Origin of the sequence: Sphingobium rhizovicinum, from assembly GCF_042647625.1 — a bacterium.
GTDB classification, from domain to species: domain Bacteria; phylum Pseudomonadota; class Alphaproteobacteria; order Sphingomonadales; family Sphingomonadaceae; genus Sphingobium; species Sphingobium rhizovicinum.
This window is the reverse complement of record NZ_JBHRVU010000002.1, coordinates 1-55,481: the sequence shown is the minus strand read 5'-3', so window position 1 is coordinate 55,481 and position 55,481 is coordinate 1. Positions and strand designations below refer to the sequence as shown.

The 55,481-nt window shown below is 65.1% G+C and carries 56 protein-coding genes and 5 pseudogenes (1 of these 61 running past the window's edge); 27 read left to right on the top strand and 34 right to left on the bottom strand.

The features are described from left to right. The 4 genes and pseudogenes from ACFOKF_RS00455 to ACFOKF_RS00440 form a co-directional block, all read right to left on the bottom strand. Positions 1-271, bottom strand: a pseudogene (locus tag ACFOKF_RS00455) (integrase) (its annotated part extends 368 nt beyond the left edge of the window); the annotation flags it as partial. Positions 272-951: 680 nt separating this feature from the next. Further along, positions 952-1,227 carry a hypothetical protein gene (locus ACFOKF_RS00450; protein ID WP_030541607.1) on the bottom strand — a complete coding sequence of 92 codons (276 nt, stop codon included), beginning with the start codon at positions 1,225-1,227 and terminating at the stop codon, positions 952-954. Positions 1,228-1,282: 55 nt separating this feature from the next. Further along, on the bottom strand, positions 1,283-2,032 hold the full coding sequence (locus ACFOKF_RS00445) for a methyltransferase family protein (RefSeq protein WP_021245240.1): 750 nt from the start codon (positions 2,030-2,032) through the stop codon (positions 1,283-1,285). Continuing rightward, positions 2,029-2,292 carry a DUF2933 domain-containing protein gene (locus ACFOKF_RS00440; RefSeq protein ID WP_013039078.1) on the bottom strand — a complete coding sequence of 88 codons (264 nt, stop codon included), beginning with the start codon at positions 2,290-2,292 and terminating at the stop codon, positions 2,029-2,031. The genes ACFOKF_RS00445 and ACFOKF_RS00440 overlap by 4 nt, the downstream gene beginning before the upstream one ends. Before the next feature lie 251 nt (positions 2,293-2,543). On the opposite strand from ACFOKF_RS00440, the gene ACFOKF_RS00435 reads away from it, so the two are divergent. The 4 genes from ACFOKF_RS00435 to ACFOKF_RS00420 all read left to right on the top strand — a co-directional run bounded on the left by ACFOKF_RS00435 (position 2,544) and on the right by ACFOKF_RS00420 (position 7,642). Continuing rightward, entirely contained in the window at positions 2,544-4,004 is a 1,461-nt protein-coding gene (locus ACFOKF_RS00435) for an MBL fold metallo-hydrolase RNA specificity domain-containing protein (protein WP_021245239.1), read from the top strand. Beyond that, entirely contained in the window at positions 4,001-5,539 is a 1,539-nt protein-coding gene (locus ACFOKF_RS00430) for a thymidine phosphorylase family protein (RefSeq protein ID WP_021245238.1), read from the top strand. The genes ACFOKF_RS00435 and ACFOKF_RS00430 overlap by 4 nt, the downstream gene beginning before the upstream one ends. Beyond that, positions 5,536-6,444 (top strand): ribose-phosphate pyrophosphokinase, encoded by a 909-nt coding sequence (locus ACFOKF_RS00425; RefSeq protein WP_004212748.1) that lies wholly within the window; start codon positions 5,536-5,538, stop codon positions 6,442-6,444. The genes ACFOKF_RS00430 and ACFOKF_RS00425 overlap by 4 nt, the downstream gene beginning before the upstream one ends. A 562-nt stretch (positions 6,445-7,006) precedes the next feature. After that, positions 7,007-7,642: a response regulator transcription factor gene (locus tag ACFOKF_RS00420; protein WP_007683376.1), complete on the top strand. Its 636-nt coding sequence runs from the start codon at positions 7,007-7,009 to the stop codon at positions 7,640-7,642. A 26-nt stretch (positions 7,643-7,668) separates the two neighbouring features. On the opposite strand, the gene cueR is transcribed toward ACFOKF_RS00420, so the two are convergent. From cueR to copC, 4 genes are all read right to left on the bottom strand, one after another. After that, on the bottom strand, positions 7,669-8,067 hold the full coding sequence (gene cueR / locus ACFOKF_RS00415; protein WP_004212744.1) for a Cu(I)-responsive transcriptional regulator: 399 nt from the start codon (positions 8,065-8,067) through the stop codon (positions 7,669-7,671). After that, complete coding sequence (locus ACFOKF_RS00410; RefSeq protein WP_007683374.1) at positions 8,064-10,421, bottom strand: heavy metal translocating P-type ATPase; 2,358 nt, start codon at positions 10,419-10,421, stop codon at positions 8,064-8,066. The genes cueR and ACFOKF_RS00410 overlap by 4 nt, the downstream gene beginning before the upstream one ends. A 394-nt stretch (positions 10,422-10,815) precedes the next feature. Beyond that, the gene (gene copD, locus ACFOKF_RS00405) at positions 10,816-11,760 is read right to left on the bottom strand and encodes a copper homeostasis membrane protein CopD (RefSeq protein WP_007683373.1); all 945 of its coding nucleotides are present in this window, start codon (positions 11,758-11,760) and stop codon (positions 10,816-10,818) included. A gap of 4 nt (positions 11,761-11,764) precedes the next feature. Continuing rightward, the gene (gene copC, locus ACFOKF_RS00400; RefSeq protein WP_007683372.1) at positions 11,765-12,142 is read right to left on the bottom strand and encodes a copper homeostasis periplasmic binding protein CopC; all 378 of its coding nucleotides are present in this window, start codon (positions 12,140-12,142) and stop codon (positions 11,765-11,767) included. 133 nt (positions 12,143-12,275) lie between these two features. Here copC and ACFOKF_RS00395 point away from each other — a divergent pair, with 133 nt between their 5' ends. The 9 genes from ACFOKF_RS00395 (at position 12,276) to ACFOKF_RS00355 (ending at position 19,951) form a co-directional block, all read left to right on the top strand. Further along, entirely contained in the window at positions 12,276-12,548 is a 273-nt protein-coding gene (locus ACFOKF_RS00395) for a hypothetical protein (RefSeq protein WP_007683370.1), read from the top strand. Next, on the top strand, positions 12,548-12,988 hold the full coding sequence (locus ACFOKF_RS00390; RefSeq protein WP_007683368.1) for a periplasmic heavy metal sensor: 441 nt from the start codon (positions 12,548-12,550) through the stop codon (positions 12,986-12,988). Before ACFOKF_RS00395 ends, ACFOKF_RS00390 begins: the two co-directional genes overlap by 1 nt. Next, positions 12,985-13,551 carry an RNA polymerase sigma factor gene (locus ACFOKF_RS00385; protein WP_007683367.1) on the top strand — a complete coding sequence of 189 codons (567 nt, stop codon included), beginning with the start codon at positions 12,985-12,987 and terminating at the stop codon, positions 13,549-13,551. Before ACFOKF_RS00390 ends, ACFOKF_RS00385 begins: the two co-directional genes overlap by 4 nt. 66 nt (positions 13,552-13,617) lie before the next feature. After that, on the top strand, positions 13,618-15,543 hold the full coding sequence (locus ACFOKF_RS00380; RefSeq protein ID WP_007683365.1) for a copper resistance system multicopper oxidase: 1,926 nt from the start codon (positions 13,618-13,620) through the stop codon (positions 15,541-15,543). Continuing rightward, complete coding sequence (locus tag ACFOKF_RS00375; protein WP_007683363.1) at positions 15,543-16,691, top strand: copper resistance protein B; 1,149 nt, start codon at positions 15,543-15,545, stop codon at positions 16,689-16,691. Before ACFOKF_RS00380 ends, ACFOKF_RS00375 begins: the two co-directional genes overlap by 1 nt. 90 nt (positions 16,692-16,781) lie before the next feature. After that, positions 16,782-17,255, top strand: a complete 474-nt coding sequence (locus tag ACFOKF_RS00370) for a DUF305 domain-containing protein (RefSeq protein WP_007683361.1) — start codon at positions 16,782-16,784, stop codon at positions 17,253-17,255. 58 nt (positions 17,256-17,313) lie between these two features. After that, a complete protein-coding gene (locus ACFOKF_RS00365; protein ID WP_007683359.1) occupies positions 17,314-18,849 on the top strand; it encodes a two-component system sensor histidine kinase NtrB in 1,536 nt (511 codons plus the stop codon). Beyond that, complete coding sequence (locus ACFOKF_RS00360) at positions 18,839-19,462, top strand: response regulator transcription factor (protein ID WP_380792243.1); 624 nt, start codon at positions 18,839-18,841, stop codon at positions 19,460-19,462. Before ACFOKF_RS00365 ends, ACFOKF_RS00360 begins: the two co-directional genes overlap by 11 nt. An 81-nt stretch (positions 19,463-19,543) precedes the next feature. Beyond that, complete coding sequence (locus ACFOKF_RS00355; protein WP_007683354.1) at positions 19,544-19,951, top strand: response regulator; 408 nt, start codon at positions 19,544-19,546, stop codon at positions 19,949-19,951. A 62-nt stretch (positions 19,952-20,013) separates the two neighbouring features. On the opposite strand, the pseudogene ACFOKF_RS00350 reads toward ACFOKF_RS00355, so the two are convergent. The 20 genes and pseudogenes from ACFOKF_RS00350 to ACFOKF_RS00255 form a co-directional block, all read right to left on the bottom strand. Next, positions 20,014-20,328: pseudogene (locus tag ACFOKF_RS00350) on the bottom strand (CorA family divalent cation transporter); the annotation flags it as partial. Positions 20,329-20,729: 401 nt separating this feature from the next. Further along, positions 20,730-21,011, bottom strand: a complete 282-nt coding sequence (locus ACFOKF_RS00345) for a type II toxin-antitoxin system YafQ family toxin (RefSeq protein WP_004212690.1) — start codon at positions 21,009-21,011, stop codon at positions 20,730-20,732. Continuing rightward, on the bottom strand, positions 20,998-21,261 hold the full coding sequence (locus tag ACFOKF_RS00340) for a type II toxin-antitoxin system RelB/DinJ family antitoxin (protein WP_004212689.1): 264 nt from the start codon (positions 21,259-21,261) through the stop codon (positions 20,998-21,000). The genes ACFOKF_RS00345 and ACFOKF_RS00340 overlap by 14 nt, the downstream gene beginning before the upstream one ends. Before the next feature lie 384 nt (positions 21,262-21,645). Beyond that, a complete protein-coding gene (locus ACFOKF_RS00335; protein ID WP_007683347.1) occupies positions 21,646-22,083 on the bottom strand; it encodes a DUF411 domain-containing protein in 438 nt (145 codons plus the stop codon). A gap of 79 nt (positions 22,084-22,162) precedes the next feature. After that, entirely contained in the window at positions 22,163-23,404 is a 1,242-nt protein-coding gene (locus tag ACFOKF_RS00330) for an MFS transporter (RefSeq protein ID WP_007683345.1), read from the bottom strand. Further along, positions 23,398-24,384 (bottom strand): copper resistance protein B, encoded by a 987-nt coding sequence (locus ACFOKF_RS00325; RefSeq protein WP_009823975.1) that lies wholly within the window; start codon positions 24,382-24,384, stop codon positions 23,398-23,400. The genes ACFOKF_RS00330 and ACFOKF_RS00325 overlap by 7 nt, the downstream gene beginning before the upstream one ends. After that, positions 24,381-26,086 (bottom strand): annotated as a pseudogene (locus ACFOKF_RS00320) (copper resistance system multicopper oxidase). The gene ACFOKF_RS00325 and the pseudogene ACFOKF_RS00320 overlap by 4 nt, the downstream one beginning before the upstream one ends. 25 nt (positions 26,087-26,111) lie before the next feature. Further along, positions 26,112-27,137 carry an alcohol dehydrogenase AdhP gene (gene adhP / locus ACFOKF_RS00315; RefSeq protein ID WP_007683342.1) on the bottom strand — a complete coding sequence of 342 codons (1,026 nt, stop codon included), beginning with the start codon at positions 27,135-27,137 and terminating at the stop codon, positions 26,112-26,114. Between the two features lie 26 nt (positions 27,138-27,163). After that, entirely contained in the window at positions 27,164-28,684 is a 1,521-nt protein-coding gene (locus tag ACFOKF_RS00310; RefSeq protein ID WP_007683341.1) for an aldehyde dehydrogenase family protein, read from the bottom strand. A gap of 442 nt (positions 28,685-29,126) precedes the next feature. Next, complete coding sequence (locus tag ACFOKF_RS00305) at positions 29,127-29,528, bottom strand: hypothetical protein (protein WP_013849877.1); 402 nt, start codon at positions 29,526-29,528, stop codon at positions 29,127-29,129. A 333-nt stretch (positions 29,529-29,861) separates the two neighbouring features. After that, complete coding sequence (locus ACFOKF_RS00300) at positions 29,862-30,152, bottom strand: hypothetical protein (RefSeq protein ID WP_013039105.1); 291 nt, start codon at positions 30,150-30,152, stop codon at positions 29,862-29,864. 131 nt (positions 30,153-30,283) lie between these two features. Continuing rightward, positions 30,284-30,724, bottom strand: coding sequence for a four-helix bundle copper-binding protein (locus tag ACFOKF_RS00295; RefSeq protein WP_007683338.1), 441 nt, complete (start codon positions 30,722-30,724; stop codon positions 30,284-30,286). Positions 30,725-30,738: 14 nt separating this feature from the next. Beyond that, positions 30,739-31,182: a DUF1622 domain-containing protein gene (locus ACFOKF_RS00290; protein WP_007683337.1), complete on the bottom strand. Its 444-nt coding sequence runs from the start codon at positions 31,180-31,182 to the stop codon at positions 30,739-30,741. Beyond that, the gene (locus ACFOKF_RS00285) at positions 31,169-31,891 is read right to left on the bottom strand and encodes a cytochrome C (RefSeq protein ID WP_380792240.1); all 723 of its coding nucleotides are present in this window, start codon (positions 31,889-31,891) and stop codon (positions 31,169-31,171) included. The genes ACFOKF_RS00290 and ACFOKF_RS00285 overlap by 14 nt, the downstream gene beginning before the upstream one ends. Continuing rightward, positions 31,888-32,616, bottom strand: coding sequence for a hypothetical protein (locus ACFOKF_RS00280; RefSeq protein WP_007406424.1), 729 nt, complete (start codon positions 32,614-32,616; stop codon positions 31,888-31,890). Before ACFOKF_RS00280 ends, ACFOKF_RS00285 begins: the two co-directional genes overlap by 4 nt. Beyond that, a complete protein-coding gene (locus tag ACFOKF_RS00275) occupies positions 32,616-34,526 on the bottom strand; it encodes a 2Fe-2S iron-sulfur cluster-binding protein (protein WP_013039106.1) in 1,911 nt (636 codons plus the stop codon). The genes ACFOKF_RS00280 and ACFOKF_RS00275 overlap by 1 nt, the downstream gene beginning before the upstream one ends. A gap of 23 nt (positions 34,527-34,549) precedes the next feature. After that, entirely contained in the window at positions 34,550-34,870 is a 321-nt protein-coding gene (locus ACFOKF_RS00270; RefSeq protein WP_007406382.1) for a hypothetical protein, read from the bottom strand. Positions 34,871-34,929: 59 nt separating this feature from the next. After that, the gene (locus ACFOKF_RS00265; RefSeq protein WP_007406426.1) at positions 34,930-35,151 is read right to left on the bottom strand and encodes a hypothetical protein; all 222 of its coding nucleotides are present in this window, start codon (positions 35,149-35,151) and stop codon (positions 34,930-34,932) included. Next, positions 35,148-35,627 (bottom strand): heavy metal-responsive transcriptional regulator, encoded by a 480-nt coding sequence (locus tag ACFOKF_RS00260; RefSeq protein ID WP_007406417.1) that lies wholly within the window; start codon positions 35,625-35,627, stop codon positions 35,148-35,150. Before ACFOKF_RS00260 ends, ACFOKF_RS00265 begins: the two co-directional genes overlap by 4 nt. Positions 35,628-35,767: 140 nt before the next feature. Beyond that, positions 35,768-36,106: a hypothetical protein gene (locus tag ACFOKF_RS00255; RefSeq protein ID WP_007406371.1), complete on the bottom strand. Its 339-nt coding sequence runs from the start codon at positions 36,104-36,106 to the stop codon at positions 35,768-35,770. Between the two features lie 261 nt (positions 36,107-36,367). Here ACFOKF_RS00255 and ACFOKF_RS00250 point away from each other — a divergent pair, with 261 nt between their 5' ends. The 7 genes and pseudogenes from ACFOKF_RS00250 to ACFOKF_RS00220 all read left to right on the top strand — a co-directional run bounded on the left by ACFOKF_RS00250 (position 36,368) and on the right by ACFOKF_RS00220 (position 44,962). Then, the gene (locus tag ACFOKF_RS00250; RefSeq protein ID WP_007406428.1) at positions 36,368-36,730 is read left to right on the top strand and encodes a hypothetical protein; all 363 of its coding nucleotides are present in this window, start codon (positions 36,368-36,370) and stop codon (positions 36,728-36,730) included. Positions 36,731-36,807: 77 nt separating this feature from the next. Beyond that, positions 36,808-37,065: a hypothetical protein gene (locus ACFOKF_RS00245; RefSeq protein WP_007683334.1), complete on the top strand. Its 258-nt coding sequence runs from the start codon at positions 36,808-36,810 to the stop codon at positions 37,063-37,065. 63 nt (positions 37,066-37,128) lie between these two features. Continuing rightward, positions 37,129-38,391 carry a TolC family protein gene (locus ACFOKF_RS00240; RefSeq protein ID WP_013039107.1) on the top strand — a complete coding sequence of 421 codons (1,263 nt, stop codon included), beginning with the start codon at positions 37,129-37,131 and terminating at the stop codon, positions 38,389-38,391. After that, entirely contained in the window at positions 38,388-39,878 is a 1,491-nt protein-coding gene (locus ACFOKF_RS00235; protein WP_007406384.1) for an efflux RND transporter periplasmic adaptor subunit, read from the top strand. Before ACFOKF_RS00240 ends, ACFOKF_RS00235 begins: the two co-directional genes overlap by 4 nt. Further along, positions 39,875-43,017, top strand: a pseudogene (locus ACFOKF_RS00230) (efflux RND transporter permease subunit). Before ACFOKF_RS00235 ends, ACFOKF_RS00230 begins: the two are co-directional and overlap by 4 nt. Beyond that, positions 43,014-43,418 carry a copper-binding protein gene (locus ACFOKF_RS00225; protein ID WP_007406376.1) on the top strand — a complete coding sequence of 135 codons (405 nt, stop codon included), beginning with the start codon at positions 43,014-43,016 and terminating at the stop codon, positions 43,416-43,418. Before ACFOKF_RS00230 ends, ACFOKF_RS00225 begins: the two are co-directional and overlap by 4 nt. Before the next feature lie 281 nt (positions 43,419-43,699). After that, positions 43,700-44,962 carry a hypothetical protein gene (locus ACFOKF_RS00220; protein ID WP_007683327.1) on the top strand — a complete coding sequence of 421 codons (1,263 nt, stop codon included), beginning with the start codon at positions 43,700-43,702 and terminating at the stop codon, positions 44,960-44,962. 129 nt (positions 44,963-45,091) lie between these two features. Here the strand turns inward: ACFOKF_RS00220 and ACFOKF_RS00215 are convergent. From ACFOKF_RS00215 to ACFOKF_RS00205, 3 genes are all read right to left on the bottom strand, one after another. Continuing rightward, a protein-coding gene (locus tag ACFOKF_RS00215; protein WP_380792237.1) for an IS630 family transposase occupies positions 45,092-46,155 on the bottom strand; the annotation gives its coding sequence in 2 pieces (ribosomal slippage) (positions 45,092-45,661 and positions 45,664-46,155; 1,062 coding nt in all). A gap of 38 nt (positions 46,156-46,193) precedes the next feature. Next, positions 46,194-46,730, bottom strand: a complete 537-nt coding sequence (locus ACFOKF_RS00210; RefSeq protein ID WP_380792234.1) for a GNAT family N-acetyltransferase — start codon at positions 46,728-46,730, stop codon at positions 46,194-46,196. Beyond that, positions 46,727-47,347, bottom strand: a complete 621-nt coding sequence (locus tag ACFOKF_RS00205) for a recombinase family protein (RefSeq protein WP_008832583.1) — start codon at positions 47,345-47,347, stop codon at positions 46,727-46,729. Before ACFOKF_RS00205 ends, ACFOKF_RS00210 begins: the two co-directional genes overlap by 4 nt. Positions 47,348-47,472: 125 nt before the next feature. Here ACFOKF_RS00205 and ACFOKF_RS00200 point away from each other — a divergent pair, with 125 nt between their 5' ends. The 5 genes from ACFOKF_RS00200 (at position 47,473) to ACFOKF_RS00180 (ending at position 53,261) form a co-directional block, all read left to right on the top strand. Continuing rightward, positions 47,473-50,364, top strand: coding sequence for a Tn3 family transposase (locus ACFOKF_RS00200; protein ID WP_016746447.1), 2,892 nt, complete (start codon positions 47,473-47,475; stop codon positions 50,362-50,364). 170 nt (positions 50,365-50,534) lie between these two features. Beyond that, positions 50,535-51,134 carry a thermonuclease family protein gene (locus ACFOKF_RS00195; RefSeq protein WP_379489111.1) on the top strand — a complete coding sequence of 200 codons (600 nt, stop codon included), beginning with the start codon at positions 50,535-50,537 and terminating at the stop codon, positions 51,132-51,134. Between the two features lie 156 nt (positions 51,135-51,290). Next, positions 51,291-51,455 carry a hypothetical protein gene (locus tag ACFOKF_RS00190; RefSeq protein ID WP_380792229.1) on the top strand — a complete coding sequence of 55 codons (165 nt, stop codon included), beginning with the start codon at positions 51,291-51,293 and terminating at the stop codon, positions 51,453-51,455. Positions 51,456-51,608: 153 nt separating this feature from the next. Beyond that, complete coding sequence (locus tag ACFOKF_RS00185) at positions 51,609-52,052, top strand: hypothetical protein (RefSeq protein ID WP_214202508.1); 444 nt, start codon at positions 51,609-51,611, stop codon at positions 52,050-52,052. A gap of 273 nt (positions 52,053-52,325) precedes the next feature. Beyond that, on the top strand, positions 52,326-53,261 hold the full coding sequence (locus tag ACFOKF_RS00180; protein ID WP_214202509.1) for an ArdC family protein: 936 nt from the start codon (positions 52,326-52,328) through the stop codon (positions 53,259-53,261). A 119-nt stretch (positions 53,262-53,380) separates the two neighbouring features. Here the strand turns inward: ACFOKF_RS00180 and ACFOKF_RS00175 are convergent, their stop codons facing one another. The 3 genes from ACFOKF_RS00175 to ACFOKF_RS00165 are packed head-to-tail and all read right to left on the bottom strand — an operon-like array spanning position 53,381 to position 54,560. Then, complete coding sequence (locus ACFOKF_RS00175) at positions 53,381-53,602, bottom strand: hypothetical protein (protein WP_380792225.1); 222 nt, start codon at positions 53,600-53,602, stop codon at positions 53,381-53,383. Beyond that, positions 53,599-54,027 carry a hypothetical protein gene (locus ACFOKF_RS00170; RefSeq protein ID WP_380792223.1) on the bottom strand — a complete coding sequence of 143 codons (429 nt, stop codon included), beginning with the start codon at positions 54,025-54,027 and terminating at the stop codon, positions 53,599-53,601. Before ACFOKF_RS00170 ends, ACFOKF_RS00175 begins: the two co-directional genes overlap by 4 nt. 14 nt (positions 54,028-54,041) lie before the next feature. Then, positions 54,042-54,560: a DUF3800 domain-containing protein gene (locus ACFOKF_RS00165; protein ID WP_380792220.1), complete on the bottom strand. Its 519-nt coding sequence runs from the start codon at positions 54,558-54,560 to the stop codon at positions 54,042-54,044. 525 nt (positions 54,561-55,085) lie between these two features. Between ACFOKF_RS00165 and ACFOKF_RS00160 the strand changes: the two genes are divergently transcribed. After that, positions 55,086-55,286 (top strand): ParB/Srx family N-terminal domain-containing protein, encoded by a 201-nt coding sequence (locus ACFOKF_RS00160; protein ID WP_380792217.1) that lies wholly within the window; start codon positions 55,086-55,088, stop codon positions 55,284-55,286. After that, positions 55,283-55,481 (top strand): annotated as a pseudogene (locus ACFOKF_RS00155) (chromosome partitioning protein ParB); the annotation flags it as partial. The gene ACFOKF_RS00160 and the pseudogene ACFOKF_RS00155, both read left to right, overlap by 4 nt.

The following is a 55,481-nucleotide window of genomic DNA, read 5'->3' as shown; positions in this document are numbered from 1 at the left end:
GACTCGAGATGCTATCGATGCGCCGCCCCGGGACCGCCTTGCGGGCCTTGTAGCGCCGTACCTGCACCCGGCGGAACAAGGGGCCGGCCTCAATGCCCGAGGCAGCACGCCAGGCCGCAATGGCGCGCACGGATCGCGGCGACAGATAAGCGGTCGCCCCCTCTCCTTCCGGATCTCCCTTGCTGCGCGCAATAGTCAGTAGCCGCGCCTCCGGGTCAAGCGCCTCCGTGATGTCCGTGACGTCGATCACCACCAGCTCGGAGGCGCGAACGCGCCGCTCGCGAACCACAAAAGAAGCTGCGCGCCGACAATGATCGCGAGCCACTTGTGAGTGCGGCTCGCGAGAAGGTGCAGCCGAAGTTTGGTGCTTCTCAGGGTCGAATCTCCATCCTTGCGTGTCTCATTTCGTGCCTGCCAGATTCTTCATCATCCCGCGTGGCCGACAGGTGCGCCCGCGACCAGCGCTTGTACGGCTCAGCCGTCATCCCCGAGAGTTAGCGCACGAACGCCACCGTGTCCCAGACAGGGGATCCGGTGCGTCTTGCCCCCCGCCGGCTCGGCCGTCAGCTTACACCATGCTTGATAATCCAGGGCTGCTGAGCGGGCGTGAGGCGTTGCGCCACCCCTCGCCAGTTCGGGGCTTGCCGTTAAGGGCCTTGGCTCACCTCCGATTCCTCCGCGCCGGGGCGATAGATGACAGCCGCTGCACATCTCTCCGTAGAGGCCGACACCGACTGACACCCGTTGCGCCGACGCAAAATCCGGCCGCGCCCTTGGCAATCAGCCCGCTGGCACGGCGGTCGAACAGGTCAGTTGCTTGTCCGGCTTACAGATAGCGCCCGATCGCACTGCCCGGGCTCGGTCACGTCCTGAACTTCGGTGACGTTCAGGACGTGGCTGCGATCTCGATCGGTGGGCGGCCCAGCTTTTCGAGGGCGATCGCGTGACGGGCTAACCAACGACGGGATCTTTGACCCACCCCAAGGCATCGTGCAGCTCTGATATGTCGGCGTCGATGATCGCGTACAGGTCTTTATCTTCCTCGCGAAAGAACATGCGCGCCTTCGCTTCGTCTTCGGCAGGGGGAAGCATCGCTCCCAGGCGCTCCGGCCATTTCGCGTCTATGAATCTCATGAGCCGCTTCCAGGCCGCGGATCGGGTCTGATGGAGGCTCAGGACGGGAACGCCGTTTACTACAATCGCAAGGATCGTCACCTGCATGGTCACATACGCCCCCTCGATTTCGTCATGTTCGTGATGATCTTGCGGAGGAGGACAACGTCTAACCTCCTGGCAGCATGTTGTCGTGTTCTCGAGAACCCTCGCTAACCGGCCCGTCCGTCTGATGGCCTGCCATTCGAGCATTTCCTGTGAAGGCCAGTCCTGCAATCTCCCGCTTCCAACGCAAGCTGGGGAAGAAGGCGGGAACATGGGCCATGTACTGGCGGTAGCTATCGCCGTAGGTCGCGAGCGCGTATCTCTCCTCATGCTTAGCCAAACGAATGTACATCACCACCAGCACTGGAAACATGGCAAGCGTCAGAAGCGTCGGCCATTGTAGCAAGAAACCGAGCATGACGAGGATGAACCCTACGTATTGAGGGTGCCGCACCCGGGCGTAGACCCCCGTCATTGCCAATTCGTGTTTGCGCTGACTCGTGTGAAGCGCCGTCCACGCGATCGAGATTAGCCAAAAGCCTACACCAATCAGCACAAAGCTGGCGATGTGGAACGGGCCGAAATGCGGATTGATGCGCCAGCCGAACATCATTTCCAGGATGTGGCCAGCATCGTGGCTCCACCAGTCGACGCCGGGGAAATGCGACTGGAGCCACCCCGACAGCAGGAAGATGGTGAGCGGGAAGCCATACATTTCGGCGAAGAGCGCGACGATGAACGCACTGAACGCGCCGAAGCTGCGCCAGTCGCGCCGCGTTGCCGGCTTGAAGAAGCTGAACGCAAAGAGGATGAAAACGGCGGCATTGACCAGCGCGAGCCCCCACAGACCATAGCCATAGTCGGCGTGCGTCATCGCGACTCTCCTTCGATGCGGCCGTTGGGATTGGCCGGCAAGCCGGCGGGTGCCTGGCCGGGCTCATGGCCATGCTGATGCCCACCTTGGCCGTGGTGCATGAACAGGTGCATGAGCGGGCAGGCGAGCAGGATGAGATAGGGCAGCACACCCAGGAAGTGCGCGGTATGCTCGGTAATGAGGAAGAAGCTGGCGACGAGCAGGAAGCCGATCAGAACGATCTTGCCGCGCTTGCGCATGCGATGGTCATGTTCGCCCATATGCCGTTCTCTTCTAGTCAACGTCCAGCCTGCATAGGCTCGAGTCCAAGGAGCAAGGTATAAGTAGAGACCGAAGTCCGAAGGGCATCGCGCAAGCATGGGTAAGGTGATCGATCGGATCGGCCACCGGTGTTCGCGCGACGCAACTGTCGGGAGCAGCAGTCGTGCTGCGGCTTTTGCGTATAGGCGTGCGGCGTCCGCGAATCAAAGCTGCGCTCACGAACATAATCGTGAGAGGCAGGCCCGCGTCCATGCACAAGAGAAAGAAACGGCACCATTCCCGCAACCAGTCCGGCGTGACCGTCCTCGAGCGCGAAGCAAGGATCGATCTGGCTAAGCGCCCGGCCGATGGTCTCGGCGTCGCCTTTCTCGGCGCATCGGGAACGGTCACAGGGTCGCGTTATCTGGTGGACGATGGTGAAACTCAGATCGTTGTCGATTCCGGCCTGTTTCAAGGACCCAGGGATCTGCGCCGCCTTAATTGGGCGCCAATTCCACCCGAAGTCGCCGATGTCGGCCAAGTCCTGCTGACCCACGCTCATCTCGATCACTCGGGCGCGCTACCGCGCATGGCGCGCCTGGGCTGGGACGGTACCGTCCTTGCCACCCGGGCGACCGCGGCCCTGTGCGAGCTCCTTCTTCCCGACAGCGGTCATCTGCAGGAAAAGGATGCGGAGTTCGCCAACCGGCACGGCTTCTCCAGGCACCAGCCGGCGCTGCCGCTCTACACCCAGGCTGACGCGCGTCTGGCATTGCAGCTCTTCCGGCCGATCGAGTTCGGAGCGTGGCATGCAGTCACGGACGGCATCAGGGTGCGCTATCATCGCGCCGGCCACATCCTCGGCGCGGCGTCGATCGAGATCGACTGGAAGGGGCGGACAATCCTCTTCTCAGGCGACATCGGCCGTTACGGCGATTCGGTGATGAAAGATCCCGAGCCGCCCGCGCGCGCCGACTATGTCCTGGTGGAATCGACCTATGGCGATCGGCGCCACGAGCAGGTCGATCCGACAAAGACGCTTGGAGATCATGTCGAACGATGCGTCGAGAGAGGAGGGACGGTGGTGATCCCGGCCTTCGCCGTGGGACGGGTCCAGTCGCTTCTCTATCATTTCTCGCGTCTGCGCGCGCAGGGACGCCTCCGCGACATCCCGATCTTCCTCGACAGCCCGATGGCGATCAACGCGAGCGGGCTGATGTGCGATTTCATGGACGAGCATCGCCTGGCCCGCGCCGAGTGCGAAGCGGCGTGCAGCGTCGCGCACTATGTGCGCGAAGTGGAGGAATCCAAGGAACTCACCGCCAACCCCGCCCCAAAGGTCATCATCTCGGCCAGCGGAATGGCAACGGGCGGCCGCGTGCTCCACCATCTCAAGCGCTTCGCGCCGGATGGGAAGAACCTCATCCTCTTCTCGGGCTTCCAGGCGGCGGGCACCCGCGGCGCCGCCATGATCGGCGGCGCCCGGACGATCAAGATCCACGGCGAGTATATCCCGGTCGAAGCCGAGGTCGCCAACCTGACGATGCTCTCGGCGCATGCCGACAGCGACGAGCTCATGCGCTGGCTCGGCTCGCTGCACGAGGCCCCGCGCCACGTCTATGTCACCCATGGCGAGCCGACCGGCGCCCACGTCCTGGCGAAGCGTGTCTCGGAGGAACTGGGCTGGGCATGCAGCGTACCGGCGCTGGGTAGCTGGGGCATGCTCGCGTGAAGCCCGGGATCATCGAGAACGCCGAAGCAGAGTCTGTCGCGACGACGCTGCGGGCACGCCGCATCGGCCTGTCGGGTGCCGGTAGCGATCTGATCGCGGTCATGCGCCACGACTGTCCCGTCTGCCGCTCGGAAGGTCTTGCGTCCCGCGCGCAGGTCGCGCTGCGCGCCGGCGGGCGGGAAATCGTCGTCTCGCTGCTGCACAGTTCCGCGGAGACTCCAGCGCCCGGCGAGATCGGCCTCTCGGAATCCGCATGGCAGCGGCTCGGCGTCAGCGAGGGCGATCCGGTCGAGATCGCGCACGCCCAGCCTCTCGCCTCGCTCGCCGAAGTGCGTCGGCGTATCTATGGCAATCGTCTCAGTGACGGGGCTTTTTCAGCGATCATCACCGACATCGCCGAGCGACGCTATAGCGATGTCCATCTCTCGGCATTCGTCACGGCCTGCTCAGCGGTCCCGCTCGATACGGACGAAACGATCAGCCTGACCAGGGCGATGGTCGATGTCGGCGAGCGATTGCAGTGGCCCGGAACGGTCATCGTCGACAAGCATAGCGTCGGTGGATTGCCGGGCAATCGCACCACGCCGATCATCGTCTCGATCATGGCCGCGGAGGGCCTGATCATGCCCAAGACATCGTCGCGGGCGATCACCTCGCCGGCCGGCACGGCGGACACGATGGAGGTGCTGGCACCTGTCGACCTCGACGTTTCCGCAATCCGCAAGGTGGTCGAGCGCGAAGGCGGCTGCATCGCCTGGGGCGGCGCCGTCAACCTCAGCCCTGCCGACGATGTGATCATCGGCGTGGAACGGGTGCTCGATATCGATGCCGTCGGGCAGATGGTCGCCTCGGTGCTGTCCAAGAAAATCGCGGCCGGTGCGACCCATCTGGTCATCGACATCCCGGTCGGGCCGACCGCCAAGGTACGCGGAGCCGATGCCGCCGACACGCTCGAGCGGGCGCTGAGCTCTGTCGCCCAAGCCTTCGGGCTTCGCACGCGCGTGATGCGCGGCCCCGGCGCCGAGCCGATCGGACGGGGCATCGGTCCGGCGCTCGAGGCGCAGGATATCCTTGCCGTGCTCCAGGGGCAGCCGGGCGCCGAGGATCTCGCCCACCGGGCCTGCGAGCTGGCGGGAGGACTGCTTGAGCTCGCGGACGCAGCCCCGGCCGGCGAAGGCTATGCGCGTGCGCGGGCGTGCCTCGAAAGCGGCCGGGCCTGGGCCAAGTTCCAACGTATCTGCGAAGCGCAGGGCGGCATGCGGGCTCCACCGGTCGCCCGGTTCCAACAGGATATGATCGCTCCCTATAGCGGCCGCCTGGTGAGTATCGACAATCGCAAGCTCGCGACGGTCGCGAAGCTTGCCGGCGCGCCGATGGCCAAGGCCGCCGGCGTCGCGCTGCAGTGTCGGCTGAACCAGATGGTGGATGCCGGGGCTCCCTTGTGCACCATTCATGCCGAGAGCCCGGGCGAGCTCGATTATGCGGCGGCCTATGCGGTGAGCGACGGGCCGATCTTCGGGATTGAAGCGCTATGAACCGTCCCGTGCTGTTCGCGCTGCCTGGCAGCGAGGCCCTGGCACAGCCGCTATCCGCCGCGCTCGATGCAGAGGTCGGCACGATCGAGCATCGTCAGTTTCCTGACGGGGAAACCTATCTCAGGGTCGGAAACGACGTCAGCGACCGCGAGGTCATCCTGCTGTCCAGTCTCGATCATCCGGACGCCAAGCTGTTGCCGCTGCTGTTCGCAGCCGACACCGCGCGCGATCTTGGCGCTCGCAGGATCGGGCTCGTCGCCCCTTACCTCGCTTACATGCGCCAGGACATACGCTTCCATGCCGGCGAGGCGGTGACGTCGCGAACCTTTGCTGCGATCCTGTCTCGCCATCTCGACTGGCTGGTGACGGTCGATCCGCATCTCCATCGCTACCATGAATTGTCGGAAATCTACCGCATCCCAACCCAGGTTGTTCATGCCGCGCCGTTTTTGGCCTCGTGGATCAAGCGCAATGTCGCTCGCCCGCTGATCATCGGTCCGGACCTGGAAAGCGAACAGTGGGTCTCGCAGGTGGCGGCCGATGCCGATGCTCCGTTTCTCGTGTGCGAGAAAATCCGATCCGGCGACCGTCACGTCACCATCTCGATTCCGAATGCCCCAGCGTTTCTCGATCGCCAGCCGGTGCTGGTCGACGATATCGCCTCATCCGGTCGGACCCTCACCGAGGCGGCGCGCCAACTGGTCGGCATGGGGTTCGCGCGACCGGATTGCGTGGTCGTGCATCCGCTTTTTGCCGGCGATGCAGCGCAGGTTCTGGGTGGGCTTGTCGAAAGGATCGTCAGCACGAACGCGGTTGCACATGCGTCGAATGATATAGACGTCATGCCAGCGATCGCGGAGGCCGTTCGCCACCGGATTGAATGGCGTGCTGCGCGTCAGTTCTAAGACGGAAATGAACGCCCGGCAAACGCTGTGCGCGTCCTCATCCATTGACCCTAAACGAGTCCGAACCAATCTCCTGAGATCTCCCTTTCGGAGAAAATCGCGGCAGGGAAGGAGGATATGTCGTGTCGCACACACGCTCGTTCATCGATCCCCTCGACGTTGCTGGGCACCTGAAGCTTGAGCCCGAAGTAAAGCGCGCCACCCTGCTATCCTGGGCGTCCGATCGCGCAGCCGTCAAGGGCCAACCCGCCCCCCTCGCCCGCCGGGCGCCAGTAACCCGCTGCCGGTCGACGATGTGATGGAAGCGTAGCGATGGCTCGATCGCGCCGAGGGCGGCGCGGGCAACTCGCATGCATCGTCCGGAGCAGAGACCCGGCAATGAGCCGCAGCGACCGCGGCATTGGTGTGAGCGGAGTAGCCGAACCCTCACAGTTTCGCTGTCCTTCGCCGTTTTGCCTCGCCAAATTTTTACTCTTGACCTGGGACCATAGTCCAACGTGCAGAGAAGTATCCCTTGAAGCGCTGCCCTCGCGGCACTGCGTATTGATCGATCTCGGGGGCTATGGGGAACAAGCGCGTCGTGCATATCGTCGATGACGAAGAGACAATACGAAAAGCACTAAGTTTCACGTTGCGGACCGCAGGGTTTGCCGTAGAAGCCTACGCTTCGGGGCCGGAGTTTCTGTTGAGCGCAGAGGACGCCGAGAAAGGCTGCGTGGTTCTCGACATGCACATGCCCGACATGGACGGCCTGCAGGTTCAGGCGGAGCTGACGCGACGCGGTATCGACATGCCCGTCGTGGTGCTGACGGGCAATGGCGATCCTACGCTCGCCGTACAGGCGATGAAGGCGGGCGCTGCCGACTTTCTCGCCAAACCGGTCGAGAAGGCCGCATTGCTCGGCGCGATCGACCGCGGCTTCAGCTGGCTTGAGAGTATAGCCCGTCGTGCCTCCGAACAGGCCGACGCTCTTTCGAAAGCCGCGAGACTGACGCAGCGCGAACGGGCCGTTCTGAGAGGAATTTCGCGAGGCTATCCAAATAGCCTTATCGCAGATGAACTCGGCGTCACGTCGCGCACGGTCGAGCTGCATCGGGCCAGTCTGATGATCAAACTCAACGCGCAAAGCCTGCCCGACCTGTTGCGGATCGCTTTCGCCGTCGACCTGCACGAATCGACCGAAAACGGGCACCCCTAAAATTCTCGGCCGTGCGATGCCGGATGCTATGCGGATCGGGCCGCGGCCAGTTCGGCGATGATCGGACAATCCGGCCGCTCGTCGCCTTGGCAGCGCTCAGCCAGGTCGATTAGCGTGTCGCGCAGCGCCGTCAACGCCTCGGCTTTGCGCTGAAACTCATCGGCGCGGGCAAGGGCAAGCCGCTTCACCTCCGCGCTGGCACGGCCGGTATTGGCCCAAAGGCTGAGCAACGTGCGGATCTCCTCGATCGGGAAGCCGAGATCGCGGGCATTGGCGATAAACCGGAGGCGATGGAGGTCGCGCTCGCCATAGTCACGATAGCCAGCACCCCGACGCGCCGGCGCCGGGATGAGGCCGATCTTTTCATAATGGCGGATCATCCGCTCAGAGACGCCGCTCTGCCGTGACGTCTCGCCGATGTTCACAGTGCTTTCCGGTTGAGGCGCAGCGCGTTGGTGACCACGCTCACCGAAGAGAGCGCCATCGCCGCCGCCGCGATAATGGGCGAGAGCAGAATACCGAACAGCGGATAGAGCGCACCCGCCGCTACGGGCACGCCCGCGACATTGTAGATGAAGGCGAAGACGAGATTCTGGCGGATGTTCGACATGGTCGCTTGGCTGAGCCGCCGCGCCCGGACGATGCCAGTCAGGTCGCCCTTGAGCAGCGTGACGCCAGCGCTCTCGATCGCGACGTCGGTGCCGGAACCCATGGCGATGCCGACGTCGGCGGCGGCCAACGCGGGGGCGTCGTTGACACCGTCGCCGGCCATGGCGACGACCCGCCCCTCGCGCTTGAACCTGGCGACCACGGCGCTCTTCTGATCGGGCAGCACCTCGGCTTCGACCTCGTCGATGCCCAGGCGTCGGGCGACCGCTTCCGCGGTCGTGCGGTTGTCGCCGGTCAGCATGACCACGCGAATGCCCTCCGCCTTGAGCGCGGCGAGCGCTTCTGGTGTCGTGGCCTTCACCGGATCGGCGATCGCGAAGGCGCCGCCGACTGTGCCGTCGACCCCGATGAAGATCGCGGTGGCGCCATCCCGGCGCAGCGCGTCGGCCTGGCTGGCGAGCGCATCGGTCGCAACCCCTTCGTCGGCAAGGAACTGCGCATTGCCGAGGACGATGCGCCGCCCTTCGACCGTGCCGAGCGCGCCGCGCCCGGTCGGCGAGTCGAAGTCGATGACGTCGCTCGTGACGATGCCGCGATCCTTCGCGGCCTCGACGATTGCCAACGCGAGCGGATGCTCGGACGCCCGCTCGACCGAGGCGGCAAGACGCAGCAGCTCGGCTTCGTCGAAGCCGGGCGCCGGCACGACCTGGGTGACGGCAGGCCGGCCTTCGGTCAGCGTGCCTGTCTTGTCGACGACGAGAGTGTCGACCTTCTCCATATGCTCGAGTGCTTCGGCATTTTTGATGAGGACACCGAGCCCGGCGCCGCGGCCGACCCCGACCATGATCGACATCGGCGTTGCCAGCCCCAGTGCGCAGGGACAGGCGATGATCAGCACGGCGACCGCCGCCACCAGCCCATAGGCGAAGCGCGGCTCGGGACCCCAGATGCCCCAGGCGATGAACGCGACGGCCGCGACCGCGATGACCACGGGCACAAACCAGCCCGACACCTGATCGGCCATGCGCTGGATCGGCGCGCGCGAGCGCTGCGCCTCAGCGACCATCTGGACGATGCGTGCGAGCATGGTATCGCGGCCGACCTTGTCGGCGACGATCACCAGCGCACCGGTCTGGTTGAGCGTGCCGCCGATCACTGTGTCGGCCTTTGCCTTGGTGACGGGCATGGATTCGCCGGTGACCATCGACTCGTCGAGCGAGGAGCGGCCGTCCTCGACTACGCCGTCGACCGGCACCTTCTCGCCCGGCCGCACCCGCAGGCGGTCGCCCACCGCAACCAGATCAAGGCTGATTTCCTCTTCGTTCCCATCAGAACCGATCCGGCGCGCGGTCTTTGGTGCAAGGTTGAGCAGCGCCTTGATCGCGCCCGAGGTGCGTTCCCGCGCGCGCAGTTCGAGCATCTGGCCGAGCAGCACGAGGACGGTGATCACCGCGGCCGCCTCGAAATAGACGGCAACCATGCCGTCCTCGCCGCGGAAGGCCGGCGGGAACAGCTGAGGCGCGAGCGTCGCGATGACGCTGTAGATCCAGGCGACCCCGGTCCCCATCGCGATCAGGGTGAACATGTTGAAGTTGCGGGTCTTGAGCGAGGCCCAGCCACGCTCGAAGAACGGCCAGCCCGCCCACAGCACGACGGGTGTCGCCAGCACGAACTGGATCCATACCGAGATAGACATCGGCACGAGGCGATGGATCGCGGGAAAGACATGCGCGCCCATCTCGAGGATCAGCACCGGGAGAGCCAGCACGAGGCCGACCCAGAAGCGCCGCGTGAAATCGACTAGCTCGTGGCTGGGGCCGCTGTCGGCGGTCACGGTCGCGGGTTCGAGCGCCATGCCGCAGATCGGACAGGACCCGGGATGGTCCTGGCGGATCTCGGGATGCATCGGGCAGGTCCAGATCGTGCCTTCGGGCGCCGCGACCGGCGGCGTCGGCGGGCCGAGATAGCGCTCGGGATCGGCGATGAATTTGGTCCGGCAGCCCGCGCTGCAGAAATGATAGCTTTCACCGCTATGCTCGGCGTGATGCGCCGTGGTCGCCGGGTCGACGGTCATGCCGCAGACCGGGTCCTTGACGCCGGTCGCCGCTTTAGCGGTGCCGTGGCCGCCGCAGCAACCGCCGCCATGCGCCGCTCCATGTGTCTCGTTCATCGCCTCGCTCCTTTCGACGCCTGACGATCTAGGGTCTGACACCGTGTCAGGGTCAATACGTAATCGCCTAAGTGGCCAAATCGGCGGGCCCGTTCGCTTGGCCGCCATCAGGCCGGGGAGCACGCCGTCGGCATTGGGCTGGGTATCGTCGATGCCATCGAGCCGCTGCACGGTCAGGCGGAAGGCGAGCCGCATGAGACCCGTGCTGGCGGCCATAATCGGCGATTACCAGGCGCCAATCCGGGCGCAGCATGGCAAGCATGGCGGCACGCCACCGCTTCTCCCGCGCCCACAGGCGGATCGCGCGATCATAGTCTTTCGTCGATCCAGTCCCGCGCGGCGGGGTGTACGATTGCATTGGCTTCTCCCAACGCGAGGCGTTCGAAACGATAAACTACATCGACATGGGTGGCGACAGTGTCCCCAGCCAGGCGACCAGCCCGAGAATGACGATCGCAAGACCGCCTTCGACGACGAGGCTCGCGCGCAGCAGCGCCTGCGCCCGTGGCGCGTCCTCTTCCTCGATCGCCTGCGCAAGTGCCGGGGTCAGGCGATAACGGTTGAGCGCGGCCAGGCCCAGCATGCCGGCGAAGAGCAGCAGCTTGGCGATGAGCAGCAGGCCGTAGGTCGACTGCCCGAGAGACGCGATGTTGCCCGGGCCGACCAGGAACCAGCCGTTCACCGTCCCGGTCAGGATCAGCAGGGCGACGATGATCGTGCCGACGAAGGAGAAGCCCCGCAGCGCTTCCTCGGCGAGCATGACCCGGTCCATGTCTTCAGTGGCGAGATCATCGGTTGCGAGCCTGGTAAGAACCAGCGCAAGGAATGCGGCAAGCGCGCCGACCCAGGCGCCCGCGGCGAGCAGATGGATGAGATCGGCCCCCAGTTGCAGCCAGCCCGCCTCGCCTTCGCCGGCCGCGCCATGCCCGCTCCAGGCGAGGGTCGCGAGTGCGACCGCGCCTGCCAGAGTGGAGGCGATGAAGGCAGGACGGGATTGCCGGCGATAGAAGGGGATGGAGAGCAGAAGAACGAGGAGCGCGACGAGGCGCGCCTTCAGCGCCGTTCCCATGGACGTGCCGTTGAACAGCTCTGCGACCATGGAAAGATCAGGCTGGGTGAGCGGCAGCCCGGTCATGGCCGCTGCCTGCAACGCGAACCCCAGCGCCGACAGCAGGAGGGCGAGACAGGCGAGACCGGCCACCATTGCTACCATCGGCAGATGCCGCTGTACCATCCGGCCGCCGCCGGGCGCATAGAGCGCGAACAGCGGCAGGCCGAACAACAGGCCGAGATCGACGTAGAGCGCCCAGCGGACGGCGACGAGTGCCACGTCGTTCATGGCGTCACTTGACGGTAAAGGCGAGATTGCCCTGGATGCGGTGCGTGTCGGTCGAGACGACGTGCCAGGCGACCTGATAGCTGCCCGCCATGAGCGGCTTGGCGAGCGTCAGCACGAGCGTCTTGTCGCCTTCGACGGACGTCTTGAAGCCGGTTACCGCCATGCGGTGGTTGGGCATGCCGGGCATGCCGGTCATCACGATCTCGGCGCCCGACAGCTTCGGCATCAGACCTTCACTGAAGGTGAGCGTTATACGCGACGGCGCCGAGACGCTGGCGTTCGCGGCGGGCGTCGAGGACACAAGCTTGGGATGCGCGTAGGCCGGAGCAGAAACACTCAGGCCGACGGCGGCGATAACTGCGAGAGGCGAAAAGAAACGCATTGGAACATTCTCCTGTAGATCCCATGAGACAATACGCAGCCCGAGCCCCCACCCCTCGCAATTATTCTTTTCAATCTACAGCAAGGGTTCCTGGACCATCGTGCGTATTGATGGATGAAGACGGAGAAGCACCATGGATGAACTTGACCACCTGCTCTCGCGGTTGCGCGATGCGCCTCTCGATCCCAGGCTCGGCGGCCTGGAAAGCCGGGTCATGGCGGAAATAGCGCGCATCCGGGCCATACCAAGCCTTGGCGCTATGACGTTCGGCATCGCGGCCGCAACCGCGCTGTTCATCGGAATTGCCGGCTCGGCAGTTTCGACACGGTCTGCTGATGCCAAACCGCTATCGCCCTTCGATGCTCGGCTCGCGCTTGCGCCCTCGACGCTGCTGAGCTCGCAGTGATGCGCGACCGCCGCCGGCTCCTGCTCCTCGTCCTGGTGACCTTCGCCGCGGCGATCGCTGGCGTTGTCATTGGCCGCGTCTATGTGGTTCCAGTGCGCCCGGTCGAAAATGAGCTGCACGAGCTGCTCCATCGCGATCTGAAGCTGAATTCAGCGCAACACAGCCGACTCGAGACAATCGAGAAGAACTACGCGATCCGGCGTCAAGCGCTGGAGGCCGAATTGCGCGCCGACAATGCGCGTCTCGCGGAAGCGATCGAAGCGGAGCATGGCTATGGCCCGCAAGTCGCAACTGCGGTGGATCGCTCGCACCAGGCCATGGGCGCGCTGCAGAAAGAAACACTTGAGCATATCTTCGCGATGCGGGCCGTGCTGCGCCCGGATCAGACGGACAAATTCGACGACGCCGTGGTGAAAGCGCTGACGGCCAAATCCGAATGACCGCGTGCCTCCCCGACTGCTCGGACGGGGAGCTCGCGGCTCTGGCGCTTGGAGGCCGGCAAGCGGCCTATGGCGAGCTGGTCCGCCGGCATCAAGGTTGGGTTCACCGGCTCGTGCGCAGCCATGTCGGATCTATGGATGAGGCATTGGATGTCACCCAGGCGAGCTTCGTCGCGGCCTTTGCCGCACTCAACCGCTATGACGTAACCCGACCCTTCCAGGTCTGGATGTCCCGGATTGTCATCAACAAATGCCATGACTGGCGGCGTCGGCGAGCGGTTCGAAATTTCTTTGCCCTAGCCCTACCGCTCGGCGAGGCGGACGGCGTCGCCGACGACGCACCGCTGCCCGATCAGGCGATCGGGGCCGAACAGCAGCTCGCGCAAGCAATGAAAGCGATTGCTGCCCTGCCGTCTTCCCTCAAGGACACGCTTATTTTGCGTACGATCGACGAGAAATCGGAAGCTGAAACCGCCGAAATTCTCGGGATCAGCCAGAAGGCGGTCGAAACGCGCCTCTATCGAGCTAGGGCACGCCTTTCGGAAATATTAAAGAAAGTTTGAGGGGGATGAGGCCATGCTGCGTATTCCCAATAGGTACGCCCTCTTTCTTAAAGCTGAGACAACCGAATGATTTCTGCTCTCGACCGCCGCCAGTTCCTCCGCGGCGCGGCCCTCGCCGGCGGCGGCGCAGCATTGTCAGCCTGGCTGCCGGCCTGGGCGCAGACGATCTCGCCGGGGATGCGACCGACGCTGCCGACCGTGTCGGGCGAAGACATTACGCTCACCATCGCCCGGCAGTCGATGACCATCGACGGGCGCAAGTTCCGGGCAATCGGCCTCAACGGCACGGTCCCCGCCCCGCTGATCCGGCTGCGCGAGGGCCAGCGCGTGCGGCTCAACGTCATCAATCAGCTGGAGGAGGACAGCTCGATCCACTGGCACGGGCTGATCCTGCCGGCCAATATGGACGGTGTGCCGGGCGTGTCTTTTCCGGGCATCAAGCCGGGCTCGAACTACCTCTACCAGTTCTCCGTCGTGCAAAGCGGCACCTACTGGTACCACAGCCATTCAGGCCTGCAGGAACAGGAAGGCCATTACGGCCCGATCATCATCGATCCCGCCGGTGCCGATCCGGTCGCCTATGACCGCGAGCATGTCATCGTGCTCGCCGATCACAGCGCGCTCTCGCCGCAGGCGATCTTCCGGCGCCTCAAGGTCAACCCCGGCCATTTCAATTTCCAGCGCCAGACCCTGGCCGGGCTCCTGTCGGGCAAGGATCAGCCGCTCAAGGACCGGCTCGACTGGGGCCAGATGCGGATGGACCCGGCCGACATCTCCGATGTGACCGGATCCACCTACACCTATCTCGTCAACGGCCATGGTCCGATGGACAACTGGACCGCGCTCTTCACCCCGGGCGAACGGGTGCGGCTGCGGGTCATCAATGCGTCGGCGATGACCACCTTCAACGTCCGCATCCCCGGCCTGCCGCTGACCATCGTCCAGGCCGACGGGCAGAATGTGGTGCCGGTCACCGTCGACGAGTTCCAGGTTGGTGTTGCCGAGACCTACGACGTCGTTGTCAGCCCAGGCGATGACAAGGCCTACACCCTTGTCGGCGAGGCGATCGACCGCTCGGGCATGGCGCGTGCCACGCTCGCGCCGCGCGCCGGCATGGCCGGCGAGGTTCCCCCCTTACGCAAACGGCCGCTCGCCGACATGAAGGACATGGGCATGGACATGTCCTCGATGCCGGGCATGGAAGGCATGGACATGTCGGGCGGCGCTATGCGGGGCGTCGATCCGACGGCCGAGAAGAACGCGTCCGCGCGCCTCGCGACCGGCGCGGCGGCAGCGATGGCGACCATGGACAATAGCGCCATGGCAGGCATGGATCATTCGGGGATGGATCATTCCGCGATGAGCGGGATGGACCACGGCGCGATGGGCGCCGATGGCCAGATGGCGGGCATGGACCATGGCGGGCACGCGATGGGGTCGATGAAGATGCGAGACTTCTCGAACGCGCCGCAGGTGAAGCGCGACCCGAGCGTCCAGACCATCTCGCCGATGCCCGTCGACCGCACCGGCGAGCCCGGCCAGGGCCTCGCCGACGTCGGCCACAAGGTGCTTGTCTACAGGGACCTGATGGCGCTCGATCGCAATCCGGACGTGCGCGCGCCGAGCCGCAGCATCGACATTCACCTCACCGGCAACATGGAGCGGTTCATGTGGTCGTTCGACGGCGAAAAAATGTCGGACCATCACGAGCCGATCCCCTTCATCGAAGGCGAGCGGGTGCGCGTCAATCTCATCAACGACACGATGATGGGGCATCCGATCCATATTCACGGGCATTTTTTCGAGCTGGTGACGGGGCATGGCGATCATGCGCCACGCAAGCATACGGTAATCGTCCAGCCCGGCGGCAAGGTGACCTGGGACTTCACCGCCGACGCGGTCGGCGACTGGGCCTTCCACTGTCATCTCCTCTACCACATGCATGCCGGGATGATGCGGGTCGTGAGCGTCCGTCCGAAGGGAGACGCGTAATGACCCGCATCCTCACGCCGCTGGTGAGCGCGATCGCCCTTTTCGCTGCCGCGCCCGCCTTTGCCCAGGATCATTCAATGCACGGCATGCCCGGCATGGCGCCGCCGGGCGAGGTGCCGCCGGCGCAGGAGAAGAAGAAGGACAAGGCCGCCGCCAGGCCGCGCGCTCAGACACCAGCGCCAGACGCCACCTCGGCGATGGACCATTCGCAGCACCAGGCCAGTCCTGCGCCGCAGGGAGATGCGGCCGGTCAGCCGCAACCCGCGTCTCCCGCGATGCCGGACATGCCGGGCATGGACCACTCCCAGCATCAGGACGGCGCGATGCCGGACATGCCCGGGATGGACCATTCGCAGCATGGCCAGACCGCCATGCCCGGCATGCAAATGACCGGCACGGCGCTTCCGGCCGGCAATGCGCCCCCGCCGCCTCCCCCCAGCGACCACTTCGCCGATCGTGATTTTCCCGGCGCCGAGATGGCGCGCTCACGCGACATCATGATGAAGGACAGCGGCGGCAACAATTTCGGGCAGGTGCTGCTCAACCTGTTCGAGTATCAAGCGCATAGCGGTCGCGATGGCTATCGCTGGGATGGCGAAGGCTTTTACGGCGGCGATATCAACCGGCTCTGGCTCAAGAGCGAGGGCGAAGGCGAGTTCGGCCGCGGCATCGACAGCGCGGAGGTGCAGGTGCTCTATAGCCGGGCCATCGACCCCTATTTCAATCTTCAGGGCGGTATCCGCCAGGACTTCGGCCGCGGGCCCGACCGCACTTACGCGACGGTCGGCGTCGAGGGCCTGGCTCCCGGCATGTTCGAAGTCGAAGGCGCGCTGTTCCTCTCGACCAAGGGCGATGTTCTGGGCCGGGTCGAGGGCTATTACGACCAGCGCATTACCCAGCGCCTGATCTTGCAGCCGCGCGCCGAGGTCAATTTCGCCGCGCAGGATATTCCGGAGAACGACATCGGTTCGGGGCTGGTCAACATAGAGCTCGGCGCGCGCCTGCGCTATGAGTTCAGCCGCCAGTTCGCACCCTATATCGGCGTCTCTTATCTGCGCAAAGCCGGCGACACGGCGCGGCTGTCGAGGCTTGCCGGCGAGGACGTCCATGCCACCAGCTTCGTCGCCGGCATCCGCTTCTGGTTCTAGCATCGGGACGGCTGATGGCGGGGGCGAACAGGAGAGCGGGGCGTTACACTGAGACCCAGGTCGGCCTGCGCCGAACGAAGGAGATACGCCATGGATCATTCGTCCCACATGAGCACACGGAAGATGGGCGCCTATTGGAGCCTGGCCTTCCAGACCGTCATCAGCGGCGTCATCATGTATCTGGTGATGTTCGTCATGATCGACGGGCTCGACAGCTTCTACAACAACCTCAACATGCTCTACATGACGCTGATGATGGTCTCACCGATGGTGGTGCTCATGATCCTCGCCATGCGGCACATGTTCCCGTCGAAGGCCGCCAACATCGCGCTGATCGCCGCGTCGCTGGTCGCCTTCTTGGGCAGCTTCGCGTTCATCCGCACGCAGACCACGATCGGCGACACGGCCTTTCTGCGCTCGATGATCCCACACCACTCCGGCGCGATCCTGATGTGCCAGGAAGCAAAGCTGAGCGATCCCGAAGTCATCCGGCTTTGCGAATCGATCAAGCGCTCGCAGCGGCAGGAAATCGACGAGATGAAGGCCATACTCGCGCGGCGCTGAGTGGCACGGTCCGGCTACGCCCGGATACGTGCGCCCGGCCGGGCGTGTGAGCCGGCCGATGGTCTACACGAGGCGCGGGCCCGACGAGATTGCCAGGGAGGTGGCGCGGCTTGCGCCGCTGTTCCTGCGACAGGCTGGCGGCCACGTCCTGACGCTGCTCGATCCTTCCGGGATGGTGCTGAGCTATAATGAAGAAGGCGAGCGTGCCGAATGCTGGCCGCTCGATCGCGTCCTGGGACAGCCCCACGACCTGTTCTACCCGCCCGACGAGATTGCGGCGGGGCGTCCAGGCGCAGACCTGGCGGCCGCCCTTCACGAGGGCACGCTGGAGCGCGAAGCGTGGCGGGTCTGCGAGAACGGCGCGGAATATCTGGCGCGCCTGACGATCACCGCACTGTTCGAAGGCGACACACATCGCGGCTTCGCCTGCATCAGCCGCGATGTCACCGACGAGGCGGCGGTCCGCGCATCGATCGAGACCCGCGAGCAGCATCTGCAATCGATTCTGGCGACGGTGCCGGATGCGATGATCATCATCGACGAGACCGGCGCCATCACGTCGTTCAGCGCAGCGGCACAACGCCTGTTCGGCTACAGCGAAGCCGAGCTCGTCGGCCGCAACGTCTCCTGCCTTATGCCCCAGCCCGATCGCGACCGTCACGACGAATATCTCGCGCATTATCTGCAGACCGGCGAGCGCCGGATCATCGGCCTCGGTCGCGTCGTGGTCGGCCAGCGCCGCGACGGCTCAACCTTCCCGATGCAGCTGTCGGTCGGCGAGGCCGGTGAAGACGGGCAGCGGTTGTTCACCGGCTTTATCCGGGATCTCACCGCCAAGGAGCAGGATGAGCTCAGGCTCAAGGAACTGCAGGCAGAGCTGGTCCATGTCTCTCGGCTGAGCGCGATGGGCACGATGGCCTCGACGCTCGCGCATGAGCTCAACCAGCCGCTTGCCGCGGTCGCGCTCTATCTCGAGACGATCCGCGACATGCTCGACGAGCGGGACGACGAACCCTTCGTGTCGCTACGGTCGGTGATGGATGATGCGGCACAGGAAACGCTGCGGGCCGGCCATATCGTCCGGCGCCTGCGCGATTTCGTCGCCCGCGGCGAGGTCGACAAGAGCCTCCACGAGCTGCCGCAGGTCATCGCCGAGGCGAGCCAGCTCGCGCTGGTCGGTGCACGCGAGCGCGGCATCCGCAGCTTCTTTGCGGTCGATCCCGCCGCGACGCTGGTCCTCGTCGACAGGGTGCAGATCCAGCAGGTGCTGGTCAACCTGATGCGCAATGCCATCGAGGCGATGGCGGAGTGTCCGGTTCGCGACCTCAAGGTGGCGACCAGGTTGCGCCCTGACGGGCTGATCGAGGTGACCGTGGAGGATACCGGTCCCGGCATCGCGGACGGAATCCGCGAGCAGCTCTTCACGGCGTTCAACTCGACAAAGGCCGACGGCATGGGCCTCGGCCTCTCGATCTGCCGGACCATCATCGAAGCGCATGGCGGCCGTATCTGGATGGAGCGCCCCGACCGCGGCGGCACCCGCTTTCATTTTACCTTGATCCATGCGCGGGCGGAGGAGGAACATGGGGGATAGACGCGTCATCCATCTGGTCGACGACGAGGAGAGCATCCGCAAGGCGGCGAGCTTTGCGCTCAAGACCGCGGGCTACGACGTCGTGACCTATGCCTCGGGCGTGGAGTTTCTCAAGGAGGCGAAGTCGGCGGCCGTCGGCTGCGTCATCCTTGACGTGCGCATGCCCGAGATGGACGGTCTCGAGGTTCAGGCCGCCATGGCAGCACGCGGGGTCAACATGCCGGTCATCGTCCTGACCGGCCATGGCGACGTGTCGGTTGCGGTGCAGGCCATGAAAGGCGGCGCGGTCGACTTTCTCGAGAAGCCCTTCGAGAAAGCGGCCCTGCTCGGCGCCGTCAGCCGCGCGTTCGCGTGTCTCGACGATGTCGACTTTCGCACTCTGGAAACCTCTGAAGCCGGCGTGCGGGTCGCTGCACTGACGCCCCGGGAGCGTGAAGTGCTGGAAGGGCTGGCGAACGGCCTGCCCAATAAGACGATCGCCTATGACCTGGGCTGTTCATCGCGAACGGTCGAGGTCCATCGCGCGAGCCTGATGGCCAAGCTCGAGGTCCGCAATTTGTCCGAAGCCCTGCGGATCGCCTTTGCCGCGGGCATGGGCCGCAAGCCGAAGTGACTGCGACCTCTACGTAGCGACGGGACGAGGCGCGATATGCGATCGATGGTGCAATCGTCACACGGGTGTCCGCTTCTCGCAATGCCATCGGTCCGTTCCACTCAGCATGATGGCAGATACACCATCCTCGTCTCCGACGACGATCCCGGCGTGCGGCGTGGCCTCCAGCTGCTGCTGAGATCGCGCGGCTATGCCGTGTGGGGATATACGACCGGCCACGCGCTGTTGGCCGACCCCCGCGCGAAGGAGGCAGACTGCGTCATCCTCGACTATCGCATGCCCGACATCGACGGATTCGCGATGCTGCGTCACCTTCGCGAGATCGGATGGTCGGGACGCGCCATCATGATCTCAGGCTTTCACGACACGCTGCTGGCCTGGCGGGCCGCCGAGGCGGGCTTCGATCACGTTCTCGCAAAGCCTTTGATCGGCAGGGCTTTGCTCGATGCGTTGGACCGGCACCGCGCCGAGGTTCTGCGAAAGCATTGAGTTATGGCGGCCGGCCCCCGGCAGCCTCAGCCCGGCGCGATGTGGAAAGCCGATCTGCGCCGTCAAAGCCAGTGGCTACGTTTGAACCGGATGTAGAGCCCAATGCAGACCGCAGCGATGACGCCGAGGATGACGAAATATCCCCATTGCGTCTTCAGTTCGGGCATATTCTCGAAATTCATGCCGTAGATTCCGGCAATCGCGGTAGGCACCGCGAGGATCGCGGCCCAGGCGGCAAGCTGACGCGTGATCGCACCCTGGCGCTGCTGTTCGAGCAGGTGACTCGCCTCCAACACCGAGATCAGGATGTCGCGGATGCCGGTGATGGCGCTCTCAACCCTGAGCATGTGATCGAGCAAATCACGGAAATAGGGTTTCCTTCTCACGATCTGGCTTTTGAGCCATTCGAGCATGGAATCTTTTGCCATCATGGGCGTCGTCGTCGCTCTCGGCAGCATCGTCTACCGGGCCAGCATCCGCCGGTCATCAACGTAGGGGTCACGACGGTGGAGCGAGCGGTCGGCTCTTCAAGCCCAACGCGATCGGCTCATTTCTCGCTCACCAGTCGTGAACTAACGGCAAATTTGTCAGAATTTGAGGGTGAAAGTGATTTATGGCCCTCATTTTTGTTTCAAGCAGCGCCTGCCGAATGCATCTCTGCGATTGATGTCTTCTGCAAAAGCTTGTTGGCATCGGATGCTCGCTGATCACACCTAACCCGTAATCGTGCCTCTGGCTGACATACCCGACAAACGTATAAGCTCGCCATGCGCGGGCGTCACCAACCCAATTCCGCGTGCGATCCCAAGCGCACAAGCTGCAAGGTGTCGTCATCGGGCTTGCGGTAAATCAGCACGAGGTCGGGCTTTATGTGGCAATCGCGATGGTCGCGCCAGTCGCCGGTCAGCGCATGGTCGCGGTGGCGCGGTTCAAGCGGCTCGTCGGATGCCAGCGCCTCGATGATCGGGATCAGGTCAGCGTCCAGCGTCTTGGCGTGCTGCCCCTTCTTCTCCCGCTTGTAGTCGCGCTTGAACCGCCCGAAGCGTTCAATCGTCCGCATTGAGGTCGGCCATCAGGTCGACCACCGTGGCGAACCGCTTGCCCTTTCCCTCGCGCGCTTCCTTCATGGCCTCGATCGTCTCGGCATTGGGCACCAGCGGTTCAAACGGCAAGGCCTTGTCGCGGGCAACGCGGGTCAGCATCAGGCGCACGGCATCGGAGACGGTCAGCCCCATAGCAGCCAGCACGGTCGCGGCTTCCTCCTTCACCGCTCCGTCGATCCGGGTCTGCACAAGAGCGTTTGCGGCCATGTCGATTTCCTTTCTGCATGACGATGTAATGCAAGCGAACGCAAAGTGCAATCAGGCAAAGCCCCGGCTATCGACATGGCGACCGGGCTTCGCGTTTTTCACCTTCAATGCTGTGAGTGCCATCGGTTCGGGGCCCTGATCGGGAATGTTGGGGCCGTTCTCACACTTTCGGTGGGCAAACGGTCCCACAATCGTTCCCACATTTTGGGCCAAATTCAGGCAAATCAGGGAGACGACCGCGAACAACTTACAAGACAAATCGTTGCTTTTTCAGTGTAGGTAGGGGTAGGGACGCCATCAGCTCGCTTGACACAAGGTTCTACACTCGACAGCGGGGTCCTCTACCACCGGGCAATTCTGCAGGATGCTGCAAACCGCGCGATATCAATGGCGGGCGAAAATTCGCTGACCGGCGCTGCCGAAGGCCACCACCGTATAGGGTTGGCGGGCAGCGCCTGCCACTTCCATGCCCTCCGAACCGATCGGCATCCCCGCAACCGCAATGCCTTTGACGCCCGCAGGACGGGTCGCCAGCAAGCGCTTGACGTCGGATATCGGGACATGGCCCTCGATCATATAGCCATCGACGATCGCGCTGTGGCAAGATGCCAGCGTCCGGGGCATGCCGGCCTTGCGCTGAAGCTCGCTGCGCGACGCATCGTCACGCATGACGACCTTGCGTCCCAGCTTCGCGCGCACGGCCTGCGCCCACTTCTCGCAACATCCACATCCCGGATCCCGGTGGACGACGATATCACTGGCCGCAAGCGCTACGCCGGGCATGGCGAGGAACAGCAAGGCGACGAATAGGCGGGTCTTCATGAAATGACTCCCGGAAGAACGATAAGCATGGGGCAGAGGCCCCTTCTTTTCTATACGCATCAATGCGCCCCTCCCCTCATCACGCAGATGATTTTACGATGGCGGGCGGCCTCCAGGCTAGCGGCAGGGACACAAGCAGCGCTAGCGATAGACCACCAATCCCCCACAGAACGAGCGGCTGCGCCCCGGGAGCGACGATGGCTATCGCCAGCGGCGCGAGCGCCTGCCCGATGCTGGCGGCGGAATGCTGGAAACCGAGCTTCACGCCTGAAGGGGCCCCGCCGCCGCTGATCCAGAAGCTGGTGACCAATCGAAGGGTTGCCGAGCTCCAGCCGGCAGCAACGATGATCCCACTGAGCTCGGCCATACTCGCGGCGACAGGAAACATGAAAAGTGCCACAGCCAGCAGGCCCAGCGTCAATCCGGCAAGCCGCCTCGGCACAGTGACCAGCCAATCCAGCTTTGCATGGAAGATCTGTGCCGCCAGCATGCCCAATCCGCAGAGACTGAGCATCCAGGCGATCTCTTCGCGGCTCAGCGAAATGGCGCTCCGCGTCACCAGGAGATTGACATGCATCGCCGCCAGCCCGCCGCCCGCGACGATCGTGATAAAAAGCAGGATCAACGTCGCGCCGAGCGTAGGCGCGGGCAGGTCTCCGCCATCGATGCAAGGTGCACACCAGCGCGGCAGACGCACGGCGCAAAGCGCCGCCCCGACGGCACCGATGCCGAGAGCGAGGATCATGAGGGGAGCGCGGGGCAGGATCGCGGCCGAGACCTCCGCCACCAGCGGACCGGCGAGATCGCCCAGAAACACGAAGGCGGTCAGCCAGGTGAAGCGGCGCGCCTGGTCCGCGCGCCCGCTTGCGGCAAAGCTCGCGCAGAGCAAGCCCAACGGTATGATGGCGGCCGACGCCATCCCCGCCACCAGACGCAATGCATAAAGCTCAGGCAACCCGACGAGGCCGATCGGCGCGGTCACCAGCGCGAGGATGACCAGCGCTGCGCGCAACATCGCCCGATAGTCGACCCGGTCCGCGATCCAGCCCCAGAGCGGCGCCGCCAGCAAGGCTGCCAGGGGATGGACCGCAGTCAGGCTCGCGACGTGAAAATCATGAGCGCTTGACGATAGCGCGCCACGAGCCGGGTCGACCAGTGCCGGAAGGAAGGCGAGAATGGCCGTCTGTCCCGCCGACGCCGCAGCCGCCGCGAGCAACAAGACGAAAAAGGAGGCCGGCCAGCGACCGTTGGCTTGCGATCCAGCCTTGTCACGCGGCGCGTTCGCGGTCGATCCCTCGAGTGGCCATCCGCGGATCACCACCAGGCGCGCAAGCCGATCACCAGCCTGTGTTCGGAAGGCCCTTCCCTGCGCAGGCGACGGAAATCGGCCGTGCCGTCAAATGCGCGCTCCCAGACGAAGCCGATATAGGGCGCGAACTTGCGCGACACCTCGTAGCGCAACCGTCCGCTCAGCTCGACATTGCTGAAGCCGCTGCCGAGCTGCCGATCGCTCGACCGCTTCGAATAGATATTGGTTTCCACCTGCGGCGTAAGGATCAACCGATTGGTGAACAGGACCTCATAGGAGGCCTTGGCGCGCGCCGCGAGACGCCCATCGGTTCCTACATAGCCGGTGAGCTGGACGTCGAACCAATAGGGCGCCAGTCCCTCGACGCCGGCGGCGAGCCAGGTGGTCGCACCCTTGCCGAGATCCTGCCTGACCCCGAGCAGCGTGCCCCAGAACGGGTTCTTGCTGTGCCACCACAGCGCCTCGACGCTGCTCTCCGGATCGAGACGTTGGTCGCGGGAGTTCTTGAGCCCCTGGCTGCGCAGCCAGAGCTTGTCATTGTCCTGACCCTTGGTGACGAGCACGGTCCAGCCCACGCCCTGACCCTCGTTGCCGCTGGTGAACTCGAGCTCATCCACAAGTATCTTGGGGATCGAGAGCTTGTCGGCCATCTCATAGCCCGGCAGCGTCGAGTTGCGATAGCCGTCGGCATAATCGTCCGAGTTGCGCGCGTCCGGCGGGGCCTTGCCACCCTGCATCGAGCCCATGTCCATCGTGGCGCCGTTACCGGACGCCTTCGTGTCGGTCATATCCATGCCCGGCATGTCCATGCCCGCATGCTCCTGAGAGCCTTGCGCGGAAGGTGAGTTTGGATCGGGAGTGGCCGTTTGGGCAGGGGTGGCGGCGGGCGACGGGGGCAAGGCATCCTGCGCGAGGGCGGGAGCCGTGATCGCCGGCGCCAGGAAGAGGGCAACGCCAAGAGCAATGCCGCGCGAGGGGATAATCCGGATCATGCGACCACCACCTCCCGGAACATGCCGGCCGCCATGTGATAGAGCAGATGGCAGTGGAAGGCCCATCGGCCCATGGCGTCGGCGGTGACGCGGAAGCTCACCCGCTGGGCGGGCTGGACCACGACCGTATGCTTGCGGACCTGGAAGGCGCCGTCCGGGCCTTCGACATCGCTCCACATGCCGTGCAGATGCATCGGATGCGCCATCATCGTGTCGTTGACGAAGGTGACGCGCAGCCGCTCGTTCGGCTTGAAATGCAGCGGCCGGGAATCGTTGAGCTTGATGCCGTCGAGCGACCAGATGAACCGTTCCATATTGCCCGTCAGATGCAGCTCGATGTCGCGCTCGGGCTCGCGCGGGTCGGGATCGCCGCCCGGCGTGCGCAGATCGGCCAGCGTCAGCACGCGCCAGCCGCGCCCGCGCAGCCCGGCGCCGGGATCGTCCAGATTGGTGCGGGGATAGTCGACGCGCATGTCGGTATTGGCGCCATATTCGGTGCGGGCGTGCTGTGCCCTGGCCGGCATCTCGGTCATGCCGTGCCCGGCATGCGCGTCGCCTCCCATTGCGCCCATCGTCGCCATCGCGCCCATCATGTCGACCGGCTCGAGCCAGGTCCGGGCATCGAGCGGCGGCACGGCTGCCGCCATGCCCGGAGCCGGTGCGATCGTGCCGCGGGCATAGCCGCTCCGATCGATCGCCTGCGCGAAGATGGTGCGGGCGCCGCCCTCGGGCATGGTGAACTCGACGTCATAGGTCTCGCCCGGGCCGATCCGGAATTCCTCGACCGTGACCGGCTCGACCGGCTGCCCGTCGGCCGATACGACCGTCAGCTCGACCCCCGGGATCCGCACGTCGAAGAACGTCGCCGTCCCCGCGCCGACGAAGCGCAGGCGCACGCGTTCGCCGGGCGCGGCGATACCGGTCCAGTTGCCGGCGGGCGGCGCGCCGTTCATCAGATAGGTGTAGGTCGCGGCAGAGACATCGCTGTAGTCGGTCGGGTTCATCCGCGAGCTGTTCCACATCCGCCGCCGCTCGAGCGCCTTCCCAAGGCCCATGGCGCCGACATCCTTGAGGAAGTCGCCGGCTGTCGGCTGCGCAAAATTATAGTAGCTGCTCTGCTTCTTGAGATTGAGGAAGATCTGCAGCGGCGGCTCGTCCGACCAGTCGCTGAGCACGATGCAATAGTCGCGATCGGGCGCCCGCGCCGCCGGCGCCTGTTTCGGCTCCACGATGATCGCTCCATAGAGTCCCGTCTGCTCGGCGAGCGTGTGAGCGTGATACCAGTAGGTTCCGCTCTGGCGGACCTCGAAGCGATAGGTGAAGGTCTCGCCCGGCGCGATGCCGGCAAAGCTGATGCCGGGCACGCCGTCCATCTCCGCCGGCACGATGATGCCGTGCCAATGGATGCTCGACATCTCCTTGAGGCCGTTGCGCACACGGAGCGTGACCGTGTCGCCTTCGCGCAGGCGCAGGACCGGCGCGGGCACGCTGCCGTTCACGGCGGTCGCGATACGGCGTTTGCCGGTGAAGTTGACTGGCAGCTCGGCGATCTCGAGGTCGAACTCGGTCCCGCTAAGCTCGGCGGGCGAGACTGGGGCGGATCGCGCGAGAAGCGCGGGGCGAAGCCGGCAACCGCGCCGCCGATCGCCAGCCCCTGGACGAAACGGCGCCGTGCGATCGGCCGGATATGTAAGGGAGACATGAACTGTACTTTCGCGAAGTCGGGTTCAGGCGAGGTCGAGGACGATCCGGCCCTCGATGTCGCCATGGTGCATGCGGGAGAAGACGTCGTTGATGTTCTCCAGCTTGTCTGCATGGACCGTGGCCTTGACCTTGCCGTCGCCGGCGAACGCCAGTGCCTCGAGCAGATCGAGCCGCGTGCCGACGATCGAGCCTCGCACGGTAATGCCGTTCAGCACGGTGTCGAAGATCGACAGCGGGAAGTCGCCCGGCGGCAGACCATTGAGCGCGACCGTGCCGCCGCGCCGGACCATGCCGAGCGCCTGCTGGAACGCCTTGGGCGAAACGGCGGTGACGAGCGCTCCGTGCGCGCCGCCTATCGCCTTCTTGAGCGCTGCCGAAGGGTCCTCGCTGTGCGCGTTGACCGTCAGTGTGGCGCCAAGGCGTGTAGCGAGGTCGAGCTTGCTATCGTCGATGTCGACCGCGGCCACATTGAGACCCATGGCACGGGCATATTGCACCGCCATGTGGCCGAGCCCGCCGATCCCTGAGACGACCACCCACTCGCCGGGTCGGGCCTCGGTGGCCTTCAATCCCTTGTAGACGGTGACGCCCGCGCAGAGGATCGGCGCAATGTCGAGGAAGTCGACATTGTCGGGAAGGTGACCAACATAGTTGGGATCGGCGAGGACATATTCGGCAAAGCTGCCATTGACCGAATAGCCGGTGTTCTGCTGTTCGTGGCAAAGCGTCTCCCAGCCACCCAGGCAATGCACGCAATGCCCGCAGGCGGTGTAGAGCCAGGGCACGCCGACCCGGTCGCCTTCCTTCACATGGGTGACGCCCGCACCGACGGCGGCGACATGCCCGACGCCTTCATGGCCAGGAATGAAGGGCGGGTTGGGTTTGACCGGCCAGTCCCCTTCTGCCGCGTGCAGGTCGGTATGGCACACGCCGGTTGCCGCAATCTTGACCAGGATCTGCCCGGGGCCGACCGTCGGGATCGGCGCGTCCTCGATGACCAGGGGCTTGCCGAATTCGCGGACGACCGCCGCCTTCATGGTTTTCGCCATGTCCGTTTCTCCTTTTGAGCGAGGGGTCAGAACAGGCCGAGCGCGTGCTCGTCATAGGAGACGAGCAGGTTCTTGGTCTGCTGATAATGGTCGAGCATCATCCGGTGATTTTCACGCCCGAAGCCCGACGCCTTGTATCCGCCGAAGGCGGCATGGGCGGGGTACTGGTGATAGCAGTTGGTCCAGACCCGCCCGGCCTCGATCGCGCGGCCCAGACGGTAGGCGGTGTTGCCGCTCCGGGTCCAGACGCCCGCGCCAAGACCGTAGGCGGTGTCGTTGGCAAGTGCGATCGCCTCCTCGACCGTCTTGAAGGTGGTGACCGCCAGGACGGGACCGAAGATCTCCTCCTGGAAGATGCGCATGTGGTTCTGACCCACGAACACGGTCGGCTGTACGAAATAGCCCTGGTCGAGCGCACCGCCCGGCAGCGCCTTGGCGCCACCGACCAGACACTGCGCGCCCTCGGCCTTGCCGATATCGATATAGCCCAGGATCTTGTGGAGCTGGTCCTCCGACGCCTGCGCGCCGACCTGGACCGAGGGGTCGAGCGGATCGCCCTGGCGGATCGCGGCGACGCGCGCCACGGCGCGCTCGATGAAGCGATCGAAGATCGACTCATGGATCAGCGCGCGCGACGGGCAGGTGCAGACCTCGCCCTTGTTGAACGCGAACAGCGTGAAGCCTTCGAGCGCCTTGTCGAAGAAGGCATCGTCCTCGTCGAGCACGTCCGCCATGAAGATGTTGGGCGACTTGCCGCCAAGCTCCATCGTCTGGGGGATCAGATGGTCGGCGGCCGCATGCATGATCTGCTTGCCGGTGACGGTCTCGCCGGTGAACGAGACCTTGGCGATGCGCGGATTGGCGGCGATCGCCTGGCCGACGGTCCGTCCCGGGCCGGTGACGACATTGAGCACGCCGGGCGGCAGGATGTCGGCGGTGAGCTCGGCGAACATCAGCAAGGTGAGCGGCGTCTGGGATGCGGGCTTGATGACGGTGCAGTTGCCCGCCGCCAGCGCCGGGGCGATCTTCCACGCCGCCATCAGCAGCGGGAAGTTCCACGGGATGATCTGGCCGACGACGCCAAGCGGCTCGCGAAAATGATAGGCGATGGTGTCGGCATCGATCGTCGAGATCCCGCCTTCCTCGGCCCGGATGCAGCCGGCGAAATAGCGGAAATGGTCGATCGCGAGCGGAACGTCGGCAGCGCGCGTCTCGCGGATCGGCTTGCCGTTGTCGATCGTCTCGGCAAGCGCCAGCAACTCCATATTATCCTCGAGCCGGTCGGCGACGCGATTGAGAATCCTGGCGCGGTCGGCGGGCGAGATCCTTGCCCATTGATCCTTGGCGGCGTGCGCCGCATCGAGCGCGCGCTCGACATCTTCCGGCGTCGACAGCGCAAACTCGGCGATCTGGGCGCCATTGATCGGGCTCGTGTCCGCGAAATACTCGCCGCTCGCTGGAGCGCTCCATCGACCACCGATGAAATTATCATAGCGGTGTCGGAAGGACGCCGCAGCATTGATGGTCCCGATCGCCTTCTCGAACATCGCCTGTCTCCATCTTTACCGATGCCTGATGAAGTAGGCCTTCTGATGAGACGGCCTATAAGTAAGTTCCGCAGACAAAAATCAGGCAGAGTTTTTACGAAGCGCCAGGCTGGACACGCAAAAGAAGCCGATGATTTTCTCATCAGCTCATAGATTATCTCGTCGCCTAAGCAGGCAATGGCTCTCGCCATTCAATCGCGGCGCAGAGGTCACTGAAGTTGATCCGGCCATGCTTGGTCGGACCTCTTAATCGTAAGCGCGGACCCGCAGCTCGGTGCCAACTCCTGGAGCTTTACGCATCGCGGGCTCCTCTCTCTCGCGGTGGACGCCTGCTTCTCGTTATGAAATCCTAGAAACTTGGAACACCTCTTGAAGAACAGGCCCGCCGCGGGGGCAGCGGCGGGCCCTCAGCCCCAGGGGTCTGTTCTCGGGGCTGGAAACCTCACATGTCGCTCATCGGCTTGTCGGCCATAGGCGTGGCCGGTTTCTTCTTGGCGGCCGGCTTTGCCTTTTTCATCGGCATCTTGCAGCAACCGCTCTTGGGCTTGCCAGCCTTGCTCGAACCGCTCCCCTGCGACGAGCCACCAGACATTCCGGCCATGCCCGCAGCGCCCTGCTGGCCTTGCGGCTTCTGCATGCCGGCTTGGTGATCCTGCATCATTTGGTCGTGCATCTGCTGCCCTCCATGATCCATCCCCTGCTGATGGGCATGGGCGGTGGATGGCTTCGGCTGCGCAGGGGCGTGCTGGGGCGCGGCGGGTGCCGATTGCGCCAGACCCGCGCCAGCGAAGTTCAGGGTCGCCAGGCAGCCGATCGCGCCGACTAGAAGTTTCGTCTTTCGCATTGTGGTTCTCCGCATGATGAGTCCTTGCCCGATCGCCGTTTGCGACCGCGACCATACCGACCCCTCATGCGGGCTTGGCCCTTTGGTCTGAATACGTAAGTTACGAATCCGCACTGGATCAGGACTGGCAGGCCCGCGATCTTGCGGGCGAAACCATGGTCCAAGGGTCCAGCGGATTCATGACTGCATCGCATTAAAGCTCGTGCAGACCTTTATTCTGAAACGCAATTGGCCCGCCGGGGAAACGGCGGACCAACGTTGCGGCCCGGTCAAACGATACCAACGCCTTGTATGGTGAGGCTTTGATCAACCGACCTCTGATGGGCTTTTGGTTCAGCACCCCCCGCCCGACCGATGCGACATGTCAGAAGCCCCCTCCTGGCTCCCCGATTCCCGCATGGCCATCCGGTGGCCTCGCATCATCTCACCGTGCATCTGGTCCTTGCCGTGCCGCATGCCCTCCATATGGGCCGTGCCGGACTGAGCCGGCGCAGGCTTGGCCTTGAGCGTCTCCTCGAGATCCGGCATGTCCGACGGCATGCCATCGGCGAGAACAGGCCCGGCACCGAGGGCAAGGAGGCCGAGGGCTGCGAGCGAAGTGATAACTACCGTTTTCTTGCGCACTATCGATTCCTTCAAGTCTGGTTTCCGTTCGACCGGCTTCAGATCCGGTCGTTTCTCGCTCCTCCGGGAGCTTGCCCTTGAGATGGTATCGGTCCTGACCCGGCAGTATACGTAATATGCGAAGCGGGTGGTCAGCCGGTCATGTCCGCCATCATTCGGCAGCTCGCCGCGCATTTCTTGCAGGTGGCCGAGCAACGCGCGATCCGCTGGTCCTCGCTATGACGCCCGCATTCCTCGGCGCAGCGCTCGCAAGCATCGGCGCAGGCGCGGCACAGGATGCGGTGCAGAGCCGATTCCCGCAGCATCGAGTTGGCTGTCGCCTGGCACAGTTCCGCACAGTCGTTCAGCATGGCGATCAACGACGCGCTCGCCAGCGCGCTGCTTTGCTTCGTCAGCCAGGCGGCGGTTTCGAGGCACATGCGGTGTGAAGCCAGGCAATCGTCGATGCAGTCCGTCATCGACATCGCCATCCCTTCCATTCGATGCTGCTGCCCCGCCGCCGGCGCAGCCAGCGTTCCGGCGGCGGCAAGGCCGGCGCCCGCCATCAGCAATTCGCGTCTCTCGATCATCATGCACCCTCCATCGGCTATCCCTTGCGCGGTGTGCCGCATCCGGCGGCCTCAGCCGTCGCCGGCGACCCATCCGACGCCGCACGCGCCTTCTCCCGCGCCATCCGGGTTTCCTCCCAGGGCCAGTGACCGTTGATCTCGACCCCGAGCGAGATGCTCAGGAAGGTCCGCACCAGCACAAGCCCGGCCAGCACGATGAGATCGTCGAGCGTCGGGTTGATCACCAGCGACTTGACGATGTCGCCGGCGACCAGAAATTCCAGGCCGAGCAGGATGCTGCGGCCGAGCGCCGAGCGGAACGTGCTATAGGCCTCGGTTCGGTCGCCCGCCCTCGCCCGCCGCGCAAACAGAAAGGTTGCGAGCCCCGCGCCGACCAGGATGGTCAGCGTGCCCGCCAGTTCCAGGCCGATCACGGCGAGCCGGAAGAAGGCGCTCAGCCAGTCGGCCTCAATGGTGATCATACCAGCCTCGCTTGCGGATATTGTTGAAGCTGTCGGTGGCGTGACAGGCATAGCATTGGTCGACGCGCGCCTTCGATCCGGCTGCGCGCTGCGAGACCATGCTGAAATGCTCCATGAAGTGACTGGGCGGCGCCTTATGGCACTCGGCGCACTGCGTCGAATTGACCGATGGATGGCGGTAATTGGCGATCTTCCAGCTGTCGGTCTTGTGGCAGCTCGCGCAGTCGGTGTCGAACAGGCCCTGGTGCGGATCGCGGAACGCATGGCAGCTCGCGCAATTGAGCGCGGTCTCGGGGGTCAGGCTTCGAGTGTTTGTCGACATGCCCGCCAAAGGCTGCCGCCACTTCGCCATGTCGAGCAACGCGGCGTGATCCATGCGGATGATGCCGCGCTCTCCCTCATGTTCGACGTGGCAGGAGGTGCACTGCGTCGCTTTCGCGTGGAACTGCGTCGACTGCTTCGTCCCGAAATCGGTGCCCGCATGGCAGGTGAGACAGGTCCGGGTTTCGACGCCCTTGCCCGGCGTGTGGCAGGCCGTGCATTGGCCGGCAAAGGACTGGTGCGCGCTCGAGAGCGGGCCGGGCGAGACGAGCTGCGCCACCAGGCCGGCATCCCTCGGCGCGTCCGATCGCATCCGGATCGCGACCGCGGCGACCATCACCAGCAGGGCTGCGATGAAGACGGCGTAGGAAAGACGCTGCCAGCTCATAGCCAGCGCAGCCCGTAATAGATCGCCGCGCCGACGTGGAGCGCGAGCAGCGCGAAGATGAGACAGCCCAGCAGGATGTGCAGGAACCGCCACCGCGCGAACAGGGTGTTGGTTGCCTCTTCGGCACGGATCGCGAATTCGGTATCGGCCAGCGCTGCGGCGATCCCCGCCTTGTCCTGGGGGCGCTGGCCCGCGGACGCATCCCCGGCGACGAACAGATAGCGCTTCCAGCCCGACAGCGGCGGGGCTGCGGTATCGGCCTGCGTCGGCGCCGCCGGCTCCTCGAGGAAGGCGGCGCGAAGCGAGGCCAGTTCTGACCTGCGTCCGCGCAGCGCCCGACCAAGCTGGGCAAGCAGGTAGCGGCCGATGAAGCCGGTGATGACCGTCATCAGCAGGAGGACGGTCAGAAGCAGGCCGACCGGGCTTTCGAGCTTGTGCGCGGCGTGGACCAGACCCAGGATCGGCGCCAGCACGCCGGCATAGATGTGGATGGCGAGCAGGGTTGGCTTGCTGACGACCCGGGAGAGCGCCTTGTCGACCCAGGCGATGTGCTTGGCCGCGACATAAGGAAGCGTCAGCAGCATCAGCACGAGCGCTGCGATCCCGATGATCCCGCCGGCCAGGCTACCCGGAAAGCGGGGCGACACATGCACGAGATAGCCGAACGGGAACAGCAGCAGGAACGCGACCAGCAGGCCCACGGCAATGTCGCTGCGTTCGCGCATCAGGCTTCGACCACGAGCGGCGTGCCCGTCCCCTTCGCCTGGCACGCGAGCACATAGCCTTGCGCCTTGTCGGCGGGCGCAAGGCCGGATTCGACCTCCATCGTCACTTCGCCCTGCAGCAGCTTGACCACGCAGGCGCCGCATGTGCCCGCACGGCATGCATAGGGGATCTCGACGCCCGCGCCCTCGGCCGCCTCCAGCACGGTCTCGTCCGCGGGCAAGGCCGCCGACACCCCCGACACGGAGAAGGTCACCGTGCTCGGCGCCACCTCGGCGCTCGGGGCCGGCTTATCCGCTGGCGGGGGCGCGGGCTTGACCTCGAGATCCTCGTGGTCGGCCGGCAGCGAGGCCGGACCGAACGCCTCGGTGTGCAGCTGCGCGTCGGGGACGCCGAGTTCCGCCAGCACGCCGCGCATCGCGCCCATCATCGCCGGCGGGCCGCACATATGGATGCGCCGGCTCGCGATCTCCGGCACCGCGGCCAGGATCATCTCGCGCGTGATCGGCCCTTCGGGGCCCATCCAGACGGTGCCGGGCGCGCGCTGCATCGCGGCGACGACATGGAGGTTGGGAAAACGGCGTTCGAGCCGCTCGAGCTCGTCGCGGAACACGAATTCCTCGGTCGACCGTGCGCCGTAGAAGAAGAAGATATCACCCTTCCACGCGGTGTCGGTGAGATAGCGCAGCACCGACATCATCGGGGTGATGCCGACCCCGCCCGCGATCAGCACGATGCTCTGGGCATCCGTTCCCGTGAAGGTGAAGGCGCCGAACGGTCCGCTGACCTTCAGCAGATCGTCGGCGACGACCTTGTCGTGCAGGTATCGCGAGACCACGCCCTGCTCCTCGCGCTTGACCGTCAGTTCGACATAGGCCCGCTGGGTCGGCGAAGAGGCGATCGTGTAGGAACGGCGCGCGGTCTTGCCCGCTTCGGGCTCTACCTCGACCTGCAGGAACTGGCCCGGCAGGAAGTCGAACGGCAGCCGGTCGGCGGTCGGGTCCGCGAGCCGGAAGGTCAGCACGCTCGGCGTCTCTCGCACGATCTGGACCACGCGCAGCTGCCCCGCCCAGCTTTTGGGCTTGCGCAGCGACGCCCCAGCGGGTGCGGCCGCATTGCTCGGCGCGAGCCCGGCGCTGTCGGCAACGGGTGCAGGCGCGGGCGCAACCCTGGTAGCGGGAGGGGCAGCCTTCGGCTCCGGCTTTGCTGGAACCTTGGCGGTGGCGACACCGCCGGCGATCGCCCCGATCCGCCGCAGGCGGAAGATCTGCAGCGCGATAAGCGTGGCGCTCACCAGCCCCAGGAACAGCATGAGAAGGAGGTGCGAGGGCGAGATGCCGAACCAGTGATCGGCATGGCCGGGCGCGGCCTGGTCGATGTCGAGCTGATCGCGCAGCCAGGCAAGCCCGACCTCCCGGGGCGGCTGCAAGCCCCCGATCGCGCCCTGCGCGGCGGTGCCGGAGCGGAACAGGTCGGTTCCCTCGCGCAGGCGCCGCGCCGCATCGAGCCGGGCCGAGACCGTGGTCGCACGCGCGCCGTCGGCCGAGGCGGCGTTGATCATCGCCAGACCCGTGCTTACCCGTTCGCCGGCCTGCGCAGCGACCCGCTGCCTTGCCGCTTCGTCAAGCGCGGGAAAGGCGAGCAGCTGCGAGATGAAGCCGGTCCGGCGCGATTCGTGGCCGTGCTCATTCTCCCCTTCCCCATTGATCATGCGATCCATCATGGGGTTCATCATCTTCGCCATGTCCGACGACCCCGGCTCTGCCGGTGCGGACATGCCCCCGCCGGCCGGCATGCCTGCGCCATGATGCGCGGCATGATCCTCGCCCTCCTGCGCGCCCGCGCTCGCGGACAGGCTGAGAGCGATTGCGCAGCCGAGGCTCAAGCGTCGAAGGCTGATCCGCCTGGACATCCTCATCCCCTTAGTGTGCGAGCCTACATATCCTTCATCGGCATCGCCGCATTGCCCGGCGCGGGATCGGGTGCCGGCGCGGTCTGGTTGCCGGCCCCGGCGCGCATCGCGTCATGGTCCATCGCCTGACGGTGATGCCGCTCCATCTCGGCCTGGTTGCTCATCGCGTCCATCGGCGCCGCGTCTGCAGCGTTGCCGCTGTCGGTCAGGACCGGGGTGGCGGCGACGCTGTTCGCCGCGGGCGGCACCGTCTGGTCGGCCTGGCGGTCGCAGCCCGAAAGCGCGAGCGCCAGCAACAGGCTTCCGCCGACAAGTGGAAGGGCTTTCTTCGCATGGTCGATCATGGCTTTGCTCCTTGGCTTGAAAACTGTGTCCGGGCGCCATCCCTGGCGTCCGGACCGGCTCATTGCGCGCTGCGCAGAATCCGGAGACACCGGTCGTGCGAGAGGTTCATCGGGTTGCGCCCCTGCCCCTTCATCTCGCCATGATCATGCGGCGTCTGGAGACCCATATTGCCCTCCATCGCCCGGCAACTCTCGACCTGCGCCGAGGTCGGCCGCGTGGTCACACAGGCGCCTAGAAGCAGCGCCGGCGTGAGGACGGCGATCAAACGCATTTTCTTCATGACAAAACCCCTTTCGCTCGTGGTGATCGTTCGTCCTGCGCTGCCTGATGTTTCTTGTTATGCTGCTGGTCTTTCCGCCGCGCCGTCAGGAAGGCGAGGATCGGGCAATCGGAGACCGGCACTTCGCCCGGGCATTCGTCGGCGAGCATCCGCAGCATGTCGCGGATATCCGACAGGCGCTCGAGCCGGGCTTCGGCGTCCGCGATCTTGGCAAGCGTGATATCGAGCACGGCCTGGGCATGCGCGGTGTCCGACGCCCTGAGTGCCAGCAGCTGCCGGGCCTGTTCGAGTGTGAAACCAAGCTCCTGCGCCGAGCGGATGAAATTGACGCGCTCGAGGTCGGTCGCGTCGTAGAGCCTGTAGCCCGCTGCCGTGCGCGCGGGCTCGCGCAGCAGGCCCATCCGCTCATAATAGCGGATCGTATCCCGCCCCACGCCTGCGGCCGCGGCCAGTTCGCCGATCTTGAAATTGCCCATGTCATCCGCTCGATCATGCCGGTTGGACCATGGTCCAGGGTCAAGCGGTTTCGCTTTGACCCCGAACGGTCTCCTCGTCGCCGGCGGCCCGCTGCCCCGACGCGTCGCAGGGCAGCCCGTGCCGCCGGGCCACCGGCTTGTCAGTTCTTGCGAAGCTCGACGATGTCGTGCCTGGCAGGCGTGCCGTCGGCGACGGACACGTGCGCGAAGTGATCGTCAAAGATATGGTCGATCGTCACATGGCCGACGAGCTGGCGGTGATAGGTCGGCGCCACGCCCTTGGACGGACCCGGATGGGTCACGACGCGATAGACCTCGAGCTTCTGGCCGACCTCGGCGCCATCGGCCTTGCCGATGCAGACGACCGTGCCGTTGCTGCCCGTGTCGACGATCGAGCCGCGCATGAACAGGCTGTGCCCGATGCCCTGGGCCATAGCGGGGACGGCAGCAAGCATCGAAATGCCGGCAAGCGCGACCATGAGAGTTTTTCTGACCATATTCACCTCCTTGGATGGTAAGCCACCGCCCGGACTTTGCCGAGGGGAAGAGCGTCTCTTCAGGCTTGGGACTACGGTCCCGGGTCCAGCCTCGATATACGTAGAGGCCGCAGCCGATCTTCTTCCCCGGGCCGGATCTTTATTGACGCGGAGTTGACGGAATCAGCCGTCAGCACTTCAAAATCCGCGCGGCGCGAGACTTTGGTTGGCTGCGCCCGCGAAACCCGCTAGATATCGAGGCCCGTGAAACGCCTGCTCGCCCTCCTGCTCGTCATCGGAGCGCTGTCCGGTCTCTTCGGAGCCCAGATGGCGGCCGCGCACAGCGTGCCGCAGGCGGCAGGCGCGCCGCTGGCCAAGGGCATGGATGCGGACTGCATGGCGATGATGGCCAAGCAGCAGCCTGCGCCCAGCGAAAAGCCCTGCAAGGGCCTGACGCTCGATTGCATCGCCGCGATGGGGTGCGTGATCCCGCTGGTCGCAGCGGACCTGGCAGGCGGCGTTGCGCCTGCGCGTCTCTACGACGCGCCCAGCTTCTGGACGACCGACACGATATTGACCGGCAAGGCGGTTGCGCCCGAGCCGGATCCTCCCACCAGCCTTGCCTGATTGAACGAGCACGGGCTGCGCGCATCGATCGATGCGTGCGCGCCCGGTTTCCTTCTTTTCAGTCAAAGGTTTTCGTGATGATCAAACTGCTTCCGGCCGCCCTTGTGGCGGCCCTCAGTCTCGCCGCGCCTGCGCTTGCAACCGACGCGAGCCGCACGCCGCAAGGCCATTGGGAATGGCGGTCGGCGCCGCAATATGGTCCGCGGGCGACTGGCCCTGCGCGTGTCCGCATATGGGTGCCCGACAGCCGGGACATGGCCAGCTGCGATTGCGCGATGATGCAGGCAAGCGCCGCCGACTGCATGCGCGGCGCAGTCAGGTCGGACAAGGGCTAAACCCGCTCCGGAGCGGCGCGTCACATCTTGGCGCGCCGCCTCTGTCATGAGGGGATGATATCCATGATCATGATGCCGAGGCGCGCTGTGCGACGCCTGTTGCTCTCTATCGGTGCGACGCTTGCGAGCGCCTGGGCCGTGCCGGTGTCGGCCGGCCCGCTCACCTACGAGCAGGCAGTGAGGCTCGCTGCCGCCAACGCGCCAAGCCTCAAGGCGCGCGCGGCGGCGACAGCCGGCGCCCGCTCTTCGGCGGTCGCGGCCGATCGCCTGCCCGATCCGACGCTCGACCTGGGCCTGCAGAACTTCCCGGTGAGCGGCCCCAATGCCGGCAGCTTCACGCGCGACGATTTCACTATGGCGACGATCGGGTTCAGCCAGACCTTCCCCAATCTCGCCAAGCGCCATGCACGCGCCGCGCGCGCCGCGGCCGATATCGGTATCGCCGAGGCGGGCGAGCTGGTCGAAGGCCGCAACGTGCGGCTCGAGACCGCCCTCGCCTGGGTCGATCTCTATTATGGAGAACGCCGGCTCCGGCAGCTCGACCTGCTCGATGCCAGCCTCGACGACCTGCAGAAGACCGTGACCGCACGCCTGGCGTCGGGCAGCGCGCGCCCGAGCCAGGCGCTCGAGCCCGACCAGCTCCGCGCCGCCATCGCCGATCGCCGCGCCGAGATGGCTGCGGTGGTGGCGCAGGCGCGGGCCCGGCTCGCGCGCTATACCGGCGACCCCGACCCGCAGGCGACGGGCGACCCGCCGATGCTCGATGTCGATCCGATCCGGCTGCGGGCCGGGATCGATGCGCTTCCCGCCCTGCGCGCGCAGGACGCGCGGATCGCAGTCGCCGAAGCGGACGTGCGTCTCGCGCGCGCCGACAAGCGCCCCGACTGGAAGGTCGGCGTCACCTATGGCCGGCGCGATCCCATGTACGGCGACATGGCCTCGGTCGGCGTGTCGATCGACCTGCCGCTGTTCGCCGGCAAGCGCCAGAACCCCAGGATCGCTGCAAGCGAGAGCCTTGCGCAAGGGGGTCGGTTCGACCGCGAGGCGATCCGCCGCGAGCTGGTGGCGCAGCTCGACGCCGATCTCGCAGACCATGCCATGCATCTCTCCCGGTTGCGCAATGCCCGCGAGACGCTGGTGCCACTCGCCAGGCACCGCGCCGAGCTCGACCGCGACAGCTATGGCGCCGGCAAGCTCGACCTTGGCGCCGCGCTGCTCACGACGCTCGGGCTCGCGGAGGCCGAGGTCGAGGCGCTCAACCGCGAAGCCGACGTCGCGCGCGACGCGGTCCGCATCACTATCACCTATGGGGAGGAGCGGCCATGACGCTCGATAAATCCGCGCTGCGCTGGGGCGCATCGATCCTGGCTGTCGCGCTGCTGGCCGGCGGCACAGGCTATTGGGCTGGCCATCGCCAGGCACCGCAATCGGAGGCGACCACGCCCGCCGGGGCAGGCAAAGTCCTTTACTGGTACGATCCGATGTTCCCCAACCAGAAGTTCGACAAGCCCGGCAAGTCGCCCTTCATGGATATGCAGCTCGTGCCGCGATACGCGGACGGAGGAAGCGCCGGCGCGGCCCCCACGGTCGCCGTCGATCCCGCCGCGCGGCAGAGCCTGGGATTGCGGGTCGTCGCGGCGAAGATGGGCAGCCTTGCCTCGGCCCTCGAGGTCACCGGCACGATCGACTTCAACCAGCGCGACGTCGCCGTCATCCAGGCGCGTTCGGGCGGGTTCGTGAGCCGCGTCTATGCGCGAGCGCCCGGGGACGTGGTCCGCGCCGGCGCGCCGATCGCGGACCTGCTCCTGCCCGAATGGGGCGGCGCGCAGACCGAATATCTGAGCGTCAGGCGGCTCGGCAAGCCCGACCTCACCGCGGCCGCGCGCCAGCGACTGCGGCTGATGGGCATGTCCGACGGCCTCATCGCCAGCGTCGAGCGGAGCGGACGCCCGAACGGCGTGGTGACGATCACGACGCCGATCTCGGGCACGATCCAGACGCTCGACGCCCGTGCCGGCGTGACGCTCGCCATGGGCCAGACGCTCGCCCAGGTAAGCGGGCTCGGCACCGTCTGGCTCAATGCCGCGGTGCCCGAAGCGCGCGCGGGCGATGTCCGGGTCGGCCAGAATGCCAGCACCACGCTGGCGGGCTTCCCCGGCGAGCGCTTCGCCGGCCGGGTGATCGCGATCCTGCCGACCACGCAGGCCGACAGCCGCACGCTCACCGTGCGGATCGAGCTGCCCAACCGGGACGGCCGGTTGCGGCCGGGCATGTTCGCCAGCGTCGCGCTTGGCGGCGATGCCAAGCCGGCGCTGCTGGTGCCGAGCGAAGCGGTGATCCGCACGGGCAGGCGCACGCTCGTCATGCTGGCCGCAGGCGACGGGCGCTATCATCCCGCCGAGGTCCGCATCGGCCGCGAGGCAGGCGGCGAGACCGAGATCCTTGCCGGCCTGTCGCCCGGCGAGAACGTCGTCGTCTCGGGGCAGTTCCTGATCGATTCCGAGGCGAGCCTGTCGGGAATCGAGGCGCGGCCGATCGGCGGCGGTGCGGCATCGGCGACCATCGCCGCGCCGGCGTCGAAAGCCACGCTGTACGAGACGACGGGCAAGATCGAGCGGATCACGGCCAATTCGGTGACGCTCAGCCACGAGCCCGTTCCCGCGCTCGACTGGCCGGCGATGACGATGACCTTCGCGCTCGCCAATCCGGGCATCGCGCGCGGCTTCAAGGCGGGTGACCGGGTCCGGTTCGGGTTCGACCGGCCCCCGGCGGGACCGACGCTGCGGCATATGGCGAAGGTGGCGGGCCAGTGATCGCCCATCTCATCCGCTGGTCGGTGAGGAACCGCTTCTTCGTCGTGCTCGGCATGCTCGCGCTGGTCGGCGCGGGCCTGTGGGCGGTGCGCTCGACCCCGATCGACGCGCTGCCCGATCTTTCCGACGTGCAGGTCGTGATCCGCACTTCCTATCCGGGTCAGGCGCCGCAGATCGTCGAGAACCAGATCACCTATCCGCTCACCACCACCATGCTGTCGGTGCCCGGCGCCAAGACGGTGCGCGGCTATAGCTTCTTCGGCGACAGCTTCGTCTATGTGATCTTCGAGGACGGCACCGATCTCTACTGGGCGCGCAGCCGCGTGCTCGAATATCTCAACCAGGTCCAGGGTCGGTTGCCGGCCAGCGCCCGCAGCGCGCTCGGGCCGGACGCGACCGGGGTCGGCTGGGTCTATGAATATGCGCTGGTCGACCGCACCGGCCGGCACGATCTCTCGCAGCTTCGCGGGTTGCAGGACTGGTTCCTGCGCTACGAGCTGAAGACCGTGACCGGCGTGGCCGAAGTCGCCAGCATCGGCGGCATGGTCAAGCAGTACCAGGTGCTGCTCGATCCGGTGAAGCTCGCGGCCTACGGCGTAACCCACGCCCAGGCAGTGCAGGCGATCAGCCAAGCCAATCAGGAAGCCGGCGGCTCGGTGCTGGAAATGGCCGAGGCCGAATATATGGTCCGCGCCTCGGGCTATCTGAAAACGCTCGACGATTTCCGGGCAATCCCGCTCAAGACTGCGGCGGGCGGCGTGCCCGTCCGGCTCGGCGATGTCGCCACGATCCAGGTCGGCCCCGAGATGCGGCGCGGCATCGCCGAACTGAACGGCGAAGGCGAGGTCGCCGGCGGCGTCGTTATTCTTCGGTCAGGCAAGAACGCCCGTGAGACCATCGCGGCGGTCAAGGACAAGCTCGCCGATCTCAGGAAAAGCCTGCCGCCGGGCGTCGAGGTGGTCACGGTCTATGACCGCTCGCAGCTGATCGATCGCGCGGTCGAGAACCTCACCCGCAAGCTGGTCGAGGAGTTCATCGTCGTCGCATTGGTCTGCGCCCTGTTCCTCTGGCACGTCCGCTCGGCGCTGGTCGCGATCCTGACCTTGCCGCTCGGTGTGCTGGCCGCGTTCGTCGTAATGCGGTTCCAGGGGTGAACGCCAACATCATGTCGCTGGGCGGCATCGCCATCGCCATCGGCGCGATGGTGGATGCGGCGGTCGTCATGATCGAGAACGCCCACAAGAGGATCGAACGCTGGGAGCAGGATCACCCGGACAGACATCTCGATGGCGAGATGCGCTGGATCGTCGTCACCGAGGCGGCGGCCGAGGTCGGGCCGGCGCTGTTCTTCAGCCTGCTGATCATCACGCTGTCGTTCATTCCGGTCTTCACCCTGGAGGCGCAGGAAGGCCGGCTGTTCGCGCCGCTCGCCTTCACCAAGACCTATGCGATGGGCGCGGCCGCGATCCTGTCGGTGACCCTGGTGCCGATCCTGATGGGCTGGCTGATCCGGGGCCGCATTCCGGCCGAGCAGGCCAATCCGGTCAATCGCTGGCTCACCAATATCTACCGGCCCGCGATCGACTGGACGATGAAGCGGCCCAAGGCAGTGCTGCTGATCGCGGCTCTGGTGTTCGCCACCACGGCCTGGCCGCTCAGCCGGCTCGGCGGCGAGTTCATGCCCAATCTCGACGAGGGCGACCTGCTCTACATGCCCTCGGCGCTGCCGGGCCTCTCGGCCGCCAAGGCGAGTGAGCTGCTCCAGCAGACCGACCGCCTGATCAAGACCGTGCCCGAAGTCGAAAGCGTGTTCGGCAAGGCCGGCCGCGCCGAGACCGCGACCGATCCCGCGCCGCTCGAAATGTTCGAGACGACGATCCAATTCAAGCCCCGCGACCAGTGGCGGTCGGGCATGACGCCCGAACGCCTTGTCGACGAGCTCGATCGCCGGGTGAAGCTTCCGGGTCTCGCCAATATCTGGGTGCCGCCGATCCGCAACCGCATCGACATGCTCGCGACGGGCATCAAGAGCCCGATCGGGGTCAAGGTGTCGGGCAGTGACCTCGCCGAGCTCGACCGCATCGCGCATGATGTCGAGACCGTGGCCAGGAGCGTGCCCGGCGTCAGCTCGGCGCTCGCCGAGCGGCTGACCGGCGGACGCTATGTCGATGTCGACATAGACCGCGCCGCCGCCGCGCGGTTCGGGCTCAACATCGCCGACGTCCAGGCCATCGTCTCCGGCGCGATCGGCGGCGAGACGATCGGCGAGACGGTCGAGGGCCTCGCCCGCTATCCGATCAGCGTGCGCTATCCGCGCGAATTGCGCGACAGCCTCGAAAGGCTGCGGGCGCTACCGATCCTGACGCCCGCGGGCCAGCAGATCACCTTGGGCACCGTGGCAAACGTCTCGATCGCCGAGGGACCGCCGATGCTCAAGACCGAGAATGCCCGGCCTTCGACCTGGGTCTACGTCGATGTGCGCGGGCGCGATCTTGCCTCGGTGGTCGGCGATCTGCAGCGTGCGGTGGCGAAACAGGTCAGGCTCTCGCCTGGGGTCAGCATCGCTTACTCTGGCCAGTTCGAATATCTCGAGCGCGCGGTCGACCGCTTGAAGCTGGTCGTGCCCGCGACGCTGCTGATCATCTTCGTGCTGCTCTACCTCATCTTCGGCCGCTTCGACGAGGCGGCGCTGATCATGGGGACGCTGCCGTTTGCGCTGACCGGCGGCATCTGGACGCTTTATCTGCTGGGGTTCAACCAGTCGATCGCCACCGGGGTCGGGTTCATCGCGCTCGCCGGCGTCTCCGCCGAGTTCGGGGTGGTGATGCTGATCTATCTCAAGAACGCGCTGGCCGAGCGCGGCGCACATCCGGACGCTGCCGAGGTCGAGGCCGCCGTGCGCGAAGGCGCGCTGCTGCGCGTCCGTCCCAAGGCGATGACGGTGGCGGTGATCCTGGCCGGCCTGCTGCCGATCCTGCTGGGATCAGGCGCGGGTTCGGAGGTCATGAGCCGGATTGCCGCGCCGATGATCGGCGGCATGCTGACCGCGCCCTTGCTCTCAATGTTCGTCCTGCCCGCCGCCTACCTGCTGTTGCGCCGGCCCAAGACCGATCCCATCCCTCAACCCGTTTCATCATGAAGGAGAAGACGATGAACCATGCACGACTGACCATTGCCCTCGGCCTCGCCGCCCTGACTGCCGCGTGCGGCAAGAAGGCGGAGGCCCCCGTTGCGACTGAGACCAACGAGGCGGCGCCCGCCGCGACCATGAGCGGCGACATGGGCAACATGTCGATGGCGCCTGACGCGAACGCCGCGATCAAGGCCAAGGGCCATGGCACCGTCACCGCGATCGACAAGGCGGCAGGCACGATCACGCTCGATCATGGTCCGATCCCGGAGGCCAAGTGGCCCGCGATGACGATGGCGTTCAAGGCCGCGCCGTCGATCACCGATGCGGTCAAGGTCGGCGACAAGGTCGATTTCGACCTCTCGCTCAAGGGCAGCGATGGCGAGGTCACCGCGATCGCAAAGCAGTGATCCGCTAAGTTCGACCGGAAAAAGCTGGTTGCGGCGCCGCTCCCGGGCGGCGACGCCCGTGCCGGCCGTCTGCCTGGCTGTGCGCCCGGTCGACGGTTGCGACCGGCAACGCCCAATGCCAGCGGCGTTTCCCTGCGCGATCACCGACAATTTGAGCACGCTTCGCGGATCGCACATTGAACGTGCAAGCCGCCCTTGCTCGCGATAGCCTGAACGGCAAGGAGCCCAGTTTAGATGACCCAGCCAGTATGACCTTGTTACCCGCGACACATCATGATCTCGTGAGCGAGCTTGTCCGTCGTTGGCGAGACGATCCCGGCGCCACCTATCGCTCCTGGTTTCTGTGGGACGAACGGCTGAAAAACTTCCGCTCCATCCGTCGCGGGCTGCAGCAGGTGGTCGCAGAAATCGAAAGTGGGCGGTTCGGCGTCGCCTATCGCGGCTCGTCACTGGAAACGGTTGTCCACTCGATCGCCGAACAGCGGCAGATCTTCAAGGGCGCCGACCATGCCTGGCTGTGGAAGCCCAAGCTGCGCATTCCAGACATCTACGAAAGCCCGGACAACCAGCGGGCGTTCGGTCGCCTGCTCGACAATTGCTCGTGCTGCGATACCGCCGAGGAGATCATCAGCCACATCCGCAGCATAGACGCGCTCAAGATCAAGGGGCTGGGGCCGGCGGCGGCCAACCTGCTCTATTTCCTTCACCCGACGCTGGTGCCGCCCTTCAATACCGCGATCGTCAAGGGCTACAATGCCGTCACCGGCGCCAAGGTGAAGCTCGGGTCATGGGATCATTTTCTCGCCATGCGCGCCGGCATCCTCGACCTCAACGACCGTTACCGCGAGTTGCTCTCCAACGATCTCGGCGCGATCGGCGGACTGTTGTTCGACATTGGCTCGGGCCGCTATCCCGCGCCACCGCTGGAGGATGACGCAACGGCGGCCGACGACTGGCTCGGCAGATTGGAACATGCCAGAGCGGAGGCAAGCCGGCTCGACAAGACAGCCGCCGCGCAGGGCGAAACCGATCGCACGCACGCCGAAATCCAGGCCTGGCTGCGCGACCTCGGCCATGCCCTCGGTTACGATGTGTGGATCGCCGCCAATGACCGCGGTCGACTTCACGCTGGCTGCCCGCTTGGACAGGGATGCCTCGAGCGCCTTCCAGACGCCATTGCGACCTCTCCCGGAGCGGACTCGATCCGCCTCATCGACGTGTTGTGGCTGGCGAAGGGTGGCGACGGCGTCGCCGCCGCGTTCGAGGTTGAACATTCGACCTCGATCTACTCGGGGATCGTGCGCATGCTCGATCTGGCGCTGTCGGGGAGCGATCTGCACGCTGCCGCCGGGCTATTCCTGGTCGCACCGAATGCGCGCGAGCAGGACGTTCGCGCGCAACTCCGTCGCCCGGCTTTCAGCCGTATTGCCGATCTCGACTTCGCCTATCTGCCCTATGGCGAGCTGGAGAGAAACAGGGACGCGATCGCTCGTTTTGGAACGGGATTGAAGGCCATCAAGGCGATCTCAAGCCCCCTTCCCTGAAAGGGGGCGTTTGCGGGAGGGGGCGGAATCCTACGCCAAGCTCGCCCAGATAGCCGGCGCGAGATCTTACTTGTTGCTGCCTTCTACGGTCGCGCCAGAAAGGCGACGGCTCATACCAACCTGCATTGATCACGACCCACGCGCCCATTTGCGGCGTCCGATCGTCATGATGCGCCACGGCTGATCGATCAGCCTGTTCCATGCTTCGCAGCAAAGGTCGATGATGTTGTCGTGGGAGGTGAAGATCCGGTTGGACAGCCAGTTGTCGCGCATGAACTGCCAGATATTTTCGACCGGGTTGAGTTCGGGGCATTTGGGCGGCAGCGGAATGATGCTGATATTCTCTGGCACTTCGAGCTTTCCGGTCATGTGCCACCCGGCTTGATCCATCAACAGAACGCCGTGGGCACCGGGTTCGATAGCAAGCGATATCTCCGTCAGGTGCAGCGACATGGTCTGGGTGTTGCAGAACGGGAGGATCAGACCTGCTCCCTTGCCAAGCTCTGGGCAGATGGCGCCGAAGATGTAGGCTGATTTCGTCCTCTGGTCCTTGGGCGCCGACGGCCGGGTGCCCCGTCTGGCCCAGCGGCGAGTGATCTTGTTCTTTTGGCCGATCCGGGCTTCGTCCTGGAACCAGACTTCTATCGGCGTGCCGTGCGGGAGGGCGGCCTTGACCTTTGCCAGTTCGGCTGCAAAGCCCCCTTTTTGAAGTCCTCCATCGCATATTCGTTCTGGGCATGATGGCGCGGGCGTGCCGTCAGTTTGACATAGCCCAGCTTCTTCAGCTCCCGCCCCACAGTCGTTTCCGTCAGGGACACGCCAAACTCGTCATGGAGCCACCGCACCAGATCGATCAGCCGCCAGCGAACAACTCCATGGATCGCCGGGATCGGGCCGCTTTCAACGATCTCCGCAAGGGCCCGACGCTGGGCGTCGTTCAACAACGGGGGCTTGCCCGGCGCCTTCCCGTCAAGGAGTCCGTCCGGCCCCCGGGCATTGAAGCGCACCACCCAGTCGCGCACGATCTGCAACGTCACGCCGCCGATGCGCGCGGCATCGCTGCGGCTTGCGCCATCATAAATTTCCGCCAATGCCAGCAACCGTCGTCCCTGGTTCGCGCTCCTCGTCGCACGCGCCATTCGCCTCAAGCCCACTGCGTCAAAGTCGTCCCGCATTCTGATCGCTGCACCCATGGCCACGCCCTCCAACCAGAAGCCATAGATTCAGAAATTCAGCGCCTTGGGAATCCCCATCGTGAGTCAGCTTCACTGAAGGTTGGTATCAGTTCTATCCGGCGATGGCTACGCATTTTGAAGGTGTCTGGCCCAACGCGCCGATACTCAATGAAGCCGAGAGAACGCCAAAATCGCTCTGCCGCTTCATTCGCTTCCAGCACGGCCAACCGAATCTCTGTGGCACCTCTCGCAGCGGCCCAGCTTTCGACCGTCGAGTAAATTGAGCGTCCGACGCCACGACCACGCTGTGCGGCATCTACGATCATGAAGCCGAGATACCATGTGCCATCACGCGGATAATCGCGGAGGATGGCCGCGATTGCATATAGGCCGCCAGGCCCCTTCCATCCCAGGACAGCTTGATTGTGGGCGCTCTTTTCGGGCGGCACATCGGAGAAAAGCTCGCGAGCATCGTCCAGCGTGGGCGCGGCCCCGTCCTGCAACAGGAAATAGTCGCTGCAACGGTTGTACAGGTCTGCAACGTCTGCGGCGTCCGCTTGGGTAAGTTTGATCGGGGCTCCCGTCATCATCATCGCGTTTTGGCAGCAAGCACGCGCTGACCGTAATCCCGGAGTTCCCCGTTGGGACCGACATAGCGGTAGAGAGTGACGCGCTCGATCCCGAGTTCCTTGCAGAGGTCGGAAACGGACGTGTCGCGTTGGGCCATAGCAGCCTGAGCGAGCCGCACCTGGGCCTTGGAGAGGGCGAACTTGCGGCCACCCTTGCGTCCCCGCGCGCGGGCAGCGGCCAGGCCAGCCATGGTGCGCTCGCGGATCATATCCCGCTCAAACTCCGCCAGTGTGGCAAAAATGCCGAACACCATCCGGCCCGATGGCGTCGTGGTGTCGATCTGCGCGCCCTTGCCGGTGAGCACCCGCAGACCGATACCGCGATCCGACAGATTCTGCACCGTGCTGACCAGGTGGGTGAGCGTTCGGCCGAGCCGGTCGAGCTTCCAAACGATGAGGACATCGCCGTCGCGCAACGATTTCAGGCAGGCGGCAAGACCGGGGCGATCATCACGGCTACCGGATGCACGATCATCATAGATATTGCCTGGCTCGACACCGGCAGCGCGAAGGGCATCGTGCTGCAGGTCGAGCGACTGCGAGCCGTCGGCTTTGGACACGCGGGCGTAGCCGATCAGCATGGATCACAAACGAAGGTTTGAGGCGGTGACGAACATGAGCACATAAGATTGGGCTATTGTGTATCTTAACCAGCATCTCAATCAAGCTATCTCAAACCGTAGCTCGGAAAGAATAAGGAGCATGTATGCCGCGTCGCGTGACCCTGACCGATCGACAGCGCGAGGCGCTGCTTCACTTGCCGGTCGATCAAGGTGAGCTGCTGCGGCACTATACCCTCAGCGATGAGGATCTCGGGCATATCCGCCAGCGCCGGCGCGCCCACAATCGTTTTGGCTTCGCGCTGCAACTGTGCGTCCTGCGCTACCCGGGCCGGGTGCTCGCTCCTGGCGAGTTGATCCCGGCGCAGGTATCGGATTTCATCGCGGCCCAGCTCGGCCTGACCAGCGACGATCTACTCCTCTATGCCGCGCGCGAGGAGACCCGGCACGAGCATCTGGCGGACCTTCGCCGAATCTACGGCTATCGCTCCTTTTCGGGGCGGGGCGCACGGGATTTGCGCGAATGGATCGCTCGGGAAGCCGAGGCGGCGACATCGAATGAGGATCTTGCCCGTCGCTTCGTTGCGGAGTGTCGCCGCACCCGCACGATCCTTCCCGGCTCCTCGACGATCGAGCGCCTTTGCGCCGATGCGCTGGTTGAGGCCGAGCGCCGGATCGAGGATCTTATCGCCCATCGCATCACGCCAACCCTGAGCGAGAATTTGGCTCACCTGTTGGAGGATACGGTGGATGGTCGCGTCACGCGCTTCGTATGGCTGCGACAGTTCGAGGTTGGCGCAAATTCAGCAGCCGCTAACCGGCTGATGGATCGACTGGAATATCTTCAAAGGTTCGATCTTCCGGCGGATTTGCTGGACGGCGTGCCGGCGCATCGTGTGACCCGGCTTCGCCGGCAGGGCGAGCGCTATTACGCCGACGGCATGCGTGATCTGCCCGAAGACAGGCGGCTTGCGATCCTCGCTGTCTGCACCCTGGAATGGCGGTCATCGCTGGCCGATGTCATCGTGGAGACCCACGATCGCATCGTAGGCCGTCTCTATCGGGCCTCCGAACGCCTTTGCAACACCAGGATCGCCGACGAAAAGGCGGCCGTTCGGGACACGCTGAAGTCCTTTGCCGAAATCGGTGGTGCTTTGCTTGGAGCGCAGGACGATGGCACGGCCCTGGACGGGATAATCGCCACCGGGCCTGGCTGGGAACGGTTCAGAACCCTTGTCGCCACGGCCTCCGCGCTGACCAACGTGCTCGCGGCCGACCCGCTCAGCCGTGTGCTGGACGGCTATCACCGTTTCCGCCTCTACGCGCCCAGGATGCTGCGCCTGCTCGACATGCAGGCGGCGCCGATCGCCACGCCTCTTCTGGCGGCCGTTGCGATGCTGCGTAACGGGATCAAGGTCGATCCGCCGGTGGATTTTCTACGTCCCAACTCGAAATGGCATCGTCATCTTCGCGCTGAGCCCAGCGGCGACCACCGGCTTTGGGAAATCGCGGTGCTGTTCCACATCCGCGACGCCTTCCGGTCCGGTGACATATGGTTGGCGGGATCGCGCCGCTATGGCGACCTCAAGCAGCTTCTGGTCCCGCCACAGGCGATAGAGCAGACCGCGCGGCTCGCCGTGCCGCTGCGGCCCGGCGAATGGCTGGCCGAGCGCAGGGCTCGACTGGATACACGGCTGAAGGAGTTTGGCCGCGCGGCGCGAACCGGCACGATCCCAGGCGGCATCATCGAGAACGGCAAGCTGCACATCGACAAGCTGAGGGCCGACACGCCCGAAGGGGCCGAGGATCTCGTGCTCGATCTCTATCAACAGCTCCCGCCCGCGAGGATCACCGATCTGTTGCTGGAAGTCGATGAGCGAACCGGATTTTCCGAGGCGTTCACGCATCTGCGCACCGGCGCGCCCTGCAGCGACCGGATCGGCCTGATGAACGTGTTGCTGGCGGAAGGCGTCAATCTCGGTTTGCGCAAGATGGCGGCGGCGACCAACACGCACAGCTTCTGGGAATTGCTGCGGATCGCGCGCTGGCATGTCGAAGGCAGCGCCTATGATCGGGCGCTCGCCATGATCGTGGAGGCCCACGCCGCCCTGCCCATGGCCGCCTTCTGGGGACAAGGGCAATCGGCATCCAGCGACGGGCAGTTCTTCCTTGCTACCGAGCAGGGCGAGGCGATGAATCTGATCAACGCGAAATATGGCAACGTCCCGGGCCTCAAGGGATACAGCCATGTGTCCGATCAATATGCGCCGTTCGCAACCCAGGTGATCCCGGCAACGGTCAGCGAGGCTCCCTATATCCTGGACGGGCTGCTCATGAATGACGCGGGCCGCCGCGTTCGCCAGCATTTTGCCGACACGGGCGGCTTCACCGATCATGTGTTCGCCGCCTGCGCCTTGCTCGGCTACAGGTTCGCCCCCCGTATCCGCGATCTCCCTCAGAAAAGACTCTATGCCTTCACGCCCAACGCGACGCCGGCCAATGTGCGAGCGCTGGTCGGAGGTAAGATCAATGAACCGCTCATCGAGCGCAACTGGCCCGACATCCTGCGCATCATGGCGACGATCGCAGCGGGGATCGTCGCCCCCAGCCAGATTCTTCGCAAGCTCGCCTCTTACCCGCGCCAGAATGAGCTGGCCCTCGCATTGCGAGAGGTGGGCCGCATCGAGCGAACCCTGTTCATGATCGACTGGATTCTTGATGCCGGCCTCCAGCGCCAGGCTCAGATCGGCCTCAACAAGGGTGAGGCCCACCACGCCCTAAAGCGCGCCATCAGCTTCCACCGCCGAGGTGAAATCCGGGATCGATCCGGCGAAGGCCAGCACTATCGCATCGCCGGAATGAACCTGCTCGCCGCCATCATCATATTCTGGAACACCATGAAGCTCGGCGAGGTCGTCAATACCCGGGCCGCCAGCGGTACCCATATCGCGCCTGATCTACTCGCCCACGTCTCGCCGTTGGGATGGGAACACATCAATCTAACCGGGGAATATCGCTGGCCCAAATCCTTAGCGTAGGATTCCGCCCCCTCCCGCAAACGCCCCCTTTACAGCCAGCATGGCGGCGAGGCAGCGCGCGCGATCGAGCGCGCCACCCCGCACCTGACGGCGGACGGCCGCCAGCTCGTCGCCAAGCCGCCGCCCCATGCTGGCGACTGGAATGATCTGTTGCGCGAGATCCGTTCGCTATGAAGCTGTTTCCCGGAGCGACGCGATTCCAGCGATGGACGATGGGCGCGACGTTCCTGATCGTAGCGACTTACGCGATTTCGCAGAACAAGCAGGCGCTTGTTGAAGTCTCGAAAACGCGGCTGACGTCGCCTAACCCGAGGATCATAGACGGCGATACAGTCGATTTTCCCAATGGACGGGTGCGGATCGTCGGGATCGATGCGCCGGACGACGATCTGCCGCAGCTCAAGACGATTTCCAGCGAGGCACTGAGCGAATTGGCGGTGCGCGATGGTGGAATGGACTGTTCGGTGTCGATGTTCGACTATGCGATGCGGCGGGAAAATCAGTGCCGGACGGACCCCAAAAGTTATGGACGTCTCAACCTCGCCTGCCGGTTTCCCGCCAATAAAGCGAGTGTCGGTGCGACAATGGTCGCCCAGGGATATGCGGTGGACTACCGCGTATTTTCTGGCGGGGCGTATGTTGATCTAATGCAGAAAGCAGCCGCTCGACGGGCCGGGTTATGGGGCGTTGATTATGAGCGGATGCGTCAACTCGCAGTTCGCCGGGCACAGGTGCCACAAGGATGCAGCGTCGGAACGATCAAGCAATAGGCCGGGCCTGCCTTCGGCCCGCGCTCTACTGCGCGCCGCTATCGCGGCGCTCCGCGGAACCCCGCCACCGGGTTTCCGCCCATCCGGGTGACGATCGGGCTAGGCCACAGCAGACCGCCCCTGCGGGCGGGCGGCGTTCATCGGGAAACAGCTCCAATGCTTGAACGCGGTTCCCCGGCGGCGATCCTGATCGGCCGTTGGGGCGCGGCGCTGTCGCTGGTCGTCGGCGCGGTCCTGATCGGCCGTGTCCTCCGTAATTACCCCTACCTGCTCCCGAACCGTCTTCCCGGCCTGGTCCTCCACGAGTTGGGCCGGCGCTGATCCTCGCGCTCGTGATCGGCCCCGCCATTGCCATTACCGATGACGGCAGATCGCGCCCGGCATCCCGGCGCGGCTCGCGCTGTTCGCGCTCGCCGCCCTGGTCGCCGGAGGCGCCGTCCTCGCCTACGAGTTCAGGGCCGGGCTTGGGGGGCAATGGCTGTGATCGAGCGGCCGCATATGTGCCACATGGCACACCCTGACCTGGATCTCGCAAGGACGTTAGCGGGCAATGCGCGCGGCTTTCTGGGCTATCCGTCGCCTGGGACGATTGATCGCCCCTTACAGGATCGCTTCTATCGGCTCGCTATCGCGCTCGAGCTGGCGCTGAAATGCTATCTCGTCATTCACGGTCATACCGACGAGAGCAACCGCGCTATCGGGCACGACCTGCGGCGTGCCACTACCGCTGCGGAAGCCGAAGGACTTATCCTCGCATCGCCGCTCTGTGCCCTGATCGACGACACGCACCCGTTCTTCATGCAGGGTGGCTTTCATCGGGAGCGGCGGACAGACTGGAACCATGAGCGCGCCGATCGCGCAACGTCCACCCTGGCATCGCTGCTCGATCAATTCGACGCGCTCTCCGGCGCGGCGTGACCCCGTGACGACACGGAGCCGTCCCCCGGACGCCACCGTTCGCGGGGAACACCAAGGGCGGCTGCCCTTTCGTTCCCGAACGACAATCTTACCGCCCGTGTAATCCGCCAAGCGCGGCGCTCGACCCCCTTGCAGGGCGTCGGCCGCGCTAGGGCGGCTCGCCCGCGCCAGCGGCAAAGATTCCCGCTCTCCCTCCCCATCCCGTTCCTCGCCGGAAAGGCAGAGCCGGTTGCTGTTGCGACCGGCTTTCAGCCTCAAAGGAAAGGAAAAATCATGGGACGTATCAACGACAACCGCGCCGACATCTATCAGGAGATCACCGACCAGATGATTGCCATGATCGAGGCAGGCACCCGGCCTTGGTCGAAGTCGTGGAACGGCCGCACCGCGCCGAATATCCCGCTGCGCTCGACCGGCGTGCCCTATCGCGGCATCAATGTCCTGTCTCTGTGGGTCGCCGCCATGACGAAGGGCTTTGCTTCCCCGCATTGGCTAACATTCAAGCAGGCGCTCGCGCTTGGCGGATGCGTCCGCAAGGGCGAAAAGGGCTCGACCGTCGTTTATGCCAACAAGATCGAAGTGGACGCCGACAAGGGCGAACGTGGCAGCGATCAGGGAGGCGAGGACGGCAAGCGTCAGGTGGCGTTTCTCAAGCGATACACCGTCTTCAATGCCGAGCAGATCGACGGCATCGAGGCGAAATATCCTACCCCAGCCCCGATCATCACCGCGACCAATCCCGACGAGCGGGACGCCGAACTGGATGCGCTCTTTGCCCGCGTACCCGTCACGGTGCGTCATCACGGCGCGCAGCCCTATTATCAGCCAAGCGGCGATCATGTCGTCATGCCGGAATTTGCCGACTTCCACACCAGCGATGACTATTATTCGACGCTCGCGCACGAGCTATGTCACGCCAGCGGCCATGTGGATCGGCTCGCCCGTTCGACCCTCATTTCCACGAAGCGCGAAGACTATGCCCGCGAGGAATTGGTGGCCGAGCTTGGGGCCGCGTTCATCAGCGCGACGATCGGAATCAAACTCCACGACCGCGAGGACCATGCCGCCTATCTGGCGAGCTGGCTGGCGGCCCTTCGCAATGACAAAAGGTGTATCTTCACCGCCGCGCGGCTCGCGCAGGATGCTTCCGACTGGCTGTTGAGCCGCATGGCGATCGAGACAGTCTCCGAATTGGATGCGGCGGCGTGATCGCCCTCCATGATCCCGGCCCGATGAGGGCCGGGGCGTGGCGGCGCGCCCAACCAGACCCCGGAAATCGCGCGCCGCTCGCCCGCTGGCGGGCGAGCGGCGCGGCATCTCGTCGAATCTTAATTGAAAATAGGGGCGAATCGATTAAATAGGATCGCGGAGGCTTTGTTCGCGGCGACGCGTGCATTGCCTTCTCTCGTTTCAGGCCAAGGCCTTGGCCGTAGATCGTTGATCAGCTTCATCCCGTAGATCCGATCGCCCCCTTCCGTCTCCCGTTTGAATTGCAGTCGGTGGACAAGATCCACCAGCGGGCGCAGCTCCTCCCGCGCCGGTGCCGTCATGCGGCGTAGCCGCAGACCCCAACTGATGACGTAAGCCACAATATCAGCGTCTGGATCAGCGTCGTCAGATCGCTATGCACAAAGAACGGCTCGGGAATGATGAGGCGTGAACGGCTTCGGCCGTTGCGCGTGTTCACGAAATAGCTCGATACCTGACCAAGCAGGATATGCGCGGCGCTGCGGTCCAGCTCGTCGAATACCATATAGCCCATCGGGTCGCCTGGAAGGCCGTTCAGGAAATAATAGAAGCGCTCGAACAGGAAAGCGTAATCCTTGCGCAGCGCGTCACTGCGGTCGGGCCGTGGCGCTTCGCGCGGGACGATCGTTGCAAAGACCCTCGCGCCATGACGCCGCGCCAGATCGAGGCTGAAACGGCAATATTCGATCTTTGCCTGCCCCAAGGCGGTCAGCCGATTGCGCGTCACCGCTGTCCCGTCGATCAGCAATTCGCGCGCGAGAGCTGGGTTCGCTCGGCATGCTCGAACGCATCGAGCTGCGCCGCATGCTTGAACGTCTTGCGATCAAGGAGCTTCTGCGCCTTGGCTTCCCGGCCATACGCCTCGAACAACCGCATTCCGAAGATATGCTGCTGTGCGTCGGACAGATCGCGGATCAGTGGCCATACCCGCCGATCCTCGATCGCGATGCCCGCAAGCACCTCATAGGGCGAATGGCGCTGATCCTGACCGGACTCATCAATGAACAGGGTCCAACTCATCGTCGCGCGCGCATTCCTCCCCGCATCATGGGTGGGTAGCCCCGCATCAACGGCTTCGATCGAGAGAACCACGCTCAGCAACCGGCAGACGCGAGCTGACGCTAGAGCGGCAACGATCCCAAGACAACAAATTCGGGCGCGACCCTGCCGGCACGGCTCTATCGGCGCTGCGCGCCGACCGAGCCACCGTGCCGGCGTCTCGTCCCAGGAGGGTGACGATCCTCGCGTGAGGTGTGCCATGTGGCACACCTAAGGCCGCGCAGGGCGCGGTGCTGGCCTGTTTGCGCCCACGGCCCTCCCCCGGAGGCCCGTCAGGCGCGAGGGAACACCAGGGCTGCTGCCCTTTCGTTCCCGAAGCAAAATCGACAGCCCCGTGTGGTCCGCCAAGCGCGGCACCCTTGAAGGCGTCGGCCGCGCTAGGGCGGCCTGCCCGCACCAGGCCATCGATTTTCCTCCTCCCTCCCCGTCCCGCTCCTCGCCGGAGAGGCAACCCCGGTTGCAGCGGCAACCGGCTGCGCCTCGAAAGAAGGAGAAAGGACAATGGCTTACACTCGATACAAGGCGACCCCTATTGGAAGCGGGCCAAGTGGACGGGACCGGCGTGGACGGCACCCCCTACGCCAAGGGCGACCGGGTTTTTTCTATCCCCGATCCGGCGCGACCTACGCGGGCGAAAGCGCCCAGCGCGCATCGGTCGAATTTGACGAACTCGCGAGCCTCGAAGGCTGACCCCTCCCCATCGATACAGATCATAGGAGTTTCATCATGGCTATCATCACCGTCAAGCTGTCGCAGCTTCGCCTTTCCCCCCTCAACAGCCGCCGCGTGAAGCCTTCCGCCATCGACAGCATGGCCGACGACATCGCCGCACATGGCCTGTTGCAGAACCTCGTCGTCTATGAGGAAGATGACCTTTTCTGGGTGTTCGCCGGAGGGCGGCGCTATCGGCGCTCAAGGAATTGGTGAAGCGCAAGAAGGTCAGCAATAGCGATCTCTTCCCGTCGAGATGCGGACCAAGGAAGAAGCCATCGATCTTTCCTATGCCGAAAATGCGCGCGCGAGGACATGCACCCCCTGTCGCGATCCGCGCGTTCGCAGGGATGCGCGACATCGGCATGGACCCCTCCGATATTGCTGCCCGGTTCGGCTATAGCGAAAGCC

Coding starts and splice junctions, on each gene's coding strand:
- ACFOKF_RS00445 (WP_021245240.1), bottom strand. CDS start 2,032: ATGACGCACGCCGACTATGGCTATGGTCTGTGGGGGCTCGCGCTGGTC.
- ACFOKF_RS00440 (WP_013039078.1), bottom strand. CDS start 2,292: ATGGGCGAACATGACCATCGCATGCGCAAGCGCGGCAAGATCGTTCTG.
- ACFOKF_RS00435 (WP_021245239.1), top strand. CDS start 2,544: ATGCACAAGAGAAAGAAACGGCACCATTCCCGCAACCAGTCCGGCGTG.
- ACFOKF_RS00425 (WP_004212748.1), top strand. CDS start 5,536: ATGAACCGTCCCGTGCTGTTCGCGCTGCCTGGCAGCGAGGCCCTGGCA.
- ACFOKF_RS00420 (WP_007683376.1), top strand. CDS start 7,007: ATGGGGAACAAGCGCGTCGTGCATATCGTCGATGACGAAGAGACAATA.
- ACFOKF_RS00410 (WP_007683374.1), bottom strand. CDS start 10,421: ATGAACGAGACACATGGAGCGGCGCATGGCGGCGGTTGCTGCGGCGGC.
- copD (WP_007683373.1), bottom strand. CDS start 11,760: ATGAACGACGTGGCACTCGTCGCCGTCCGCTGGGCGCTCTACGTCGAT.
- copC (WP_007683372.1), bottom strand. CDS start 12,142: ATGCGTTTCTTTTCGCCTCTCGCAGTTATCGCCGCCGTCGGCCTGAGT.
- ACFOKF_RS00395 (WP_007683370.1), top strand. CDS start 12,276: ATGGATGAACTTGACCACCTGCTCTCGCGGTTGCGCGATGCGCCTCTC.
- ACFOKF_RS00390 (WP_007683368.1), top strand. CDS start 12,548: ATGCGCGACCGCCGCCGGCTCCTGCTCCTCGTCCTGGTGACCTTCGCC.
- ACFOKF_RS00385 (WP_007683367.1), top strand. CDS start 12,985: ATGACCGCGTGCCTCCCCGACTGCTCGGACGGGGAGCTCGCGGCTCTG.
- ACFOKF_RS00380 (WP_007683365.1), top strand. CDS start 13,618: ATGATTTCTGCTCTCGACCGCCGCCAGTTCCTCCGCGGCGCGGCCCTC.
- ACFOKF_RS00375 (WP_007683363.1), top strand. CDS start 15,543: ATGACCCGCATCCTCACGCCGCTGGTGAGCGCGATCGCCCTTTTCGCT.
- ACFOKF_RS00370 (WP_007683361.1), top strand. CDS start 16,782: ATGGATCATTCGTCCCACATGAGCACACGGAAGATGGGCGCCTATTGG.
- ACFOKF_RS00365 (WP_007683359.1), top strand. CDS start 17,314: ATGGTCTACACGAGGCGCGGGCCCGACGAGATTGCCAGGGAGGTGGCG.
- ACFOKF_RS00360 (WP_380792243.1), top strand. CDS start 18,839: ATGGGGGATAGACGCGTCATCCATCTGGTCGACGACGAGGAGAGCATC.
- ACFOKF_RS00355 (WP_007683354.1), top strand. CDS start 19,544: ATGCCATCGGTCCGTTCCACTCAGCATGATGGCAGATACACCATCCTC.
- ACFOKF_RS00345 (WP_004212690.1), bottom strand. CDS start 21,011: ATGCGGACGATTGAACGCTTCGGGCGGTTCAAGCGCGACTACAAGCGG.
- ACFOKF_RS00340 (WP_004212689.1), bottom strand. CDS start 21,261: ATGGCCGCAAACGCTCTTGTGCAGACCCGGATCGACGGAGCGGTGAAG.
- ACFOKF_RS00335 (WP_007683347.1), bottom strand. CDS start 22,083: ATGAAGACCCGCCTATTCGTCGCCTTGCTGTTCCTCGCCATGCCCGGC.
- ACFOKF_RS00325 (WP_009823975.1), bottom strand. CDS start 24,384: ATGATCCGGATTATCCCCTCGCGCGGCATTGCTCTTGGCGTTGCCCTC.
- adhP (WP_007683342.1), bottom strand. CDS start 27,137: ATGGCGAAAACCATGAAGGCGGCGGTCGTCCGCGAATTCGGCAAGCCC.
- ACFOKF_RS00310 (WP_007683341.1), bottom strand. CDS start 28,684: ATGTTCGAGAAGGCGATCGGGACCATCAATGCTGCGGCGTCCTTCCGA.
- ACFOKF_RS00305 (WP_013849877.1), bottom strand. CDS start 29,528: ATGCGAAAGACGAAACTTCTAGTCGGCGCGATCGGCTGCCTGGCGACC.
- ACFOKF_RS00295 (WP_007683338.1), bottom strand. CDS start 30,724: ATGATGATCGAGAGACGCGAATTGCTGATGGCGGGCGCCGGCCTTGCC.
- ACFOKF_RS00290 (WP_007683337.1), bottom strand. CDS start 31,182: ATGATCACCATTGAGGCCGACTGGCTGAGCGCCTTCTTCCGGCTCGCC.
- ACFOKF_RS00285 (WP_380792240.1), bottom strand. CDS start 31,891: ATGAGCTGGCAGCGTCTTTCCTACGCCGTCTTCATCGCAGCCCTGCTG.
- ACFOKF_RS00280 (WP_007406424.1), bottom strand. CDS start 32,616: ATGCGCGAACGCAGCGACATTGCCGTGGGCCTGCTGGTCGCGTTCCTG.
- ACFOKF_RS00275 (WP_013039106.1), bottom strand. CDS start 34,526: ATGTCCAGGCGGATCAGCCTTCGACGCTTGAGCCTCGGCTGCGCAATC.
- ACFOKF_RS00270 (WP_007406382.1), bottom strand. CDS start 34,870: ATGATCGACCATGCGAAGAAAGCCCTTCCACTTGTCGGCGGAAGCCTG.
- ACFOKF_RS00265 (WP_007406426.1), bottom strand. CDS start 35,151: ATGAAGAAAATGCGTTTGATCGCCGTCCTCACGCCGGCGCTGCTTCTA.
- ACFOKF_RS00260 (WP_007406417.1), bottom strand. CDS start 35,627: ATGGGCAATTTCAAGATCGGCGAACTGGCCGCGGCCGCAGGCGTGGGG.
- ACFOKF_RS00255 (WP_007406371.1), bottom strand. CDS start 36,106: ATGGTCGCGCTTGCCGGCATTTCGATGCTTGCTGCCGTCCCCGCTATG.
- ACFOKF_RS00245 (WP_007683334.1), top strand. CDS start 36,808: ATGATCAAACTGCTTCCGGCCGCCCTTGTGGCGGCCCTCAGTCTCGCC.
- ACFOKF_RS00240 (WP_013039107.1), top strand. CDS start 37,129: ATGATCATGATGCCGAGGCGCGCTGTGCGACGCCTGTTGCTCTCTATC.
- ACFOKF_RS00235 (WP_007406384.1), top strand. CDS start 38,388: ATGACGCTCGATAAATCCGCGCTGCGCTGGGGCGCATCGATCCTGGCT.
- ACFOKF_RS00225 (WP_007406376.1), top strand. CDS start 43,014: ATGAAGGAGAAGACGATGAACCATGCACGACTGACCATTGCCCTCGGC.
- ACFOKF_RS00210 (WP_380792234.1), bottom strand. CDS start 46,730: ATGATGATGACGGGAGCCCCGATCAAACTTACCCAAGCGGACGCCGCA.
- ACFOKF_RS00205 (WP_008832583.1), bottom strand. CDS start 47,347: ATGCTGATCGGCTACGCCCGCGTGTCCAAAGCCGACGGCTCGCAGTCG.
- ACFOKF_RS00200 (WP_016746447.1), top strand. CDS start 47,473: ATGCCGCGTCGCGTGACCCTGACCGATCGACAGCGCGAGGCGCTGCTT.
- ACFOKF_RS00195 (WP_379489111.1), top strand. CDS start 50,535: ATGAAGCTGTTTCCCGGAGCGACGCGATTCCAGCGATGGACGATGGGC.
- ACFOKF_RS00190 (WP_380792229.1), top strand. CDS start 51,291: ATGCTTGAACGCGGTTCCCCGGCGGCGATCCTGATCGGCCGTTGGGGC.
- ACFOKF_RS00185 (WP_214202508.1), top strand. CDS start 51,609: ATGGCTGTGATCGAGCGGCCGCATATGTGCCACATGGCACACCCTGAC.
- ACFOKF_RS00180 (WP_214202509.1), top strand. CDS start 52,326: ATGGGACGTATCAACGACAACCGCGCCGACATCTATCAGGAGATCACC.
- ACFOKF_RS00175 (WP_380792225.1), bottom strand. CDS start 53,602: ATGACGGCACCGGCGCGGGAGGAGCTGCGCCCGCTGGTGGATCTTGTC.
- ACFOKF_RS00165 (WP_380792220.1), bottom strand. CDS start 54,560: ATGGCACACCTCACGCGAGGATCGTCACCCTCCTGGGACGAGACGCCG.
- ACFOKF_RS00160 (WP_380792217.1), top strand. CDS start 55,086: ATGGCTATCATCACCGTCAAGCTGTCGCAGCTTCGCCTTTCCCCCCTC.